Here is a 55,953-nt window from a genome sequence, read left to right as displayed (position 1 = left end):
TGGTCGCCGATCTTGAAAGCCGTTCAACGGTTCACGCCGATCCCCCTGAGGAGGTTCTGCGAAAGCTCGGCGCCGATGCCGATCTCGGGTTGAGCGCGGGCGAGGCCCAGGCCCGGCAACGGCACTATGGCAAGAACGCGATTGCCCGTGCGGCGCGGCGCGGGTGGCTGTCGCTGTTGCTCGACCAGTTCCGCAGCGTGATCGTCTGGCTTTTGGCCGGTGCCGCGGCGGTCTCGATCCTTTCGGGCGATCTGGCCGAAGCCATCGCGATCCTGAGCGTGCTGGTCATCAACACCGCAATCGGTTTCACCACCAGTCTGAATGCAATCCGGTCGATGGAAGCGCTGTTTCGGATGACGGCGGTGACGGCGCGGGCGCGGCGGGACGGGCGCTCGCGAATACTGCCGGTCCAGAATCTGACCCCCGGCGATATCGTCATTCTGGAAAGTGGCGACACCGTACCGGCGGATCTGCGGTTGCTGGACTGCGCCGACCTGCGCTGCAACGAGTCTGCCCTGACCGGGGAATCCGCGCCGATCAGCAAATCCACCGATGCGCTGGCCGTCGATACGGTGCTTCATGACCGGACCAACATGGCCTTCAAGGGCACGGCCGTCATGCGCGGTACCGGCATCGGCGTTGTGGCGATGATCGGACCGGAAACCGAGGTGGGGCGGATCGCGGAGCTGGCCCAATCGACCGAGGCGGACAAGCGGCCCCTGGAGAAACGTCTGGACCGGCTCGGCGAGACGCTGGTCTGGGTGACGGTCGCGCTCTCGGCACTGATTGCGCTTGCCGGGTACCTGCATGGGCTGGCGCTGACCGACATGGCGCAAACCGCGATTGCCCTTGCCGTTGCCGCCGTCCCGGAGGGCTTGCCGGTGGTGGCGACCCTGGCGCTGGCGCGCGGCATGCTGCGCCTTGCCCGGCGCAACGCCCTGATCGAACGGCTGGCGGCGGTCGAGACCCTGGGGGCAACCACCATCATCCTCACCGACAAGACCGGCACCCTGACGGAGAACCGGATGGAGGTGAGCGGTTACCTTCTTCACGGGCACGATGTGGCGGAGATCAACGCCGGGGCCGCGACCGCCGACCCGTTGTTGAAACGGGCGCTGGAGATCGGGGCGCTTTGCAACACCGCCGAACTCGGGACACGGGAGCAGACGGCGCCACAGGCCGGCGTTGGCGACCCGATGGAGGTGGCGTTGTTGCAGGCGGCGGAGCAGGCCGGTGTTTCTCCCGCAGCGCTCGGCCAGGCCTATCCCTTGCACGACATGCGCCCGTTCGATCCGGACACCGGCCTGATGGTCAGTCAGCACTCCGGTCAGGGCGGGGGCTTTGCGGCGATCAAGGGCGTGCCGGAGCGGGTTCTTCGCGAGGCAACTCGGGTTCTGACGGAGACCGGCGTCAAGGTGCTGACCGAAGCGGACCGTGCGGATTGGCTGGCGCGCATCGAGGAGGCCGCCAGGCGCGGATTTCGCCTGATCGGGCTCGCTTTCGTGGAAGGCGACGCCGGTGCCGGGCGTCTGGAGGAGGATCTGGTTCTGGTCGGCTTCGTCCGCCTGCTCGATCCCTTGCGTGCGGATGTGCCGGCCGCGATCCGCCAGAGCCGGGGGGCCGGGGTGCGCGTGGTCATGATGACCGGCGACCATCCGGCCACGGCGACCGAGATTGCCCGGCAGGCCGGATTGGGAGAGGAAGGCGCTATCCTCGCCCTGTCCGGGCGCGAGTTGGCCGAACTGGGGAGCGACACCGCCGACCGGCGCTCGGGGCCGGACCTGATGGCGGTCGACGTGTTCGCGCGGGTTTCGCCGGAAACCAAGCTGCGCCTTGTCGAGGCCTATCAGTCCTCAGGCCATGTCGTTGCCATGACCGGCGACGGTGTGAACGACGCGCCGGCGCTGAAGAAGGCCGATATCGGTGTGGCGATGGGGCAAAGGGGCACGCAGGTGGCGCGCGATGCGGCGGATATGATCCTGAGGGACGATGCGTTTGCCTCGATCATCGCCGCGATGCGCCAGGGGCGGGTGATCTTTTCCAACATTCGCCGCTTCGTGATCTATCTGATGTCCTGCAACTTCAGCGAAATCCTGGTGGTCGGGCTGGCGATCGCGGCAGGTCTGCCCGCCCCGTTGCTTCCCTTGCAGATCCTGTTTCTCAACCTGGTGACGGATGTGTTCCCGGCCTTTGCGCTGGGGCTTGGCGAAGGCGACAGAAGGGTCATGAAACGCCCGCCGCGCAGCCCCGAAGAGCCGATCATCGGGCGTGTGCAATGGCTGGATATCGTCGTTTTCGGCTTGCTGGTCACGCTGGCGACCCTTTCCGTCTATTGGGCGGCGCTTCACGTGTTCGAGCTGGCCTCGTCGCAGGCGGTGACAATCGCCTTCCTGGCCCTGGCGGTCTGTCAGTTGCTGCATGTGTTCAACATGCGGGCGCGCGACGAGGGAAGGCTGCGCAACAGCGTCACCCGAAACCCCTTCGTGTGGGCGGCGCTGGGGGTGTGCGCGGGGCTGCTCGCCGCCGCGTTCTACCTTCCCGGGTTGTCCGATGTCATGGCGCTCCAGCCGCTCCACCTGTCGCATCTGGCTTTGCCCCTTTGCGCCGGTCTTGCCGTTCTGGGGCTGGGGCAGGTGTGGTTGGCGGTCTCCGCGAAACGCCGTTCCGCGCGCCGCATCGGGCAGCGCGAGAATTGGTGAGGCCAGTGTTCAGCTCTGGACAATCATCTTGGCGACCAGTTCGGCTGCGTTGTGGACATCGAGTTTTTTCATGACGGAGCTGCGGTGGACCTCGACCGTGCGCGGGGAAATGCCCATGGCTTGCCCCGTCTCCTTGCTGGTGTAGCCATTGACGATATATCGCGCGACCTCGCGCTCGCGCGGGGTCAATGTGGCCGATGTCGCCGGTCTGTTTTCCAGATGTTCAAAGGTCCAGACCATCAGCCGAAAGGGATCGTCCGGGGTCAACGTCCGACCGGCGGCGCGGGTCCATATGATCTCCCCGCTGCGGCATTGCATGAACCGCTCATCCACATAGCGCGGTTGGCCCTTGAGCCACCGTTGCCACTTTGCGCCGGTCTTCTCGTAGTCAACACTTGATGGGTAAAGGATCCGGATGGACTGCCCCTCAAGCTCGTCCCGTGTCCATCCGAAGATCCGTTCGATCTCCGTATTGACCCGTCGAATGACGCGATTGGACAGCACCATCAGGCCGATCGGAGCATCCATGAAGCCGGTGAGATCGAGGTCTGCCTCGGAAATCTGATCGTAGCTCATCTGGCCTCCCGCCTTCGCTGCATAGGCGTCTACGTAATTTCTACGTAGATTTCTACGTAAATACACGTGTTGCTGCCATGCGTTTTTTTTCTGAGCCTAGTGCCAGGAGGAAATTGCATGAACACAGACATTTACATCACCGGTTCCGGTCACACCCGTTTTGGCCGTTTGGAACAAAGCCTTGAGGACCTGGTCGTCGAGGCGACCCGTGAGGCTTTGGAGGAGGCTCAGATCCCTCCTGCCGAGATTGATGCGGTGTTTCTGGGGCATTTCAATTCGGGACTGGTGCCAGATGGTTTTGCGTCGTCCCTGATCCTGCAAGCTCATCCCGATCTGCGCTTCACGCCTGCCGCGCGCTGCGAAAATGCCTGCGCCTCGGGGGCGGCGGCGTTCCACGCCGGCCTGAATGCCATTCGCGGCGGGCGCGCCCGAAATGTCTTGGTCGTGGGCGCGGAGAAGATGACCCATCGCTCGACGCCGGATGTCACCGCCGCCCTGGCAGGGGCCGGATATCAGGGAGATGAGGCCGAGGCGGGCTTGAGTTTTCCTCAGGTGTTCGCCATCGCGGCGGCGCGCTATGGCGAACGCTATGGCGATCCCGCCGACACGTTTGCGCGGATTGCCGCCAAGAACCACGAAAACGCGATGAAAAATCCCCTGGCGCAGATGCACAAGGCATTGCCCTATGAATTTTGTCGTGAGGTGAGCGAGAAAAACCCCCTGATCGCGCCGCCGCTTCGGCTGAGCGACTGTTCTCTGGTCACGGACGGCGCCGCCGCAATCGTGTTGAGCTCGGACCAGGCCCATGCGGCGGATGCGTCGGCGCGGGTTCTGGTGGCCGCTGCCGAACATGTCTCCGATTTCCTGCCGATGAGCCGCCGTGAATTCCTGGACTTTGAAGGCCCGGAGCGGGCCATTCAGATGGCCTACAAGGCGGCGGGGATCGACGTTTCCGATCTCGATTTCGCCGAGGTGCACGATTGTTTCACGCCCGCCGAATTGCTGATCTACGAAGCAATGGGCCTTGCTCAAAAAGGGCAGGGCGCCCGCGCTCTGGCTGAGGGAACGGTTTATGCGGACGGCCGTACGCCGGTGAACCTGTCCGGCGGCCTCAAGGCCAAGGGCCACCCGGTCGGAGCCACCGGCGTTTCCATGCTTGCACTGGGGTTCCGGCAATTGACGGGGCGCGCAGGCGCGATCCAGCGCGAAGGCGCGGAATGGGGCCTGGCCTTTAACATGGGTGGGGCCGCCGTCGCCAACTATGCGACGGTTTTGAAGGCCGACCGCGCCTGACACAGACAATCCAAAGACCGACAAGATCATGAACATCGCAAACTGGCTGTATCAGACAGCCTTGTCATGGCCGAACCGTCCAGCCCTTTATGAGGGCGACGCATTGCGTCAAACCTATGCCGAGCTCCTGCAGTCGACCTGCAACCGAGCCGCCTGGTTGCGCGCCGAACACGACGTTCAGGCGGGCGACAGGCTGGCGATTTTTGCCAAGAATGCCCCTGAATACATCGAACTGCTTCATGCCTGTTGGTGGCTTGGCGCCGTGGTGGTGCCGATCAATTGCAAGCTTCACCCGCTCGAAGCCGAATGGATCATTCGGGATTCGCAAGCCAAGGCGGTTTTCACGCAAAGCGGTACGGTCTTTGCCGATCAGCCGGACATCAACGAGACACCCCTGAGTGCATCCGGTGCGCGGGATGAGAAGATCACGGCTCCCGCGCCTGTCGAGGGGCAGGATCTCGCATGGCTGTTCTACACCTCCGGGACGACAGGAACCCCGAAGGGCGTGATGCTGAGCCATGACAACCTGCGCCAGATGACCCTTTGCTACGCCTTGGACGTGGATTGCGCGCAGTCTGATGATCATATGCTCTACGCCGCGCCGATGTCGCATGGGGCGGGGCTTTATATGTTCGCGCAAATTCGCGCCGGTGGCGCCCATCTCGTTCCCGCATCCCATGGGTTCGACAGTGAGGAGATCATTGACCTTGCCAGAACACGGGGCCAGCTCGTTTTCTTTGCGGCTCCGACAATGGTCAAGCGGCTGATCGCGGTCTCGAAAGCGCAAGGATATTCCGGCGAGGGCATTCGGACGATCATCTATGGCGGGGGGCCGATGTACGCCAACGACATCAACGAAGCCCTTGCGTGTTATGGCCCCCGCTTCGTCCAGATCTACGGTCAGGGCGAAACGCCGATGACGATCTCCGCCCTTGGACGGGACCTGGTCGCGGACCAGTCCCATCCACGCTGGCAGGCGCGCCGCGCCTCGGTGGGGATCGCACAGGGGGCCGTCACGCTCGCGGTGCTCGGTGCGGACGGAGCGCCTTTGCCGCCGGGGGGCACGGGCGAGATTTGCGTCAAGGGACCGACCGTCATGAAGGGCTACTGGAAGAACGCGCAGGCCAGCGCGGACGCCCTGAAAGACGGATGGCTGCATACGGGAGATCTCGGGCATCTGGACGAGGACGGGTTTCTTTACCTCACCGACCGCTCGAAGGATGTGATCATCTCCGGAGGGACGAATATCTATCCCCGGGAAGTCGAGGAAACGCTGCTGCGTCACCCGGCCGTGTTCGAGGCTGCCGTGATCGGCGTGCCGGAACCGGACTGGGGCGAACAGGTGGTCGCCTATGTCGTCTTCGAACAAGGGCGCAGTGTCAGCATATCGGAGCTCGACAGTTGGTGCCGTCAGCATATTGCGGCGTTCAAGCGGCCCAAACACTACGAGTTCGTCAAGGATCTGCCCAAGAACAGCTATGGCAAAATTCTGAAAACGGAGCTCAGAACCCAGGCTGGATCTGGGACGACACCGGTGTGAACCGGAAAACAAGAGAACCGGGCCGGAGGAGCTCGGTCTCACTGGAGGAGAAAACGCCATGAGAAGACGTGATTTTCTGAAAGCGACGGGTGCACTGGCTGGAGCCGGAATTCTCTCGAGCCTGCCCGGTTTGGCGCATGCGGCGACATCGCTGAAATTCGACAGCTATGTGAGCGAAACCGCCGGACCGTCCTGGATTGATCGCTGGTTCTTTGAGGAACTGGAGAAGCGCACCAACGGCGAAATCGGTATGAAATATTACTGGGCCGGAAGCCTCAACAAGGTGGGCGAGCATCTTGGCGCGGTGCGCGATGGGACGAGCGACGCAACCCTGATTTCGCCGGGCTATTACCAGGCCGAACTGCCGGTCACCCGCGGGCTTGAATGGTATTTCCGCATGGAGCGCGCCGATGAATTGCAGCTGGTGTGCCGCGACGTGTACGAAAACTTCGCGCCGCTGCGCCAGGAATGGGAAGATCGGCATCGCTCCAAGGTGCTTTACTGGACCAACTGGAACTACGCGCCGCTGATCCTGCGTGAGCCGATCACCTCGCTTGCCGATCTCAAGGGCAAGAAAATCCGCGCCTATGGTGTGGCCACCGATGTGATCGAGAGCTTTGGCGGTATCGCTGTGCCGATGGCGGCGGGCGAAGTGTATCAGGCGCTTGAGCGCGGCGTGCTCGATGGCGTCTACGGGTTCGATTTCGTGACCGCCGTGGCCTACAAGCTCCACGAGATCGCCCCGAATTTCCATGACATCGGTGATGGTCCGCATGCGCCTGCGGTGACGGTCATGAGCCGGCGCGTCTGGGACGGGCTGCCGGCCGCCCATCAACAGGTCTGCACCGATCTGGCCAATGAGCTCTACGCGGGCAAATTCGCGGAGATCTACAACAAGGCATTGGCCGACTACGTGCAAAAGGCTCTCGCCGAAGGCGTCACGTTGACCGCACTGTCTGACGAGGAAAAGGCCAAGGCCAAAGCCACGGTTCAGCCGGCTCAGGTCGATAAATGGATCGAGACGGTTGCCGGGCCGAACGGCATCAATGGCGAGGCCATGCAGGAGGTCGTGGAAGAGGCCATCTCGCGCCATGCGGGCACCGGGACAATGAAGCGTCCGGTCGAAATCGCGGCAGACCTGTAAGCCATGTTGGCGCGCCTGAACCGCCTGCTCGACGGGGTTTCGCGGCTCACATCATGGGTGGCATTGAGCTTTCTTGCCTTCATGATGGTGGCCATCACATTGGATGTGGTGGCCCGCGCCACCTTCGGACGTGCCGTGCCGGGACTTTTCGAAATGACGGAAATGTCCATGGTGATGGTGGTCTTCATGGGTCTTGGGGCCACCTTGCTCGACGATGGGCATATCCGGGTGACGATGATGACCGATGCGCTGCCAAGGCCCTGGTCACGTGGCTGCACGTCTCTGGCGTGGCTGTTCGCGGGGCTGACGTTTGTCATGCTGGCATGGCCCGCGACACAGGAAGCGATCTATTCGTTCTCGATCCGCGAGTTCCGCTGGGGCTATTTCCAGGTGCCGATCTGGTGGGCCAAGATCGCGGTCGCTGCGGGACTTTGGTTCGCCGCTCTGCAAGCCGTGGTCCATGCCTTGCGCATCGCGTTGAAACAGGTCGCCGCACCGACAGCGACCCGCGTTCCGTCCGAGTTGCACTAGGGTCCAGACAGGTTCACGTGCTTCGCCCGGCGCGGTCGCGATTGCATGGCGGCGGGCGATGTACCTCACAACAACAGGACATCGACAATGGATGTGATCCCCATCACGGTGCTCGCCGTCGGGCTGATCTTTCTCCTCTTGGCGCTTGGCACACCGGTTTTTGCCGCCTTGGCGCTGTCCGGGGCTTTCGGCATCATCATGGTCGAAGATGCGGGCTTTTTGCTCGCCCGATTGAAGTCCTTTTCTTTTATTCACACGGCGAATTACGCGCTCACCGTGATCCCGCTGTTCATCCTGATGGGCGCCTTCGCCCATCATGCACAGGTCGGGAAACGCCTCTTTCACGTGGCCAACAAATGGGTCGGCCATTTGCCTGGCGGTCTTGCCATGGCGAGCATTCTGACCTCGGCGGGCTTTGCCGCGACCTCTGGCTCCTCCGTTGCCACTGCGGCCACCGTGGGGGCCGTTGCCATCCCTGAAATGAAGGCGAAGGGCTATGATCGCCGTCTTGCGGCGGGTGCGGTTGCCGCGGGCGGCGTTTTGGGTGTCCTGATCCCGCCCTCGGTGTTGCTGATCTTCTATGCGGCGCTGACCGAGGTTTCGGCAGGCAAGATGCTGATCGCCGGTTTCGTGCCCGGCCTCATCACGACGGTCGCCTTCATGCTTGGCGTGGCGTTGATCGGTCACAAGGTGCAGGACAGGTCCACCCGTGCGGCCCGAGCCCCCTGGGCGGAGCGGCTTTCGGCCACGACGCAGGCGTGGCAGGTTGTGGTGCTCTTCCTGATTGTTCTCGGCGGGATCTACCTCGGGCTGGTGACCCCCACCGAGGCCGGGGCAATCGGGGCGCTTGCAGCGTTTGTGATGCTGCTTCTGGCGAAGTCCGCGCGTGGAAACCTCGGGGGCGCGCTCTCTGAAAGCTTCCGTTCGACCGCGACGACCACGGTGATGATCCTGTTCATCATGATCGGGGCTGGCATCTTCAGCTATTTTCTCACCCTCGTTCAGATCCCGCAAATGATTGCCGGTGCGATCACGCAAAGCGGCATCTCGCCTTACCTCATCGTCGCCATTCTGCTGCTGGCCTACATTCCTCTGGGGATGTTTCTGGATGCGTTTTCGATGATGGTGATTACGCTTCCGATTGTTTTTCCGACCATTTCGGGCCTCGGCTTCGATCCGATCTGGTTCGGCATTCTCTGCGTCAAGATGTGTGAGATCGGACTGATCACGCCTCCAGTGGGGCTGAACTGTTTCGTGATCGCAGGGATCGACCGGGAGACGCCCTTGCCGGACGTGTTCCGGGGCGCGCTCTGGTTCGTCGCCATCGAGATGGTCACCGTCGTTCTGCTGTTTTCTTTCCCGCAGATCGTGACGTGGCTGCCGGACACGATGATGAGCCGCTAACGCGCATGAAAGGCGCATCGGCGGTTTCCGCCGATGAGCCAGACCCTCCGGAGGGGCCGGTTCGGGGCGATCCAGGGACGGGGGGCACGTCAACGGCACTTGCCAATCGGGCAGCACCACGAGAGGTCATTTCTGCACCACTTTTGTGGTGCACGGATGTTGCGTCTCTGAATATAACGGTTTCGCGCGACGCATCCGACGTGAGAAAGTTTCTGTAAGTGCCATGCCTGGAATGAGAACTAGATTATACGACGATGTGCAGCTAAGCGTTGCGCCGATGATGGAATGGACCGATCGGGAATGCCGGGTGTTTCACCGTCACCTGAGCCGCAAGGCGCTGCTCTATACGGAGATGGTGGCGGCCGCGGCGGTGGTGCATGGCGACCGGGAGCGGCTTCTTGGCTTCAGCGACATCGAGCATCCGCTTGCCTGCCAGCTTGGCGGCTCCGATCCGGATGAGCTGGCGCGGGCCGCGCGGATTGTCGCCGACTTCGGCTATGACGAGGTCAACCTCAACGTCGGCTGCCCGTCCGACCGGGTGCAATCGGGCCGCTTCGGCGCCTGTCTGATGCGCGAGCCGGAACTGGTCGCGGAGTGCGTTGCCGCCATGAAGGCGGTGGTCGATATCCCGGTGACGGTGAAATGCCGCATTGGCGTCGATGACCAGGACCCGGAACCGGCGCTCGATGCCATGGCGGACAGGCTGGTTGCCGTTGGCGTCGACGCGCTGTGGGTCCATGCCCGCAAGGCATGGCTGAAGGGGCTGTCGCCCAAGGAAAACCGGGACATCCCGCCGCTCGACTACGACCGGGTTTATCGGCTGAAGCAGCGCCTGCCGGATCTTTACATCGGCATCAACGGCGGCATTGCCACCTTGGCGGCGGCGGAAGCGCATCTTGCCCATGTCGACGGGGTGATGCTCGGCCGGGCGGCCTACCACGACCCCTGGCAACTGGCGCGGGTCGACAGCCGGCTGCACGGGCTGCCCGATCCGGCGGAAGACAGACACGCGGTCATCGAGGCATTCCGGCCGTATATGCGCGAGCGGTTGGCGGCGGGCCTGCGGGTCAATCAGATCGCCCGCCACATGCTCGGCCTGTTCCACGGGGTGCCGGGCGCGCGCGGCTGGCGCCGGCGGATGACGGTGGATGCGGTTGCTCCTGGCGCCGGGATCGAGGTGCTGGATGGTGCGCTGGCGGAAATCGCCCGCGCCGGCGCCGCCATGGAGCGTGGGCCGGAGCCGGTCTCCGCCTGAGGCGGGCGTTGTCCTCGCCCACGGGGCATCGGCCCTTCCTTCCTGCCCCGGATGCTCATGAAGACATTCGCTGTCCCGTCGCCTGCTGGACAAAACCGGCGCGCTGGGCCAGTTAGGGGGCGCGTGGTCTCCACCGGGGTGGAGCGACACGGGGTTCTTTGCGGGCGCGGCATTTCCGCCGGTAGCCTGCCTTCATGGCATTGGGGGGACGTATGGATTTGTCGTCGATCAATGGCGAGGTGATCGGCCTCGTGCTTGCGTTGCTGGCGTCCGGCGCGGTCGCCGGTCTGCTCGCCGGGCTGTTCGGCATTGGCGGCGGCGCGGTGCTGGTGCCGGTCCTCTATCAGTTCCTCACCTGGCTTGGCGTCGATGAATCGGTGCGGATGCATGTGTCCGTCGCCACCTCGCTCGGCATCATCGTGCCCACCTCGCTCCGTTCGTTCCTGGCGCACAAGAAACGCGGCGCCGTCGATCTGTCTTTGCTGAAAAGCTGGCTGATCCCGGTGCCGGTCGGCGTCGTGGCGGCGAGCCTTGTCGCCGCCTATGTTTCCGGCGACGGGCTCAAGGCGATCTTTGCCGGCATTGCCGTGGTCGTCGGCCTGCGGATGCTGTTCAACCGCGAAAGCTGGCGGCTTGGCAGCGACATTCCCGGCAATCCGATCCGGCCGGTGTGCGGCGCGCTTATCGGCTTCTTCTCAACGCTGATGGGCATCGGCGGCGGCGTCATGAACAACACCTTCATGACCCTTTACGGCCGCCCGATCCACCAGGCGGTGGCAACCTCGTCCGGCACCGGTGTGCTGATCTCCATCCCCGGCGTCATTGGCATGGTCTGGGCCGGGTGGGGACATGCGGACCTGCCGGCGTTTTCGCTCGGCTATGTCAATCTGCTCGGCGTCGCGCTGATCATCCCGGTCACCACCTTCGCCGCGCCGTTCGGCGTGAAGATCGCCCATGCGCTGCCCCGGCGCCAGCTTGAGGTGTTCTTCGGCCTGTTCCTGCTGACCGTGGCCGCCCGCTTCGCCTGGAGCCTGTGGGGCTGACGCGAAATTCGCTACGGTTCCAGCAGCAACCGGTCTCCCTCCACCCGCCAGCTTTTCAGCCGGTCGAGTGCGGACATGCCGAACAGGCTGGTCTCCAGCGCGCCGTCGCGGGCCACATAGGCCCTGAGGCCGGTGAGCGTCAGGGTGCCGATGGACAGGCTGTCGATCCGCACCACAGCCACCTGCGCCATGCCATTGGCGGTGGAAACGGGCACGGTATAGGACAGGCGTGCGGTATCGAAGCCGGCGGCCTGTGCGTCCGCATGGGTCAGGGTGAGGGCGGAGGCGCCGGTATCGAACATGAAGGTGACCGGTGCACCGTTGACCTGTGCCTGGATACGGTAGTGGCGCGATCGGTCGCGCACCACGGTGATGGTTCCGCCGGCATCGCTGACGGCCATGCCGGGCATCAGGGTCGCCAGCATGCGCCGGCCGATGGTCTCCAACTCGGAGCGGTAGCTGTAGCCGGCGACCAGCAGGAGCGCGAGGCTGCACCAGACGACGATCGAACGCAGCAGCGTGGGGATCGACGGCGGCGCGGCCAGCAACGAGCCGAGAAACACCACCAGCAGCGCGATCAGCGCCACCATGCGCGGTCCCTTGTCGGAAAGGTCGATGGTGCCGCCCGGCGCGGGGGCGCTGGAGAAAAAGGCGATCAGCGCGCCCAGCATCACCACGATCAGAACGGCGACGACCAGCGTCCCGGCCAGCTTGCCACGAAACATCAGCCCGCCGCCCGCAGCCGTTCGGCACGCGCGGGCAGCTCGCCCATGATGCGCGCGCGCTCGCCGTCGCTCAAGCTGCCCCAGGTGGCGATTTCGTCAAGCGTGCGCCGGCAGCCGGTGCACAAGCCGCTTGTGGCGTCGATCTGGCAGATATCGACGCAAGGACTTTGGATTTCACTCATCAACGCTCCGCAGGTCTCGTTCGCTGGTGGCACGCCCGTTATGTGGGGCGCTATTGCGCACCGGAAAAGATGGTGATCGGTGCGGTCAAGATCTTCAGCGGCAAGGTGACCGCCGCCTTGGCGGTCGAGCCGACCACATCGCCGACGCTGTCGACACCAAACTCGGATCCGCCACCGCTTTCCCGGCGGCCCTGTCCGGCCAGCATCTTGCGGAACTCCGGCGCGAGTTGGGCAAGCTGGGCAAACTTGCCGTGGTGGGCCGCGTCGAGGGATTCGATCTGCGTCAGGTCGACGACCGTGACCCCGAGTTCGGCCAGCTCTTCTTCGTTGTCATAGGCGCCGACCCGCTGCTTGCCGCCGGCGATGAGGCTGGAGGCCTTCAGCGCCCGGTCGTCCTTCGATGCGAGTAGAATGAAGGGGCGGTCGGGCTTGCCGGTGCGCCGAAGCTGGGCCTTGAACACGTCGACATCGAGATCGGGGGCGGCCATGGCGAACAGGCCGATCTTGCTCTGCGGCAGCGGCTTGCCGGAAATCCGGATCTGCCGGGCGGTCTCCATCAAGGCCCAGTTGCCCATGGAATGGGCCAGGATGTTGATCTTTTCCGCCTTCGAGGCGGCAATCGTGCGCAAGGTCTCCTCCAGCGCGTCGCGGGCGATGGTGGCGCTGTTGTTGTCATAGATATAGTCGGTGACGTCGCCGCCTGAGGCCCAGGTGAACAACACCGGCACATGCGGCAAGCGGGAATCGCTGGTCAGCTGCGCCATCCGGAAAAGCGCTTCGGGAAAGCGGGTGTTGTAGCCGTGAATGAAGACGAACACCTCCCGCTTGCCTTTCGGCCGTTTGGCCAGTTCCTTGTCAAGCGCGGCGCGAAAGGCCGATTTCCCGTCGATATAGCTGGCGGACCGCACGGTGAAATCCGTTTCCGGATTGCCCGGCGCCTTGGCCGGCCACTCGATCTGGCCGGCCTTGTGGGTCGGGGGAATGGAAACGGTGGCGCGGGCGAAGTCGATCTTGTCGGCCCGCTCCCGGTTGAAATACGTGCCGGGCCGGTCGTCGCGCTCGCGGGTGGTGGCGATCAGGATGGTGTGTTCCTGTGCCTCCGGCGCCGGTGCGGTGGAAAGGGCGAGGCTTCCCGCGCCCGGACGCCCCGAACAGGCCGCAAGCGTCAGTGCGAGTGCCAGCAGTGCCGCCGAAAGACAGGCGCGCGGACGCGGGCTGAAGGAAATGCGGGGCAAGGACATGTGCGAAAGGCCCTGGGTCGTCGTGCCGGGAGAGGCGCCGGTTGTCGGGTCTTCCTAGCACGGGATGAGGTGCCGGGACAGGGTGCGCGCTTTCACGCGACCGCGCCGAACCCGGCAAGCGCGGCGAGCAGGGCCAGTTGCTGGGTCGCCCCGAGTACGTCGCCAGTTTGTCCGCCGATCTTGGCGCGGGCAAGGCGCGCCACCAGAACGCCGACCAGCCCGGCCAGCCCGGCCGCGAAGAAAAGCGCTGCCGGCGAAAAGACGTATGCTGCGGGCAACAGGACCAGAGCGCCAAGGCCAAGCGCGGCAAGCGTCGCGGTTCGGTCCGGCTGGCCGCAGAGAGCTGCAAGGCCGCCGGGGCGGGCCGGCGGAAGGCGGTGCCACAGGGCCACCATGACCGCGCGTGATCCGGCCTCGGCGATCCACCAGCCGAGTGCGGCGGCAAGCGGCCCGGATCGGGCCGCCAGTCCGGCCAGAAGCACGACCTTGAGACCGATGGTGATGATCAGCGCCAGCGTACCGAACGCGCCGATGCGGCTGTCCTTCATGATTTCCAGACGCCGCTCGGGCGTTGCCCCACCGAAGAAACCGTCGCAGAGATCGGCAAGGCCGTCCTCATGCAGGGCGCCGGTGACGGCGATCCCGAGGCCAAGGGCGATCAGCGCCACCGCCGGCAGGGGCAGGGCGGTGGCGGAAAGCGCGGCAAAAAGAAGCACGCCCGGCAGGGCGATCAGGCCGCCGGCAAGCGGTGCGAGCGCGGCGGCGCGCCGGAAATCGGGCAGTGCGGACGGATCGTCCCGGCGCGAAAGACGGGGAATCGGCAGGCGCGAAAAGAACCGGGCGGTACCGGCGAGGTCGGCGAGGAGGAGGGCGGGCGACCAGCGGGGAAGATCCGAGGAGCAAGACTGATCGGTCGGCATTTGGTGCGCTGTCCCTGCTTTTTCGCCGGCTCGTCTTTGCGGTGCCGGTCTGCCGGTTTATAGATCGGCGCGCCGCATGCCGCAAAGTCGGTTTGCGGCCGTCCGTTCCCAGATCCTGCCCGGAGAGCATGAATGTCCCTGTCCGCGTCCGCCCTGCCGTTCGATGATATCCGCAACCTGGTGCGGCAGATGCCCGGACCGGACGAAGAGGCGATGCAGGAGGCGCGCGCCCGCGATGCCCAGCTCACCAAGCCCGCTGGCTCGCTCGGGCGCCTGGAAGAGCTGGCCGAATGGGTTGCCGGCTGGAGCGGCCAGGGGCGCCCGAAGATCACCCGCCCGCTGGTGGCGATCTTCGCGGCCAATCACGGCGTCGCCGCCAAGGGCGTTTCCGCCTTTCCCGCCTCGGTCACCCGGCAGATGGTGGAAAACTTCGCCGCAGGCGGGGCGGCGATCAATCAGCTTTGCATCGCCCACGATCTTGGCCTGAAGGTGTTCGATCTGGCGCTCGACATGCCGACGCCCGATATCACCGAGGACGATGCCTTCGATGAGGCGAATTGCGCCGCGACCATGGCCTTCGGCATGGAGGCGGTGGCCGGTGGCACCGATCTTCTGTGCCTTGGCGAAATGGGGATCGCCAACACCACCGTGGCGGCTGCGGTCTTTGCCGCGCTGTTCGGCGGAGCGCCGGGCGATTGGGTCGGCCCGGGCACCGGCGTCGATGCCGACGGGATGGCGCGCAAGCGTGCGGCGGTGGAAGCAGCCGTCGCCCGGATTGGCGGTGAGCGCGATCCGCTGGAGATCCTGCGCCGTGTCGGCGGCCGGGAAATCGCCGCCATGGCCGGCGCCGTGCTGGCCGCCCGCCTGCAGCGCATTCCGGTGATCGTCGATGGGTTCGTGACGACGGCTGCCGCTGCCGTGCTTTACGCCATGGACCCGGCGGCGCTTGACCATTGCCTGTTCGGGCATGTTTCGGCCGAGCCGGCACATCGCCGCGCGCTGGAGACCATGGGCAAGACGCCGCTTCTGGACATGGGCATGCGGCTCGGCGAGGGCACCGGCGCGGCGCTGGCGGCGGGCATCGTCAAGGCAGCGACGCAGGTGCATGACGGCATGGCGACCTTCGCCGATGCCGGCGTTGCCGACAAGGACGGCTGAGGACGAGGGCTTCGGCCGGCCCTCACGCGGTGCCGGCCCCGCCCGCTGGTCGTGGTGGAGGGGTCAGGACGCCCGGCGGCGCGCAACCGGGCGGGCCTTGCGGGGCTCGGCCGGTGCGGGCGGTTCTTCGAAGGCCGGCATCGCCTCCAGCACGCGCGAGGCGGGGAAGGTGACCACCGCCTCCGTGCCTTCGCGCAGCTTCGATTTCAGCTCGAACTTGCCGTCATGCATGGCGACCAGCGCCTGGACGATCGGCAGACCGAGGCCGGTGCCGTCCTCCGCGCTCTTGATGGCGATGGCGCCCTGGCCGAACGCTTGCATGACGATCGGGATTTCCTCTTCCGGAATGCCGGGGCCATTGTCGCGGATCGACACATATTGACCGCCGCCGGCGGTCCAGCCGGCCTTGATCGTCACTTCGCCGCCGCTCGGGGTGAACTTCACCGCGTTGGAGATGAGGTTGAGGATCACCTGGCGGATGGCGCGTTCATCGACCCAGAGCTTCGGCAGGTCCGGTTCGACGCTCTCCGAGATGACGATGTTCTTCTTGCGTGCCCGGATCGCCATCATGTGCTTGCATTCTTCAAGCACCGAGACAAGCGGCACCGCTTCCTCGCTCAATTCATAGCGGCCGGCCTCGATGCGCGACAGGTCGAGGATCTCGTTGATCAGATTGAGCAGGTGCTGGCCCGAATTGTGGATGTCGGCCGCGTAGTCGCGATAGGTCTCGTTCTCGATCGGGCCGAGGATCTGCTGGTGCATCACCTCGGAGAAGCCGAGAATGGCGTTGAGCGGGGTGCGCAGCTCATGGCTCATGGTCGCCAGGAAGCGGGACTTGGCGAGATTGGCCTCCTCGGCGCGCCGGCGGGCCTCGTCGGAAATCGCGTTGGCCTGTTCCAGCTCGGCGATCAGGTGATCCTTTTCCGCCCGGTAGGCGAGCATGGTCACCGTCGAGGTGTGGAGCTGGTTGCCCAGCATCAGGAAAAAGCCCTGGGCACCAATGGCCATGGCCATCATCGCGTAGTGAATGGCGCTCTGCTGGTTGAAGAACGACACGACGATCGCGGCGGTGATCGGCAATGTGCCGGCCAGAAGCGCCCGGGGAATGCTGGCCGACAGCATGGTCAGCATGGCGATGACGATCAGCATGGTCGCGAACTGGAAGATTTCCGAGCCGTCCTGCACGTCCGCAGTCGACTGCAGCAGGAAGAAACTGGCCCAGGCCAGGCCGTAGAGCAGATCGCCGATCACCATCTGCCGCCGCCAGCGGCCCAGTTCGCGTGCCGCCTCTTCCTCGCGCTCGAAGCGCCGGCAGGTCATCAGAAGCAGCACATGGGCGATCAGCGTGAAGGCGAGCCAGGCCACCACGACCGGCGGGTTCATCCACAACAGCGAGATGCCGGCGACGATCAGCGCGAACAGCGGCAGGGCGAGGGCCGCGCTGAGCCGGTTGCGGGCAAATGTCAGAAGCAGTTCAAAATCGAAGTCCGGTTGAACTCCTTCGGCGGAAGACAGGCGGTCGCGGGCATTGCGCACCGCCCGTGCCACGTCGCGGCGATGCTGCGCCCGCTCGCTGTTCAGCGCGGTCTTCCTCTCGCTGCTCTGTGTTGTCTGCGCCGCCATGTGCTGCCTGGACGGAAAGGTTGACGGGCTCTTGCCCGGGACTTTGAATTCTGTCCCATGATGCTCATCAACCCTTAATATCCGGCTCAAGGACATGGTTAATGCAGCGTTGCGCTTTTCAGGGGCGAACCGGAGGACGAGCATGACACGGGCAGGGAGGGAGGAAGGAGCGGGGCAGGGGCTGGCTGGGTTACAGACCGCCATCGGGCACTGCCGTATCTGTGTCGAGGCGCCGCTGCGCCAGCCGCTGCCGCATGCGCCGCGCCCGGTTTGCGTGCTGTCGTCCTCCGCCCGGATCGCCATCTGCGGCCAGGCGCCCGGCACCCGGGTGCATGCCAGTGGGCGCCCCTTCACCGATCCGAGTGGCGACCGGCTGCGGGACTGGATGGGGATCGGCGAGGCGGTGTTCTACGACGCGAAGAAGGTGGCCATCGTGCCCATGGGCTTCTGCTTTCCCGGGCTCGACGCCAAGGGGGGCGACCTGCCGCCCCGGCGCGAATGCCGGCTTGCCTGGCATGACCGGGTGTTCGCGGCGATGCCGCAGATCCGGCTGAAGCTGGTGATCGGCCAATACGCCCAGGCCTATCATCTGGGAAAGCTGCGCAAGGGCTCGGTGCGCGAGACCGTTGGCGCCTGGCGCGAGATCCTTGAGGCGAGCCGGCGGGAGGGCGTTGCCGCGCTCTGCCTGCCGCACCCGTCCTGGCGCAACAATGCCTGGCTGAAGAAAAATCCGTGGTTTGAAGAAGAGTATCTGCCGGTGCTACGGGCGGAGATTGCCGCGGCGCTTGCGGAGTAGGGCGGCGGCCAGGAGCGCAAAAAGACGCCCGGCGGAAGGCCGGGCGTCAGGTACTTCAGGGCCGAAGCGGGTCGGAGGAGGTCTGTCCGGCCCGTGACCGGCGGGTCAGCCCAGAAGCCCGTCGAAAAACGCTTTGATGTCGTCCAGCATCGAGCGCTCGGAGGCCATCGGCAGGGCCTCGTCCTGGCTCCAGCCGACCATGCTGTCGTCGTACAGGGTGACGTTCTTGTGCCCGAGCACCTCGCGCAGCACGAACCAGTTGGTTGCCGCCCAGTGTCCGGTGTTGCAGTAGGAGACGATCTCCACATTCGCGTCGGCCAGAGTCGGCGGCACCAGGCTGGCAAGCACCGTCTTGTCCTTCAGCCGGCCCCGGTCCGCGTCGAAGAACTGGGCCTGATCGAGGTTCTGCGCCCCGGGAATACGGCCGAAACGGGTCGCGTTCGGATGCTTGGCCTTGCCCGAGAACTGGGCCTCGGGCCGTCCGTCGACCAGAATGGCGGAAGACTGCATGCGCTCGGCCACGTCGCTGGTCGCGACCAGCAACTCCGGCTGGATGTCGGCGACGAACATGTCGCCGCGCGGGGTGACCGCGCCGGTTTCAAGCGGGCGCTTTTCCGCGACCCAGGCCGCATGGCCGCCATCGAGAATGGCGACGGCGTCATGGCCGAGATACTTCAGCGTCCAGTAGATCCGGGCAGCGGCACCGAATTCGGTGCTGTCCGTGCCGGCGGGCACGATCACAACCGCCTTGCGCTCGGACACGCCAAGCTCGGAGAGAGACGCTTCCAGCTTGTCGACCGAGGGAAGAACGCCGGTGACGCTGCCACGATTGGTGCGCCAGTAGCCCGGATACGCGCTCCGGAGTGCGCCCGGGATATGCCCCTTGAGATAGTCTTCCTCGCCGGATTTCGCACCCTTGGAACGGATGTCGAGCACCAGCACGTCGTCGCGGTCAAGGTTCGCGGCGAGCCAGTCGGTCGAAACCAGCGGGGTGACGGTCGGCGCGGCGATTGCCGCCGGCGCCTGCGCCATGACGAAGACAATCGCCAGGGCGCCAATGATGTGTCTGAGGAGTGCCATGGCACGGGTCTCCAGCCTTGTGCGCATCGACAATGCGCGGAAAAAAATTCTCTGTGAGGTGGTGAGTTGACATTGGCGACAAAAAGCGGCAAGCGGAAAAGAGGGGTTCTTTGGAAGAAAAATCTAAAATTCTCTAAAATGGCCCTCTCAGGAGAAAGTAACCGCCGCGTTCTCAGGGGGTGTTGAAAAATGAATCCTGCCCGAAAGGCCGGCAACGGAGGCTTGCCATCATGATCGACCGCATCGACCGACGCATTCTCTCGATCCTGCAGGAAGACTGCACCATTCCCGTTGCCGAGGTCGGTCGCCGGGTCGGGTTGTCCACGACCCCGTGCTGGCGCCGGATCCAGAAACTGGAGGAGGACGGCGTCATTCAGCGCCGGGTGGCGATCCTCGATCCCAGGAAGGTCAATGTGAAGGTGACGGCGTTCATCTCGATCACCACCTCCCGCCACAATGACGATTGGCTGCGCAAATTCGCCGACGTGATTTCCGAGTTTCCCGAGGTGGTCGAGTTCTACCGCATGGCCGGCCAGGTCGACTATCTGCTGCGGGTCGCGGTGCCGGATATCGAGGCCTATGACGCCTTCTACAAGCGGCTGATTTCGAAGATCGATATCTCCGACGTCTCCACATCCTTCGCCATGGAGCAGATCAAGTCGACCAGCGCCCTGCCGCTCGCCTATGTGCCGACGGAGAAACCGAAGGCCGACCGCGACAGTTGAGCGGGCGACCCGTGAATTTCATATTCGAAATATGAGATATGTCATTGCATCCCGCTCCATCCCTCGCATGATGAGCGGATTGGAATCGCTGGACAGGGGCCCGGGCGGCCAACGCGGCAGGCCGGGCGCGAGGGAGGAGACAGGATGACAAGCGGATTTGGAAAAAGGATTGTGGCGTGGGGGCGGACCCTGATGGGCGCTGCCATCGGGCTCGCTTTGGCAGCAGTGCTGGCCCTTTCGGGTGCGGTGGCCGCCTCCGCGTCGGAGTTGCCGGAAAGCGCGAGCGGAAAGACGGTGACGCGCGCCTATGACGATGTGCGGTTCGATCTGGAAAGCGCCATCGTCAACCGGGGACTGGTCATCGACTACGTGTCGCATATCGGCGAGATGCTGGCGCGCACCGGCGGCGATGTCGGGTCGGACAAGCAGATCTTCACCAAGGCGGAAGCGATGCTGTTCTGCTCCGCGCGCCTGTCCCGGGCGGCGATGGAGGCACGGGCCGGAAATCTCGCCTTCTGTCCCTACGCGGTGTTCCTCTTTGAGACGCCGGATGCGCCGGGCCAGGTGACCGTCGGCTACCGCAAGCTGCCGGAAACCGGATCGGATGCGTCCAAGGCAGCGCTCGCCAACGTCAACGCGCTGCTTGAGGAGATCGTCCAGGAGGCGGCCGGCGAATAACGTTCCGGTGCGGTGTGCCAGCACAAACAAAAAACGCCCGCCTCCGGGACGTACGTGGCGGGCGCAAGGCTATGGAAACGGGCAAAGGCACCTTCTGCGTCGTCCCGGCCCCCGAGCCGGGGTCGGGGAGCCGAAAGACGTGCGTTTCACAAGGCTGGAGCCGAACGGTCCGTGCCTCTCCGATCCCGGGTCGCGCTGACGCTTGCCCGGGAGGACGCGGAGTGTGGCGCACTGTCGGGAGCGCGACCGCCGTCACCACGAGGAAGGGCGTCATCCCGGCCCCCGAGCCGGGATCGGGGAGCCAGAAGACGTGCGTTTTCAATCGGCTGGAGCCGAGAGGGCGTGCCTCTCCGATCCGGGATCTCCGCATGCGCTCCGTTCGGGAGGACGCGGAGAACCGGGCGGGCGTTTGGCTGAGGCCCGAGGGATCAGCTCTTGTCGGCGTTCTCCAGCCGGGCGATCAGGCTTGAGGTGTCCCAGCGCCGCCCGCCCATCGCCTGCACTTCGGCGTAGAACTGGTCGACCAGCGCGGTGACCGGCAGGCGCGCGCCGGTCTCGTTCGCGGTCTTCAGGACGATGCCGAGATCCTTGCGCATCCAGTCCACCGCGAAGCCATGCTCGAACTCGCCATCGCGCATGGTCTCCCAGCGGTTTTCCATCTGCCAGGACTGGGCCGCCCCCTTGGAGATGACCTCGATGACCTTGGCGACATCGAGATCGGCGCTCTTGGCGAAGTGGATTGCTTCCGACAGTCCCTGCACCAGACCGGCGATGCAGATCTGGTTGACCATCTTTGCCAGTTGTCCGGCGCCGGACGGCCCCATCAGCCCGATCATCCTGGCGTAGCACTCGATCACCGGGCGCGCCTTGGCGAAGACGTCTTCGTCGCCGCCGACCATCACGGTCAGGACGCCATTTTCCGCGCCGGCCTGGCCGCCGGAAACCGGTGCGTCGAGAAAGCCGCAATCGCGTGCGGCGGCGGCGGTGTGCAACTCGCGCGCCACCTCGGCCGAGGCGGTGGTGTTGTCGATGAAGATCGCGCCGGGCTTCAGCCCGTGAAAGGCCCCATCCGGGCCGATGGTGACCGAGCGAAGATCATCGTCATTGCCGACGCAGCAGAACACGAAATCGCATCCTTGCGCGGCTTCGGCCGGCGTGGTCGCAACCGTGCCGCCGTATTGCGCGGCCCATTTGTCCGCTTTTGCGGCGGTCCGGTTGTAAACGGTCACGTCGTGACCGCCCTTCGTCTTCAGGAAACCAGCCATGGGATAGCCCATGACACCCAGACCAATGAATGCAACCTTCGCCATACTGCGCTGCTCCCGGAGTCTCTGACGGCGCCTGCCCGGCCAGAGGGGCGAGCGGGGACCTGAATTCAGGAGCGGTTGTAGCGTAAACCGGCCTGTGTGTCAGGAGCCGGCTTGGCTTTGAGGCCGGGATCAGGCGGCCGAAGGCTTGGCGGCGGCCTTGTCCGCAGGCTGGGTGGGGCAGGGCGCCGGCGCTGCTTGAGGGGCACGCCGGCGCGGCTCCTGCGGAACATCGCTTCGGGTTGCGGTCAGCATCGACTGGGCGAGAATGGAAAACATCGCGGATCCTCCGCTCATGTTGCGTCTGGCTTATGATACGCTTTACCCGTGCATGCCTCGACGCAGGAGTTTTCCCGACTTGTAAGGTGAGGTTACAGATGGACTGGCGCAATCTGCCTTCGCTCGGGAGCCTCAGGGCGTTTGCGGCCCTCGCCGAAACCCGCAGTTTCACCAAGGCTGGGGGGCTGCTGAATGTCAGCCACGCTGCGGTGAGCCAGCAGGTGCGGGCGCTGGAAGCGCATGTGGGCACGCCGCTTGTCCAGCGGGAGGGGCGGGGGATGGCGCTGACCCCGGAAGGCGAGGAGTTGGCCCGCAGCCTGGAGCAGGCCTTCGCCATTATCGGCGGTGCCGTCGATCTTCTGGCTGGTGGCGCGCGGTCCCGCCCGCTTCAGGTGACCATGACCCCATCGTTCGCCGTGAGTTGGTTGATGCCGCGCATCGCCGATTTTCGCCAGCGCCATCCGGAGGTGGAGCTGATGCTCAATCCGACCTCCGATATCGTTGAGCTTGCGCCGGGCGGCGTCGATGTGGCGATCCGCTTCGGCGATGGCCGCTGGCCGGGGCTCGATGCGGAGTTGCTGCTGGCCACCAATTTCGTGGTGGTGGCCGCCCGCACCCTGGTGGGCGACCGCGAAACCCTGACCAGTGAGGACCTGGCGGCGTTTCCCTGGTTGCAGGAGCTCGGCACCGATGAGTTGACGAAATGGCAGCAGAGCCAGGGGCTGCTGCCCTCGCAGCGGCTGAACATCACCCATCTGCCCGGCTACATGATGCTGGAGGGGGTGCGACGCGGCGAGGGCATTTCCGCCACCGCCCGCGCCTTTGTGGAGGAGGATATCGCCGCCGGAACCTTGCGGGTTCTCTATGAAGATCCCCGGCCGAATTCCGGCTATTACATCGTCACCCGCCCGGGTGTGATGCGCCCGCCGCTGAAGGCGTTTGTCCGTTGGCTCAGGGCCCAGGCGGATGGGGTCCGCGCCGCGTCGCCGGTCCTGTCAGGCCGGCAGGCCTGACAGCGCGGTATCCAGATCGGCCAGAAGATCTTCGGCCGCCTCGATGCCGACCGACAGGCGGATCAGGTTGCGCGGCACACCGCTGCTGTCGCCCTCCAGGCTGTGGCGATGCTCGGCAAGGCTTTCCACGCCGCCGAGCGAGGTGGCGCGCAGGATCAGTTTCAGCCGTCCGATCACCGCCAGCGCTTCCGGCGCATCCCCCTTGACGAGGAACGACATCAGATAGCCGAAGCCGCCGTGCATCTGCGCCCTGGCAAGCGCGTGCCCCGGATGGGTGGCAAGACCGGGGTAGAGCACCTTTTCAACCGCTGGATGGGCGTCGAGATGTTCGGCGATTTTCTGGGCGCTCGTGCACATGCGCTCCATCCTGAGGGCCAGCGTGCGCATGCCGCGCAGCAGCAGATAGCCATCGAAGGGCGAAAGCACTGCGCCGGCGTCGTGACGTTCGGCGCGGATGAACCGCCAGAGGTCGCTGTCCGCATCCGCCGTCGACACCAGCCCGGCCAGAACGTCGGAATGGCCGTTGAGTGCCTTGGTGCCCGAATGACAGACAAGATCGGCCCCCAGCGCCAGCGGTTTCATCAACAGCGGCGTTGCCGTGGTCGCATCGACGGCGAGCACCGCGCCGGCGGCATGGGTGGCCTCGGCGATGGCCCGGATATCGGCGATGGCGAGGAACGGATTTGACGGAACTTCAAGAAACACCAGCGCCGGCCCGCTCTCGCGGATGGTCTCCGTGAAGCGCTCCGTCTCCGTGGCATCGGCCTCGACGAGTGCAATGCCGACATGGGCGCAATGGGAGCGCATCCAGGCGGTCGTGCCCCAGTAGATGCCCGATTGCACGACGATGCTGTCGCCGGGCTTCACCGCGCGGACAATCGCCGCGATCGCCGCCATGCCGCTTCCGAACACCCGGGTGTCGCGGGCGTCCTCCAGCCGCATCACCAGGTTTTCGATCTGCCGGGAGAGGTCGTTGTCGTCGCGGGCGTAAAGATGGCTGGAGCTGATCAGCCGATACTCCGCGTCGCGGGCGAAGGTGGTGGCGGGCTGAATGGCCGGCACCACGCCGCCGGTCGAAGGGTCGAGCCCGCCGCCGGCATGGGCAAGCAGGGTGTCGGGCTGGGCGGCGGCGATGGGTGTGTCTGTCATGGTGGCGGCGTCCGTGCAGCAGGTGGACAACAACGCACGTCCGGTGCGGGCGGAATCAAAAAACGAGGGCGCCGGCCAGGGTGTTGGCCGGCGCCGCGATCAGGCGGACCGTTTCAGATGGCGGGTCAGCCGGGCTTCCAGCCGATCCCAGATCCGCCGCAGGCCCTCGACCATCATCAGGTAGAGGACGGCGGCCCAGATATAGGCCTGGAAGTCGTAGGAGCGGGAGAAGGAGCGGCGGGTGTGGCCCATCAGGTCGAAGATGGTGATGATCGAGACGATGGCCGAGCCCTTGATCATCAGCACCAGCTCGTTGCCATAGGGGCGCAGCGCGACGATCAACGCCTGCGGCAGGATGATCCTGAAGAAGGTGACGCCCTTGCCAAGTCCGAGCGAGGAGGCCGCCTCCCACTGTCCCTTGTCGATGTTCTGCACCGCGCCGCGCAGGATCTCGGCCTGATAGGCCGCCGTGTTCAGCGTGAAGGAGAAGATCGCGCAATACCAGGCATCGCGGAAGAACCACCAGAGGCCGATGTCGCTGAAGAAGCCTCTGAAACTGCCAAGGCCGTAGTAAATCAGGAAGAGCTGCGCCAGAAGCGGCGTGCCCCGGAAGAGATAGACATAGCCATAGGCCAGCCCGGACAGCAGCGGATTGCGCGAGCTGCGCGCCAGCGCGATCGGCAAGGACAGCAGGGCGCCAAGCACCATGGACAGCGCCACCAGCTCGATGGTGACGACAGCGCCCTCAAGATACTGGCTCCAGTATCTCTGGACGAAGGGCGACATCACGTTGTTGGCCAGATACAGCAGAAGGAAGGCGCCGGACACAATCCAGAGCGCCATCAGCACATGGCCGGCGATCCGGCTGCCGGTCCAGCCGCGTTCCGGAGCGGGGGGCGGCTTGCGCGCGGCAATGGGGGCAAGGGTGTTCACGCTCATCTGGGCACCTCGCCGCGCCGGCTCCAGGCATCGATCCGGCTGAGACCGGCGGAGGAGATGATCGACAGCGCCAGGTAGATCAGGCAGGCGGTGCCGAAGAACAGGAACGGCTCCTTGGTCACCCGGGCGGCGACGCCGGCCCAGCGCAAGAGGTCCTCAAGCCCGATCACCGACACCAGCGCGGTTTCCTTCAGGAGGATCAGCCACAGATTGCCGAGCGCGGGCAGGGCAAGGCGAATGAGCTGCGGCGCGATCACCAGCCACATGGTCTGGCCCTTGCTCAGGCCGAGCGCATAGCCGCCCTCGTATTGCCCCTGCTTGATGCCGCGAAAGGCGGAGAGGAAGGCCTCCGACGCATAGGATGAAAACACCAGCGACAGCGCCACCATGCCGGCGACGAAGGCATTGACGTCCACATTGGCGGTTGGGTCGAACTGTCGGACCAGCTCGTTAAGCAGGATCTGCACGCCGTAATAGACGAGGAACAGGGTCAACAGCTCGGGCAGGCCGCGAAAGAGGGTGGTGTAGATATTCGCCGCCGCGCGCATCGACGCCTCCGACGAGGTCTTGGCAAGGGCAACGAGAAAGCCGACCACGAGGCCGAGCGGCAGCGAGGCAAGGGCCAGGGAAACGGTGACCAGCGTACCGCGCGCGATCTGGTCGCCCCAGCCGTTGTCGCCGAATGAAAGCAACATCAGGGCATCGGTCATGAAGGCCGCCTTGCAAGGCGCGATGCGGCGGTGGGCCGCCGCATCGCGTTAGGCATCATCGGTCGCGGTCGATCAGTCGCCGTAGACGTCGAAGTCGAAATAGGACGCCTGGATCTTGTCGTAGGTGCCGTCGTCGCGAATCGCCTGAATGGCGGTATTCAGCATGGCCTTCAGGTCATCCTCGTTCTTGCGGATGGCGATGCCGATGCCCTCGCCGTAGATCTCCGGGTCCGGTGTCAGGGTGCCGAGCAGCTTGCAGCAGGCGCCATCCTTGGAGGCAAGCCAGTCCGACAGCACGACCACATCGTCGATCGCCGCGTCGAGCCGGCCCGAATCGAGGTCGAGCTTGTACTCGTCCGGGGTCGGATAGAGCTTCAACTCGGCCGATCCGAGCTTGGCCTCGGCATAGTTGGAGTGGGTGGTCGAGGACTGGGCGCCGAGCAGCTTGCCGGCAAGTGCCGCGTCGCTGGCTTCGGTGATATCGCTGTCCTTGGGCACGGCAATGGCCGGCGGCGTGCTGTAATACTTGTTGGTGAAATCGACCTTTTCCCGCCGTTCGTCGGTGATCGACATGGACGCGATCACCGCATCGAACTTGCCGGCCTGAAGCGCGGGAATCATGCCGTCCCAGTCCTGCACGACGAATTCGCACTCGACCTTCATCGACGCGCAGAGCGCATTGGCGATATCGATATCGAAACCGACCAGCTTGCCGTCGGAGGTGAGGTTGTTGAACGGAGGATAGGCGCCCTCGGTGCCGATCCGCACCTTTGTCCAGTCCTTGGCCTGCGCCCCGCCGAGCGTGGCCAGGACCAGTGCGGTTGCGGCCGCGAGCTTCAACAATTTCATGGTGCTTGTCCCCTGTGGTTCTGGTTGTTTGTCCGGATGCGGCTTGTTCAGTCGCCGCTTCGTAGATCAGCGGTCATACTCCCACCAATTTCATCCGGATTTCAACAACCTTGCGCAGCGGCAGGGGCAAATTTCCGATCCCTTCGGACGCTGGGAGACCAGCAGGGGAGGGGCAGCGCACTCAGCGGGCGCGCAGGCCCAGTTCCGGAAACGGGAGAAACGCCACCGCTTCGCCGGCCGCCACCGACACCGCGTCCTCGGGAATTTCGATCAGCCCATCGGCTTCGCGCAGGCTGGTGATCAGGCCCGAGCCGTCCCGCTCGAACTTGCGCACGACCGTGCGCCCTTGCGCATCGGTGGCAAGACTGCCGCGATAGAACTCGCGCCGACCGGGCTTTTTCTGCCCGACGGAGAAGTCGGCGGGCACCTGAAACCGGCGCGGCTCGGCAAAGCCTGCGCCGCCCATCACCGACAGCACGGGCCGCACATAGAGCAGGAAACAGACCATTGCCGCCACCGGGTTGCCAGGAAGGCCGAAGGTCAGGCAGTCGCCGATCTGGCCGAAATTCATCGGCCGGCCGGGCTTGATCGCCAATTGCCAAAGGTGCCGCTTGCCGATGGCATCGAGCGCCTCGACCAGGTGATCCTCATCGCCGCGCGAAGCACCGCCCGTGGTCAGAATCGCATCATGATCGGCTGCCGTGCGGGCGAGCGCCGCGCGCACCGTCTGCGGATCGTCGGGCAGAATGCCGACATCGGTGATTCGGGCGCCAAGGCCATCGAGCAACGCGCGCAGAAGATAGTGATTGCTGTCGTAGACCCCGCCCTTGGGCAGCGGCGCCCCCGGCCGGCGCAATTCGTCGCCGGTCGAGACAAGCGCCACCCGCAGCCGGGAAAACACCTCGACCGTTGACGTGCCGGTGGAGGCGATCGCTGCAAGCTCCTGCGGGCGCAGGCGGGTTCCCGCTTCCAGAATCGGGCTTCCGGCGGCGACATCCTCGCCGGCGCGGCGGCGATTCGCTCCCGCCTTCAGGCCAGCGGGCACGATGACGAAGGGGCGCCCGTCCTGCTCGTGGGTCTCGCAATCCTCCTGCATGGCCACCGTATCGGCCCCCTCCGGCATTGTCGCGCCGGTGAAGATCCGCGCCGCGCTGCCCGGAACGAGCGGCGCGGTGGCCGGATGGCCAGCGGCGATCCGGGCGGAGATCGGAAAGAACCCGCCGGTTGCCGCATGATCGGCGGCGCAAAAGGCATAGCCGTCGACCGCCGAGTTATCGGTGTCGGGAATGTTGCGCTCCGAGACAATCCCTTGCGCCAGCACCCGGTCGCTCGCCTCCTCAAGAGGTACGGTTTCCGTGCGCGCCACCGGGCGCACCCGGTCCTTCAGGATAGCCAGCGCCTCGTCATGGCGCAGCCGGTCGCCATCGTGAAGGAAGCAGTCGTCGAGCAAGCGTTTAGCGCCGGTCATGGCGAAGGTCTCCCGGGTCAGCAAGACCGCAGTGATGAAGGATGAAATCGGCGATGGCCGGAATGTCGTCGAGGTCGAAAAGCGGCAACCCGCCGCTGTCCTCGGTGCCATCGCTGGCAATCGCCCGGATTTGCGGGTCGCGCGGCGCCAGCGGTTCGCCGCGCACCGCCTCCCGGCGGCGGACCTCCAGCTTGGGGTGCCCTTCGCGCTTGTAGCCCTCGATCAGCACCAGATCGCAGGGCGACAGTCGCGCAAGGATTTCGTCAAGCGGCGGCTCGCTCTCCTCCCGCAGCTCATGCATCAAGGCCCAGCGCCGGCCGGAGACCAGCGCCACCTCGCTGGCACCGGCCTCGCGGTGGCGCAGGCTGTCGGTGCCCGGATGATCGACATCGCAGCCATGATGGGCGTGCTTGACGGTGGAGACCTTGTGGCCGCGCGCGGTGAGTTCCCGCACCAGCCGTTCCACCATGGTGGTCTTGCCGGAGTTCTTCCAGCCGGTCACGCCAAACACCGGGGGCAGGGCGCCGGTCATGAGGCGCTGCCCGCCAGCGTAGCCGCGGCCTCATGCAGGTCCTCGGGCGTGTTGATGTTGAAGAAGGGATCGCGCCCGCCGGGGGGCGGGGTGAAATCGGCGCGGGCATTGGTGTGGCGCTCGACGAAGGCCAGCACCTTGCGGGTGGTGCCCTCGATAAGGAAGCGTTCAAGCGGATCGGTCAGCGCCACCGGCCAATAGCCGAACACCGGATGGTATTTGCCCGAAGCCTCGGCGAGAACGATGGTCGGCGCCTTCGGATCGCGTTCGGCCAACAGCCGGGCGACCAGATCGGCGGGGAAGAAGGGGGTGTCGCCGGCCACGGTGACGATGCCTTTGGCTTCGGGAAAGTGGGCGCGCACATGGGTCAGCCCGGCCAGCACCCCGGCAAGCGGCCCGGCAAAGCCCTCGACCGGATCGGCGATGACCGGAAGGTCAAACCGGGCAAAGCGCGCCGGATCGCCGTTGGCGTTGAGCAGCATGTGGTTCACCTGGGGGCGCAGCCGGTCGATGACATGGGCCAGCATCGGCCGCCCGCCAAGGTCCATCAGCGGCTTGTCGCCTCCGCCCATGCGCCGGGCCAGGCCGCCGGCGAGAATGCAGCCGACCACTGGTCCGGGGGAAAGATTCGCCGCGCTCGGGGGCATGCCGCTCATGTGTCCGTCTCCTCGGCGCGCGCGCCCTTGCGCCGGTGGCGGGGAGACTCATCCTCCGCCTCGCCGGGCGCCATGTCATAGACGATCCGTTCGCTGCCGGACAGAACGACAAAGCGCTTGCCGCGTGCTCGGCCGACGAGGGTCAGGCCGACCCGGCGGGCAAGCTCCACGCCCCAGGCGGTGAAGCCGGAGCGCGATACGAGAACAGGAATTCCCATCAGCGCGGTCTTGATCACCATTTCGGAGGTCAGGCGCCCGGTGGTGTAGAAGATCTTGTCGGCGGCCGGCACCTTGTTGAGCCACATCCAGCCGGCGATCTTGTCGACCGCGTTGTGCCGGCCGACGTCTTCCATATAGGCCAGCGGGCGGTCCTGCTGACACAGCACGCAGCCATGAATCGCCCCGGCTGCGAGATAGAGCGACGGCTGGGTGTTGATCTTCTTCGTCAGCGCGTAGAGCCAGGAGGTGTGAAGCCGCGCATCCGGGTCGAGGGCGATTTCGTCAAACCGCTCCATCACGTCACCGAACACCGTTCCTTGCGCGCAGCCGGAGGTGCGCACCTTCTTCTTCATCTTCTCTTCGTAGTCGGTGGCCCGCTCCGTGCGCACCACGACCACCTCAAGATCCTCGTCGTAGTCGATGCCGGTGAGCACATCGTCCGGCCGCAGCATGTTCTGATTGAGCAGATAGCCGACGGCGAGCAGGTCAGGCCGGTCGCCGATGGTCATCATCGTGACCACTTCCTGCGAATTGAGAAAAAGGGTCAGCGCCCGCTCGGAGACGACCCTGAGGTCGACCGGTTTGCCGTCCTGGTCCAGCCCGCTGACAGGCTGCGACAGCCGGGGATCGTCCGGATCGGGGCGAATGTGAAAATCAGGCAGCGGGGCGTCGGAAACGCATCTAGCGCGCAAGGGCTTCTCCCTGGGGCATCATGTCGATCCGGGCAGGATCAGGCCTCAAACTATGGGCAGGGATGCGAGCGTGACAAGGGGGCGGAAGCCACTGCGACGGTTCGCCCGCCGGCCGGCCGCGCATTGGGCCGGACCGGGCGGCGAGAGGGGGGCGGGGTCAGGCGGTCATCACGTCCCGGTCGATCGACGAGCGGCCGATTCGGGCGGCGCTGAAGATCAGCACGGAGATGAGGTCATCGTAACGCACCTGTTCCGGGGCGGTGGCAATGGGCAGGAACAGGCTGGCCAGCACGCCGTCATAGGCGTCCATGGTGTCGGTGAAGAACAGCCGGCTGTCGGGGAACAGGCGCTTGCTATCCTGCCGCCGGTCGATCACCACCGGGCCGCTGTGCCGGGGGTCCTGGCTGATGCGCGCATAGGTCTCCTCGACCGTCTCTTCGGCGCCTTCCAGGACCTGAAAGAAGTTGTTGCCGGCCAGAAGGAGCGCGCCGGTAATCCCGGTGCGCGCGTTGTTGCGCCGTGCACTCGAAATGATGAGGTCGACCTCTTCATCGAGTGGCAGCGTCATGTGTGCGTAGTTCAGCTTGCTCCGATAGCAAAGCCGTGTGACAGCCATTCCCGGCACTCCCGCCTTGAGCGTTTCTCAATGACGGCACCTTAGCTGCGACACCTTTGGGTTGCGTAAAGCGGTCGGGGTGAATGTTGAACAGTGTCATTAACTTACCGGAAAGGACGGTTTCCTTTCCAGGTCGGAAATCATCACCGGATGGCGCGCTACACGAGCATGGCGGCGTAGGTGATTTCCGCCGATTTCAGCACGCAGGAGACCGGTGCCAGTGCCGCACCGACGCCTTCCAGCGACCGGCGTCCGCCCAGGGCGGCGAGCCGTGCGAACTCATGGTCCCGTTGCCCGCTGTCGTGGCGGTGGTCGCCGAAATAGAGCCAGCAATGGGGGAAGAGACGGGTGGCGAGCGGGCCGCTGGCCAGCACCTCCAGGGAGGTCAGCCGCCGGTCGCGGGTCGCGCACTCCAGGGTGTCGGCGATGCTGTCGGGCTCGCCCTCGATCCATTGCAGCACGTGATCGGAAAACAGCAGCAAGGCGCCGGTTACGCCGTTCAGCCGGTTGAGGCGCCGCGCACGCTGGAGCGCCCGTTCGATTTCCCGGTCCGCCGGTTGATGAACCCTGCGCCAGTCGATGTCGGCGCGGTAGCAGATCGCATTGAGGGTCATGATCTCGCCCTCCCGTTTTCTGTTGCGTTCCTTGTTCGTCACCAAGCCTGGGCGGCGCTGATTGACGTTAAGTTAAGGATGCACCCGAACCTTCGTATTTGTAGGTAATTTTCATCACATTTTAGCGATCTCTGGTGACATGCTTGCCAAAACCTTAACCCGGGCGGGCGCTGTCGTTTTTTGTCGCACCCTTGTGGGTTTTCCTTCTCGGAGGGCTTGAACGGTTCCCTTCGCCTCCATGCCGGACTAGGTTCCTGTACGGATTTGGCCGAACGGCACTTGGAGTGACACGGAATGTTCTGGAAGAAAAAGGACGGCGAGATGCCGACCCGCGAAGAGGTGCTGGCGGAGCTTGCCAAGGTCAAGGGGCCGGACCTTGAAGGGGATATCGTCTCGCTCGGGCTGGTGTCGGATGTGTTCCTGTCCGAAGGGCGGGTGATCTTCTCGATCACCGTGCCGGCGGAGCGGGCGCAGGAGCTGGAACCGCTGCGCCAGGCGGCGGAGAAGGTGGTGTCGAAGCTGCCGGGCGTGAAGAAGGTGCTGGCCGCGCTGACGTCCGAGCGCAAGCCGGGCAGCGCGCCGGTGCGGCCCGCGCCGGCCGCGGGCGATGCGGCCAGCGTGCCGCCGCCAATGCAGGGGCGGGGCGGTGCCGCAGCCAAGGGCAAGGAGCCGGCCGCGGCCAAGCCCGGGGTGCCGGGTGTCGGCGCGATCATCGCCGTTGCCTCGGGCAAGGGCGGCGTGGGCAAATCGACCACCACCTGCAATCTGGCGCTGGCGCTTCAGGCCAACGGCCTGCGTGTCGGCGTGCTCGACGCGGATATCTACGGCCCGTCGATCCCGCGCCTGTTCCGGGTGTCGGGCCGGCCGGAGCCGGTCTCGGGTCGGATCCTCAAGCCGCTGGAGGGCTATGGCATCAAGGTGATGTCCATGGGTTTCCTCGTTGAGGAAGAGACGCCGATGATCTGGCGCGGGCCGATGGTGATTTCGGCGATCACCCAGATGCTGCGCGAGGTCGCGTGGGGCGAGCTCGACGTGCTGGTGGTCGACATGCCGCCGGGAACGGGCGACGCCCAGCTCACCATGGCGCAGAACGTGCCGCTCGCCGGCGCGGTGATCGTCTCCACGCCGCAGGATCTGGCGCTGATCGATGCGCGCAAGGGGCTCAACATGTTCCGCCGGGTCGATGTGCCGCTGCTCGGCATCGTCGAGAACATGAGCTACTTCCTCTGCCCCGATTGCGGCGGCCGGCATGACATCTTCGGTCATGGCGGAGCCCGGGACGAGGCGGAAAAGCTGGGCGTGCCCTTCCTCGGCGAAGTGCCGCTGGACATGGCCATTCGCGAAACCTCCGATGCCGGCACGCCGGTGACCGTGACCGATCCCGACGGCGCTCATGCCGCCGTCTATAGGGAGATCGCCCGGCGGGTCTGGGCGGAGGTGGAGCGCAACCGCGCCGAGGGCCAGCGCGACGCGCCGAAGATCGTGCTGGAAAGCTGAGGCCCGCCACGCGAAGGAGGCGTGGCGACAAATCAAATAGGGACGCCGGGCAGGGGCATCGCGCACCTGCCCGGGCTCACGTCTCGCCCGCGAGTCGCGGCACCTGCGTGCCGGAACCGGGCGCCGCCCCAGGTCCGGCCGTCAGCCTTTTCAGGGGAAAGAATCCGTAGCTTCCGGCGTGCGAGGGCAGGTGCGATGTTGCGTTGCAGTATGTGCGTGCCCCTTCGCTTATGCATTCTGTGTCATTGTCTGTCTTTATTTCCCAAAATAGCCGAAAAATATCTTGAAAATGAAGGGATTAGCGCCCGCAGCGCAAAATTGAATTCAATTGCCGGTCCTTGTCCGCTTGGCTATTCTACGGAGGAGGGAGACTGTCTGAATGACGGCTGCAGCAATGAATCCCGACGGGCCCAATATAACGACACCGGAGCGTGTCCCTGCGCCTGATCCCGCGCGCATCGCGCCGGAAGATCGGGACCGGGCAGCGCTTTATGGCATTCTCGCCAGCGCGCTGGAAGCGCCGGTGACGCGCGACTGGCTGACGGTCGTCAGCGCCTTGCCCGGAAGCGGTGGCGGACCGATTGGCGAGGCACTGTCCGATCTGGCCTCGGCGGCCGCCGGCACCACGCCGGAACGGGCCGCGCGGGAGTATCACGACCTGTTCATCGGCGTCGGGCGCGGCGAGCTTGTGCCCTACGCCTCCTACTACCTGACCGGTTTTCTCAACGAAAAGCCGCTGGCGTTGCTGCGCCAGGAGATGCGCCGGCTTGGCGTCGAACGCGACCCGTCCGTGCGCGAGCCGGAGGATCACATCGCCGCGCTGTGTCAGATCATGGCCGGCCTGATCGACGGCAGCTTCGGCGATCCGGGCGCCCCTGCCGCGCAAGGGCATTTCTTCCGGGCGCATCTGGGTAACTGGGCTCCCTATTTCTTCAAGGATCTGGCGGCTTCGACCACGGGTCGGCTGTACCCGGCGCTCGGCCGGCTGGGACAGGTGTTTCTGGATCTGGAAGAGCAGGCCGATGCGCTGTTCGCGTCGGAGCGGGCCACGGGCGATGAAGGTCCCGTAGGCTGACGGCGCGCGGTGCGCGTGAGCCGGAGTGAGACGTGAAATGTGATGAACCTGGCGTTGTCAGACGCCGACGGATGAAGATCGAGACGATCGAGGAGACGGGCATGACGCGGAAGAACAACGGGCACGACGCCGGTATCGAGGCGGATCGGCGCGGGTTTCTCAAGCTTGCCGGGCTTGGCGCGGTGGCCGGGTCGGCGACGCTGGTTGGCGGTGCCGCGCAGGCGGCCGAAACGCCGTCCGAGACGGCGGCCGGCTATCGCGAGACCGAGCATGTGAAGGCGTTCTACGCCAGCGCCCGCTTCTGAAACGACACCATGTGGCGCGCCCGTTCTTGTGCGGGGCGCCGGGGCGCGTCGGCTGGATCGCTTGAGCGCGCGACTGAGGGAGAAACGAGATGCTGAGGAAGAAGACGAGCGCGACGGCCCGTCGGACCCGGTTGTCATCGGCAATCGAGGCCATCGGCACGAGTGCGATGGACCGCCGTGCCTTTCTGCGCCGTTCCGGTCTCGCGGCGGGCGGTCTTGCCGCCGCCGGCGCCCTGACGGGCGGCATGGTGCGCAAGGCGGAGGCCGCCGGGCCGACATCGGCGAAGGTCGAGATCAAGAAATCGGTCTGCACCCATTGTTCGGTCGGCTGCACGGTGCTGGCCGAGGTGCAGGACGGGGTCTGGACCGGACAGGAGCCCGGCTTCGACAGCCCGTTCAACCTCGGTTCCCATTGCGCCAAGGGCGCCTCGGTACGCGAGCACGCCCATGGCGAGCGGCGGCTGAAATACCCGACCAAGCTGGTCAACGGCAAATGGGAGCGGATCTCCTGGGATCAGGCGATCGACGAGATCGGCGACCAGATGATGAAGATCCGCGAGGAAAGCGGTCCGGACAGCGTCTACTGGCTCGGCTCGGCCAAGCACAGCAACGAGCAGGCCTATCTGGTGCGCAAGTTCGCCGCCTTCTGGGGTACGAACAACGTCGACCATCAGGCCCGGATCTGTCACTCCACCACGGTCGCAGGTGTTGCCAACACCTGGGGCTACGGGGCGATGACCAATTCCTACAATGACATTCACAACAGCCGAGCGATCTTCCTGATCGGCGGAAATCCGGCCGAGGCCCATCCGGTCTCGCTGCTGCATCTGTTGAAGGCGAAGGAAGAGAACAACGCGCCGCTGATCGTCTGCGATCCGCGCTTCACCCGCACCGCGGCCCATGCGTCGGAGTATGTGCGGATGCGGCCGGGAACGGACGTGGCGCTGGTCTGGGGCATTCTCTGGCACATTTTCGAAAACAGCTGGGAAGACCGGGAATTCATCCGCCAGCGCGTATGGGGCATGGAGCAGATCCGTGCGGAGGTGGCGAAATGGACGCCGGAAGAGACCGAGCGGGTGACCGGCGTTCCCGGCTCGCAGCTTCGGCGCGTGGCGCGCACGCTGGTGAACAACCGGCCCGGCACCGTGATCTGGTGCATGGGCGGCACCCAGCACTCGAACGGCAACAACAACACCCGGGCCTATTGTGTGCTGCAGCTGGCGCTCGGCAACATGGGCAAGGCGGGTGGCGGTACCAACATCTTCCGCGGTCATGACAATGTGCAAGGGGCCACCGATCTCGGCGTGCTGGCCGATACGCTGCCGGGCTATTACGGGCTGTCGGAAGGCTCCTGGAAGCACTGGTCCCGGGTTTGGGATGTCGACTACGACTTCCTGCTCAGCCGGTTCGGCTCCAAGGAGCTGATGGAAAGCTCCGGCATTCCGGTGTCACGCTGGATCGACGGCGTGCTTGAGGACAAGGAGAACATCCAGCAGCCGGACAATGTGCGGGCGATGGTGCTGTGGGGTCATGCCCCGAATTCGCAGACCCGGCTCCCGGACATGAAGGTGGCGATGGAGAAGCTCGACCTGATGGTCGTGATCGATCCCTATCCGACCATGTCGGCGGTGCTGTCGGACCGTACCGACAATGTCTACCTGCTGCCGGCGGCCACCCAGTTCGAGACCTACGGATCGGTCACCGCTTCCAACCGTTCGTTGCAGTGGCGCGAGGCGATCTTCGATCCGCTGTTCGAATCCCTGCCCGATCACACCATCGCCCACAAGTTCGCGGTGAAGTTCGGCTTTGCCGACGAGATGTTCAAGAACATCGAGGTGAATGGCGAGGAGCCGCTGATCGAGGACCTGACCCGCGAGTTCAATCGCGGCATGTGGACCATCGGCTACACCGGCCAGTCGCCGGAGCGGCTGAAACTGCACATGGCCAATCAGCACACATTCGACCGCACCACGCTGGAGGCGCGCGGCGGGCCGTGCGACGGCGATTATTACGGCATGCCCTGGCCCTGCTGGGGGACGGCGGAGATGAAGCATCCGGGCACGCCGATCCTCTACGATCCGTCCAAGTCGGTGGCCGAGGGCGGTCTGACCTTCCGCGCCCGCTTCGGTACCGAACGCGATGGCGACAACCTTCTGGCCGAAGGCTCCTGGTCGGCCGGCTCGGAAATCGAGGATGGCTATCCGGAGTTCACCATGGCCATGCTGCAGAAGCTTGGCTGGGACGGTGACTTGACCGACGAGGAGCGGGCCGCCATCGACGCGGTGGCCGGGGAGAAGACCAACTGGAAGACCGACCTGTCCGGCGGTATCCAACGGGTCGCGATCAAGCACGGCTGCGCGCCCTTCGGCAATGCCAAGGCGCGTGTGGTGGTCTGGACTTTCCCCGACCCGGTGCCGCTGCACCGGGAGCCGCTCTACACCAACCGGCGCGACCTGCTCGACAAATATGCCACCTATGACGACAAGGTGTTCTGGCGTCTGCCGACCGCCTACAAGTCGATCCAGGAAAAGGACTTCTCGGGCGAGTTCCCGATGATCCTGACGTCGGGGCGGCTGGTCGAATACGAGGGCGGCGGCGACGAAACCCGGTCCAACCCGTGGCTGGCCGAGCTGCAGCAGGACATGTTTGTCGAGATCAATCCGCGCGATGCCAACAACCTGGGCATTCGCGATGGCGAGATGGTCTGGGTGCATGGGCCGGAAGGCGGCAAGGTCAAGGTGATGGCGATGGTGACCGAGCGGGTCGGCGAGGGCGTTGCCTTCATGCCGTTCCACTTCGGCGGTCATTTCCAGGGCGAGGACCGCAGGTCGAAATACCCGAAGGGGGCGGACCCTTATGTGTTGGGCGAGGCGTCGAACACGGCGCAGACCTACGGCTACGATTCCGTCACCCAGATGCAGGAAACCAAGGCCACGCTGTGCCGTATCGAGCGCGCGGCGTAAGGGGAGCAGATCATGGCACGGATGAAATTCCTCTGCGACGCCGAGCGCTGCATCGAGTGCAACGCCTGCGTCACTGCCTGCAAGAACGAGCATGAGGTGCCCTGGGGCATCAACCGGCGCCGGGTGGTTACCATCCAGGACGGCAAGCCGGGTGAGCGCTCCATCTCGGTGGCCTGCATGCATTGCTCGGACGCGCCCTGCATGGCGGTCTGTCCGGTCGATTGCTTCTATCAGACCGATGAAGGGGTGGTGCTGCACTCCAAGGATCTGTGTATCGGCTGCGGCTACTGCTTCTACGCCTGTCCCTTCGGCGCGCCTCAGTATCCGCAGGCCGGCAATTTCGGCTCGCGCGGCAAGATGGACAAATGCACCTTCTGCGCCGGCGGGCCGGAGGCGGACAATTCCTCGGCCGAATACGCCAAATACGGCCGCAACCGTCTGGCCGAGGGCAAACTGCCGCTCTGTGCCGAGATGTGTTCGACCAAGGCGCTTCTGGCCGGCGATGGCGATGTGGTTTCGGCGATCTACCGCGAGCGCATCGTTGCCCGTGGGTTTGGCTCCGGCGCCTGGGGCTGGGGCACCGCCTACGAACAGAAGGCCGGTAACATCTAGGGGGCGGGCGATCCCTGAAAAGGCTTGGGGATGCTTGGTCCGGCAGCCGTGAGGCCAGATGCCGGGGCGGCCTGTCGGGTTGCCCCTGCCTGTCCTCGGGCGGGCGCCATCACAGGTGCCCACCGGAAAGCGGATTTGGCAAAAGGAGCGATCCGGGTGAGATCGGGTTTGGGACCGTGGCCGGTGCTTGCGCTGGCCGGCGTGCTTCTGGCAGCCGTGCCGGGCTGCCGCGAAGATGAGCAGAACCGTGTTCTCGGACTGGAAAAGGGCGTCTACGCCGGGGCCAGCGATACCGAACTGACCGAGGAACAACGCCGGGAGTTGCGCCAGCGCGGCGAGCGCCAGCGGTTCTAGCCATTTGCGCCCCATTTGCGCCGGACACGCCGGCCCGGGAGGCAGCGCTGTCGACGTCAGCCGATGCAAGGCGTGGCCATTTGGCGGTGGTCCTGTCGGGTGCGGCGGAAGGTAAGGAATGCTGAGAATGCGGAACGGATGTACCGGAGCCAGCAAAGGGCGTTGGGCGTGGCGTGGGATTGCGGCCCTGGTTCTGGTGCTGTCGGCGATGGTGTTTGCCATTGGGCAGGGCGGGTCGGCGCTGGCCCAGCAGGGCACCAAAGAGGTGCCGGCGGCAGCGTCCCCCACCGGCGGCATGGTGCCGGGCAACACCCTCGGGACCACGTCGGATTCCGATTTCTGGCGGGCGGTGCGCCAGGGGGCGGATGGCAAGGTATCGATCCCGGACAAGAAGGCCGCGACGCTGGTGCAGTCCGAGGGCGAGCTGTGGCGGGCGGTGCGCAATGGTCCGCTGGCGCTTTATGCCAGCTGGGCCTTGCTGGCGATGATCGTGATCCTGGCGCTGTTCTTCGCCATTCGCGGCCGTATCCGCATCGAGCATGGCCGCAGCGAGCGGACCATCACCCGCTTTCTGGCGGTCGAGCGTTTCGGGCACTGGCTGCTGGCCACCTCCTTCATCATTCTGGCGCTGACCGGGCTCAACGTGATGTACGGGCGCTATGTCCTGCTACCGGTCATCGGCGCGGATGCCTTTGGCGCCGTCACCGCCTTGGGCAAGTATCTGCACAACTATCTGGCCTTTGCCTTCATGGCCGGTCTGGCTCTCATCTTCCTGATGTGGGTGCGCCATAACCTGCCGGACCGGACCGACATAAAGTGGATCCTGCAGGCCGGCGGTCTCTTTTCCAAGCGCCTTCATCCGCCGGCGAAGAAGTTCAACGCCGGACAGAAGCTGATCTTCTGGGCGACGGTCCTGGTCGGCCTCTCCATTTCCCTGTCCGGCTGGTCGTTGCTGTTCCCTTACACCACTCATTTCTTCGGCGGGACGTTCGAGGTGATCAACAGCCTGTTCGGCGCCAGCCTGCCGGTGCCGCTGACCGTGGTGCAGGAGCAGCAGCTCGCCAGCCTCTGGCACTCGATCATGAGCGTCGTGCTGATCTGTGTGATCATCGGCCACATCTACATCGGCTCCCTCGGTATGGAGGGCGCGTTTGATGCGATGGGGTCCGGTGAGGTCGATCTCAACTGGGCGAGGGAGCACCATTCGCTCTGGGTGGAAGAGGTGCTGGCACGTCAGAAGGGCGCCGGCACGGGCGCGACACAGGCGGCGGAGTAGCGCGCATGTGGCGGGCCGCGCCCCTGGCTGGACGGTTTGCCCGGGCGGCCTTTGCCTCGGCTGCCGCCGCACTCGTCGTGTCGCAGGCGCCGACCGCGGTGGTGGCGGCGGAGTGGTCCGGCCGGCTTGAGGGTCATGGCGGACCGGTCAAGTCCATCGTCCTGTCGCGGGACGAGACCCGGGCCTTGTCCGCCTCCTTCGATTATTCGGTCATCCTCTGGCAGCGGCAGGATCAGGGCGCGGGCGTGGTCCATCGCCTGATCGGTCATGACGCACCGGTGAACGATGTCCGTTTCCTCCCCGCAGACCGGGCGGTGTCCGTTGGCGACGATGGCGCCATCCTGCTCTGGGGGTTGGGGACGGGGCAGGTGCTGGACCGGGTCGACACCGGCGAGGAAAAGCTGATCCAGGTGCGGGCCGCACCCGATGGCAACTTCGTCGTGGCCGCCTCCTGGGACCACACCGCGCGGGTCTTCGCCCTTGCCGGTGACAGGCTTGTCGAAGCCCCCCGGCTTGAGGGGCATCGCGGCCCGGTCAACGCGGTGGCGATCACGCCGGACGGGGCAGGGGTCTACACCGCTGCCTATGATGGCGGCATCCGCTTGTTCGACCGGGCCACCGGCGGCTTGCTGCGCGAGGTGTACCGCCATGGCTGGGGTGTCAACGTGCTGGCGCTGACCGGGGATGGCCGGCGGCTGGTGTTTGGCGCGGCCGATGGCACGCTGGCGGTGCTCGATCCTTTGAGCGGCGAAATCGTCAAACAGCTCGCCAGCCATACGCGGCCGGTGCTGGCGCTGGCCTTGTCCGCCGATGGGCGCCGGCTTGCCGGTGGCGGTGGCGACGGGGCGATCCGGGTCTATGCCACCGACGACTGGCATCTGCTGGAGGCCTATGACAACCCGCATGGGCCGGTCTGGGGTTTGGCGTTGAACAGGGATGGCCGCCGGGCCTTACATGTCGGGCTCGATGATCATGTCAGCGTCTGGCAGGTGAACCCGCGCGTCGCCTTCGATGACAGCGGGCAGAGCGCGCCCCGGCGGTTTCAGGTGGGCGAGACCGGGGATCCGGGCGCGCGGCAGTTCGCGCGCAAATGCTCGGTTTGCCATACGCTGACGCCGGCGGATGGCAACCGCGCCGGGCCGACCCTCCATGGCCTGTTCGGACGGCGGGCGGGCAGCCTGCCCGGGTATCCCTATTCGAAGGCCTTGCGAGAGGCCGGGTTCATCTGGACGGAAGAGACCGTGTCGGATCTCTTCGCTCGCGGTCCGGATCTGGTGACGCCGGGGTCGAAGATGCCGCTACAGCGCCTGACCGACCAGGAAGAGCGCAGGGCTCTGGTGGCCTATCTCAAACGCGCGACGGCCCCAAAGGGGATGCCGGCGCCGGGCCAGCCACCGGCCGGCCAAGCAGAGGACGAGAGACGATGAAGGCATTCTTGAGCGCAGTGGTGGTGATGGCCGCCATCGGCATCGGCGCCTGGGCGGTGCTGAACAAGGGCTTCGATTACTCCTCCTCGGCGGTCTACACCACCCAGACCCCCGGCGCGGTCCGCCTGTCGCCGGGCGATGGCACGCGGCCTGCGAACCAATCGGACAGGTGAAGGGAATGCGTGAGGAAACCCGAAAAATGTCAAAACAGTCATAAGCTTGCAGCGATTTTGCGATTCACTGCGCGAAGCAGATGAATCGGTTTGTCAGGCAGGCCACAGCGCCGAGAAAAACGCGCGCCGCACCCTGAACGCAGGAAGTCCGCCAGAACGACAGATGAGGAGCCAGACCCCATGACCAGCGACACCTTCAACATGTCCATGCGCAAGTTCCTGAAACAGGTCGGCGTGACCTCGCAGCAGGCGCTCGAAGCCCATGTGCGAGATGCCGGGCTGACCAGCGGCAGCCTGTCGGCGAAGGTGGTGTTCACCCTCGACGGTCAGGAGTTCGAGCATGTGGTCACCGGCAAGATCGACCTGGATTGATCGGTGCAGGCGGTTCGGGCAGGATGACTCGACAGTTTTGCAAATTGCCGCAAATTGCTGACGGGATTCAGCAAAACGTGTTCGTTGAATCCCTTTCCGAAGCGCAATTGATTCAAAATCTCAACGTCTGACGTCGTCGGTGGCGATGCCGTCGCCGGCATCTCGTCAGGTTGGCCATGGAGGGCCTCGCGCGTGGATCTTGCCGATCCGATATTCCCGCCGCTGTTCACTGGCCATGCGACCGGCGAGGCGGAAGACCCGATGCGGGTCGCGATCCGGGGGGCGGCGGAAGGGCTGTTTTCCGCCGGCGATCTGGTGTGGTCGCGGTCCCGCGAGCGGATTTCGCTGGCGCTGGTGCTGGAGCCGGAGGTGCCCCGTTCCCGGGCGTCTGAGATGCTGTTCCTGGCGATGGTGGCCACCGGCGATGCGCTTGGCGCGTTGACCCCGCCGGAATTCGCGCTGACCTTCGAGTGGCCGGCGGGTGTCCGGGCAAATGGCGCCAGGGTGGGCCGCGCCCGCCTTGCCGTGAGCGATCTGGACGACGAGAGCCAGGCGCCGCTCTGGCTGGTGATCGGTCTGGACCTGGCGCTGGCGCCTCTTGCCGGCCCGCGGGAGCCGGGAGAGACACCGGATCGGACCAGCCTTGTGGACGAGGGGGCGGTGGATATCGACCGCAGCCGCGCGCTGGAAGCCCTGTCGCGGCATCTCCTGAGCTGGATCCATACCTGGGATGTGGACGGTTTCGCGCCGGTTCTGGAGAACTGGCTCTTCCGGGCCGACGGCTATCGCCGCAGCCATGCGGTGGAGACGGCACAGGGCCGCGTTCGCGGCACCTTCCTTGGGCTTGATGAACAGGGCAACATGCTGTTGAAGCAGGAAGAGGGCGAAGGAGGAGAGACGTTGTCCTTGTCTCTGCTTGCGAATCTGTCACCCGAAGAGAAATTGTCACCTGAAGAGACGGAGGCCGCGGCGCGCTGACCATGGCACGACTTCTGAAAGCCATCCGTCTGGATGAGTCCGATACGCAGATTTTCCCCGAGGTCGCCGAGCCGGGCGACTGGGTCATTCCCGGCACCTTCGCCTTTCGCAATTACACACCGGAAGGGCTGACGGGCCAGGTCCGGCAGGCGTTCGCCTTCGGCTTCCTGTCGCTGGGAACCTTCGGCTGGACCACGCTCGCCACCCCGGCGGAGATTTCCGACGAGGAACGGGACCGGCTGGTCGGGCTGCTGGCCGATCACTTCGTCGCCGAACACGGCGCGCCCAGCCGCGAGGCGGCCTTGCCGGTTGCCGAGGCGGAGATCGCCGATGCCATGGACATCGCCAGTGGGCTGGAGGACAACGACCTTCTGACCATCCTGCGCGAGATCGATGACGATGGCGCGGTGCATGAGCGCTTCGAGGTGGTGACCCCGCCCGAAGACGCGCCCCATGCCCGCATCTGGGATGTGGACGAGACCGAGTGATGCGGGCGTTCTGGAAATCCTCCGGCGCGCATCTGGTGTCCCGCGATGGCAACGGCTGGCTGACGGTGACGCCGGACCTGCTGCGGGCCTATGTCACCCGGCCGGAAATCCATCCGGTGGAGGAGTCTTGCCCAGCCGAACATGCCCTGTTCGAAAAGCTGATGGCCGATCCCTTCGCCGGGGTGAGCGAGGCCGACCTTGCGGCCATCGTCGATCCGGATGCCGCCGACAATTACCGGGTGCTGCTGGGCTTTCGCGATCATCTGGCCGCGCATGGCACCATCGAGGGCGCCTATGCGGCCCTGTTCGGCAAGGGGGCGGCAATCGCGATCCCGCCGATGTTCATCGACCAGATGGTCCATCTGATCTGCCACAACATGCTGCGCTCGGTGACGGATCCCTTGCGGCTGCGCGCGGGCGAACTGTTCTTCCGGGAACAGGCGGTGACCACCGGCGAGGGGCAGTTGATGCTGGCCGATGCGGAGATCGTCGAGACCTACGCAAGAACCGGCGGGCTCGGCGGCCTTGGCGCGCTGCTGGCGGAGGCCGGAACGCCGGCCCGTGCCGTCTCGCTCGACGTGATCGGCGAGGAAAATGCCGCCATCTACTGGGACAGGTCCGACCGCTACGACACGGCCATCGACTTCCGTTTCACCGAACCGGCGCTCGATGCCTTTGCCCGGGTTCTGGAAAGCTGGGTTCGGCATTTTCATGGCGTCGACGTGCGCATTCAGCCGCAACAGTCGATCCGGGATGCGAAGTGGTCGTGGCATGTGGGGTTGGACGCCGAGGCCACCCGTATTCTCAACCGCCTCTATGAGGGGGCGACCGTCGGCGACGCCGAGCTGACCCGCATCGTTGCGCTGTTCCGGCTGGATTTCGAGCGGCGCGGCGATGTCATCGATACGATGCGCGGCAAACCCGTGTGGCTGGCGCTGGCGATGGGCGCCGACGACAAGATCCGCATGAAACCGCAAAACCTTTTGACCAACCTCCCGCTGCGGCGGGGCAATTGATCGCAGGTGGGGCCCGGCTCCACGCTATCCGCAAGGCAGAATATGACCCTTCAAGGCAACGGCCGTGCCGTCGTCATCATGATGCTCGCCATGGCGTGCTTCATTTTCAACGACAGCTTCGTCAAGCTCGTCTCCAGCCATCTGCCGCTTGGTCAGATCATGTTCCTGCGCTCGCTGCTCGCCATGGCGCTGTTGCTGGGGATCTGTCTCGCCAATGGCTCGATCTATCATTTCGGCCGCCTGCAGCACCCGCTCGTGGTGCTGCGCGTGGTCACCGAGGCGCTGGCCACCGTGTTCTACCTGACCGCGCTGTTCCACCTGCCGATCGCCAATGTCACCTCCATTCTCCAGGCGCTGCCGCTGATGATCACCGCCGGTGCGGCAGTCTTCCTTGGCGCGCCGGTCGGGTGGCGCCGCTGGAGCGCGATTGGCGTCGGCTTCTTCGGCGTTCTGGTGATCGTCCGGCCCGGACTTGCCGGCTTCGATGCCTGGTCACTGATGGCACTGGTCGGGGTCGTCTGCATGGCGGTGCGCGATCTTGGCACCTCGCTGTTGCCCAAGACCATCCCGACACTCGGGGTGACCTTCGCGGCGCTGGCCGGGGTGGCGGTGACCGGTCTGGCCATGGCGGTGGGCGAAACCTGGGTGATGCCCAGCCTGCTGGATATCGTTTTCCTGGCCGCTGCCGCGAGTTTCATCTTGGTGGGGTACATCACCCTGATCCACGCCATGCGCACCGGTGACATCGCCGTCGTGGCGCCGTTCCGCTACTCGATCATCCTCTGGGCAATCCTGATCGGCTATCTGGTCTGGGGCGATATTCCCGACCTCTACACCCTGGTCGGTGTGGCGATCCTGGTGGCGACCGGCATCTACACCTTGATGCGTGAGCGCAAGCTGATGAAGGAGGCCGGGCCGGCGGCCTCCAGCCCGCCGCTGCCGTGATTTTTCGGTCCGGCGTGCCTTGGCGCCGGCGCTCATCGGGCCGACAGGCGCAAAGAGCTTGCCTTGTCCGGCGAACCGTTTCAGGTAACGGGTATGACAAATAGCATCTCAACCACCTTCGAGGGGCGCCGTCCGACCCTGGCGATCCTCGTTGCCGTGTCCGCCGTCAATCCGTTGGCGCTCAATATCTCCCTGCCGTCCTTGCCGCTTCTGGTCGATGTTTTCGGCACGACCACTGGCATGGTCCAGATGTCGCTGTCGCTCTATCTGGCGGCGGTGGCGGTCGCCCAGATTGGCATCGGCCCGCTGTCGGACCGCTATGGCCGGCGTCCGGTGCTGCTTTGGGGGCTGGCGATCTTCGTCGTCGGATCGGTGGTCTGCGCGGTGGCACCCTCCATCGAGGTCTTGCTGACGGGGCGGATGCTTCAGGCAACCGGTGGGTGCGCCGGGATCGTGCTTGGCCGGGCCATTGTCCGAGATCTTTATGATCGCAGCCAGGCGGCCAGCATGATCGGCTATGTGACCATGGGTCTGGCGGTGGCGCCGATGATCGGGCCAGCCATCGGCGGCGTGGTCGATCAGAGTTTCGGCTGGCGCAGCAGCTCTTACCTGATGGTGGTGCTGGGTGTCTTGGTGCTTGTTGCCGCCTGGTTCGACCTACACGAGACCAATCACAACCGGGTTTCCGGCGGCGGCATCGCCGGCCTTGTGCGCAGCTATGGGGCGCTGTCGCGATCCGGGTTGTTCTGGGCTTATGCACTGACCTCCGCCTTCACCTCCGCCGTGTTCTTCGGCTTTCTCGGCGGTGCGCCCTTCGTGGCTGCGGACCTGCTCGGCATGACACCTGCGGTCTATGGTCTTTATTTCATCCTGGTGGCCGGCGGCTATGTTATGGGTAACTGGATTTCCGGCCGCTATTCCGGGTCCATCGGCATGGTGCGGATGATTGGTGCCGGCAATGTGGTTCTGGTGCTGGCGGTATCAGTCATCGCCCTGTTCTTCGCACTGGGTCTGGTCCACCCACTTTCGCTGTTCGGGCCGATGTTCGTGGTGGGCGTTGGCAACGGCATGTGCCTGCCTAATGCCATCGCCGGCGCGGTGAGCGTGCGTCCGGACCTTGCCGGTGCGGCTTCCGGCCTGACCGGCAGCCTGCAGATCGGTGCCGGCGCCATTGCCTCGGCGGTGGCCGGGTGGCTGCTGTCGGGCATCTTGTGGCCGGGCACGATCTGGCCGCTGGTGCTGGTCATGGCGACGGCCTGCGCCCTGTCTGTTGTCGCCAGCATCGCCGCACGGGTTCTGGAGGCCGAGCAATACTGAGCGTGGCCTGCAGGGCCAGCCAAGCGCAAGGAACCCTTCGACCAGAAAGACCAGGGGGACGCAGATGACCAACAGACGGGAACGGCGCGCGGCGCGGGCGGAGGGGACGCTCGACACTGCAAGCTTTCTGCAGACGGCGGCACGGTTCATCGACCTTGCCAATCGGGAAAACCGCAAGATCCAGGCGACCGACCTGCATCTGGCTTTCCTCTGGGCGGCGGCACGCTACAACGCCCATGTGGCCAAGGCGGTGCTGGAGGTCGACGAGCACGAAGCCTTCGTCACCGATATGGTCGAACGCTACCGGGAAATGCTGCGTCAGAACCTTGCCGACCCGGAGCTGGACCCGCCCGCCGGCAATGGCTGAGCGCGGTCCAGTATTTTCGTCCGTCAGTCGTCCTTGAGGAAATCGTCGGCAGAGAGTTCCTCCCGGGCGGCGAGATAGTCGTCGGTGGTGACCGGGCGCGGTCGGGCGCCGCCGCGCAGCGGTGTGTCCGGCATGGTCCATTGGGCGCTGATCCGGCAATCGTCGCACATGTCGATGAGGGCGATCTGATCCGCGCGCTGGAACATCCAGTGCTTGCCGGACAGCTTCTCCCGGATCCGGGCAATCGAGGATTTGGTGCCGAACGGCTTGCCGCAGGAGGCGCAGAGCGCCGGCTCCTCCTCATGTAGCACCACCGGACGCATGGCACTTGGCGCGCTGTTGTAACGAGGCTCCAGCGTGATCACGTGTTCCGGACAGGTGGCCGCGCACAGGCCGCATTGCACGCAGGCCGCTTCCGTCAGGCTCACCTGCGGCTTCTCCGGATTGTCGGCCAGCGCATTGGCGGGACAGGACGAGACACAGGCAAGACAGAGGGTGCAGCCCTCGGCATCGATCCGGATCCGGCCATAGGGCGCGCTGTCCGGCAGGACGATGATCTCCGCCGGGGCGGGGGCCTGATCGAGCAGCCGGGCAATGGCGCTACGGGCGACATCCCGCTTGCCGCCGACCGGGGCGAACAGGCTGCCGGGAAGCGCCGGCGCCGGGCCAGTGAGGCTGAGATGGGCCGGCAGTGCGTCCGGGTCTGTTTCAAGTGCAATGTCAAAAAGATGATCCGCCGGATAGCCCATGCCGGAAAGAAGCGCGGTGGCCAGGTCGATCTCGGCGCGCAAGGGATCAAGTTCCCCGGAAAGCTTTGGCGAAGCCAGCACCACCAGCCGCCGGGCACCGGCCAGAACCGCCGCCAGCAAGGCGTCATGACCGAAGCCGCTGACCGCATGAACGCCGAGCGGCAGGACGTTGCCGGGAAGACCGGCCCCCTGCCGGCTGAGCGCCGAAATCAGGTCAAGCCCATGGGTCTGGTCATGCAAGAGCAGCACCGGATCCTGCCCGCCGGCGCCGGTATAGGTCAGGAGCAGGGTCTGGATGCGGCCGATCAGGTCCGACCGCTTGGGGTATTGATAGGCGATGGCGCCGGTGGGGCAGTGGGCGGCGCAGGAGCCGCAGCCGCCGCAGATGCCCGGATCGATGGCGATGGTATCGCCGGCACTCTCGATGGCCCCGGCCGGGCAGGCGTCGAGACATTTGTGGCAACCGGTCTTGCCGCTGCGGCCATGGGCACAGATCTCCGGCGCGTAGCCGACATAGCGGGGCTTCTCGAAGCTGCCGACCATGTCGGAGATGTCGAACATCGCCCGTGCGACCGCCGCCGGGTCTTTCGGGTCGGCCCGCAGATAGCCGTCGCGCTTGTCCGGGGCGGTGACCAGCGGGGTGTCGCCGGACAGGTCGAGGATCAGCGCGCAAGTGGAGCGGGCGCCATCGCGGGGCAGATCGAACTCCGGTGCCTGCCGCGAGGAGGGCAGCATCTGCGCATAGTCGTCGACGGTCACCGAAAACCCGCCGAGCGAACCGGTCACCGTGCGGATCCGGCCCCGATGGATCGGCACGTCGAGCACAGGCGGCAACAGAAGATCGTCCGCGTCGGTGAGAAGCAGCGAGACCGCCAGCCGGCCTTCCAGGGCGCGGGCGGTGTCCAGCGCCTGCTGGCCGGCGCCATAGACGAGGCAGACCCCGTCCGAGTCCACCGAATGCAGCGGTGCCGGTTCGCTGGCAAGCTGCGCCTCGGCCAGAAGCGCGGCGATCTTCGGATGCGGGTCGGTACCGCTGTCGCACCAGCCGGCGCGCTCGCGAATGTTGACGAAGCCGACGTCGTCGTGCCTGTCGGCGTCCTCGGCGATTTCCGAAAAGAGCGGCGCTTCTTGGGTGCAGGCGACCAGCAGCGGCGCATCGCCGGCAAGCGCGGTCTCGAAGGCGGCAAGCTGGCTGCGGCACAGGTGGCTGTGGACCGGCGTGTCGTCGTCGATCCCGGCGATGCGTTTTGCATCGAGGCGCATCGTTCGCTGGCAGTTGCACAGAAGGATCCGAGGCCGGGGCGTGGTCATGCGCGGGGTCTCCGTCGGCGACGCCACGGCCCGGCTGCTGAGACGGGCGCTGCGCCGCGAAAAGCTGATTTGCCAGAACAATAACGCAGAACCGTGCCGCTGTCCGGCGATGTTCGCACGCCATTGTCAAATGCTCTTGAGCGCCCCACAATCAGAAGAACCACGGGCCGCATCAGTTTGCGCCTGTAGGGCCGTACCACAGTATCTGGAGCCGGATCGTGCAACGGGAAGTGTCGCTCTCATTCGGGATCGTGCTGGAGCGCCGGCCGGCCACCTCGCGCTGGTCGGATTGGGTCTGGTCCGTCCCGGAGGTGATCGTCGAGGCGCCGGCAACGGATGGCTGGCGCGAGATCGAGGCACGCGGCGAGATGCGCCGCTACCTGTCCGCGCCCCATCGCCTGACCCTGCATCACAAGATGGTCGAGGCCTATGACAGCAACATCGAGACGGGCGAGCCTTGTCTCTGGGTGCTGCTGAACGAGGCGGACGGGCCGGAGGATCCCGGCTGGCGGGTGGCGGCCATCACCGCCGATCCGCATCAGGCCATCGGCTTCCTCGACAGCGGCGAGGGGCTGGTGGAGCGGGTGCCGATGCCGCGGGCGGTAATCGCCTGGATGGCGGAGTATCTGAAGTGCCTGCCGGAGGCGCCGGCCTTTCGCAAACGGCGGCGCGACCGGATGCCGGACGAGGTGCAGCTGTTCGGTAAGACGCCGATCTTCAAGGCGCCGGCGAGGGGCGGGGCCGGGCAAGAAGGAGAGGAGCCGACATGAGCGGCGAGGATACCTCTGGATTCCTGACCCGCTGGTCCCGGCGCAAGCAGGCGGCGCGGGCGGAGGACGCCGAACGACCGGAAGAGGCTGCGGCGCTGGAACCGGATGATGCCGACGAGACTGTGCCGGCTGACGCGGAAGAGGCGCGGCTTGAAGCGGAAAACCGGGCGGCGGCGGAGGCTGTCGATCTGGAAACGCTGACCTTTGACTCCGACTATTCGGTCTTCCTCAAGAAGGGGGTGCCGGCCTCCTTGAAGAATGCCGCGTTGCGCCGGCTGTGGCGGTCCAATCCCGTGCTTGCCTGTGTCGACGGGCTGAACGATTACGACGGGGATTTCCGCGATGTGAAATCCCTCGGCGAAGGCCTGAAGACCGCCTGGGAGGTGGGCAAGGGGTATCGGCGCAAGGGTGAGGAGCTGGACGCCGCCCGCAAGGCGGCCGCAAGCGACGCCCCGGATGCCGCGCCTCAACCGGCGGAGGCGGTTGCCGCGCAGGAAGGGGCGCCGGCCGATGAACCGGACGAGAAGCTGGCCCAAGCCGTGGCGGAGCCCGAAGCGCCCATCCCCGCAGCGGAGGCGCCGCGCGCCCAACCGGTCGAACGTCCGGCGAAGCGGCCGCGCCGGCGCATGACCTTCACCTGAGAAAACCGTTGAAAGATCGCGCGGCTATTGCGGCGGAAATTGCGTCTGGCAGTAGCTGATCGCCCGGGCGCGGAAGGTGTCGTATTGCCCGTCGCTGACCACGCCGTCGCGGCGCATCTGCTCCACCGCGCCAAGCCGTTCGGTAAGGCAGGCGGCCAGTTCGGGGGAGGCCGACGGGGCGGTATCCGCCGCGCCGGGGGCTTCGGCGAAGGGCGTCAGCGGCATGCCGGCAAAGCCGATCTTTCCCACCCAGACAATCGCGGCGCCAGCGGCAAGGGCGACAAGCAGCGCAGCCAGGCGCGCAGCGACACCATCGAGGCCGGAACGGCGCGTGAACCGACCCGTGCCGCCGGGCATTATCAGCCCCCGGTCATGCTCATGTGACGGGAAACGGCGGGCTGGCGGGTCTTGCGGTCGATGACGAAATCATGCCCCTTGGGCTTGCGGCCGATGGCCTCGTCAATCGCCTGAGCCAGCAAGTCGTCGCTTTCGGAGGCCCGCAAGGCGGCGCGCAGGTCCGCGCTGTCGTCCTGGCCGAGGCACATGTAGAGCATGCCGGTGCAGGTCACCCGCACCCGGTTGCAGCTTTCGCAGAAATTATGGGTCATCGGCGTGATGAAGCCGAGGCGTCCGCCGGTCTCGCGGACCGACACATAGCGGGCCGGGCCGCCGGTCTTGTAGGGAATGTCGTCAAGCGTCAGCGTTTCGGCAAGTTGCGCCCGTACCTGGGACAACGGCAGATATTGATCGGTACGGTCCTCGTTGATCTCGCCCAGCGGCATGGTTTCGATCAGCGTCAGATCGTAGCCATGTTCATGACACCAGGTCAGCATGGGCAGGATCTCATGCTCGTTGACGCCCTTCAGCGCAACCATGTTGATCTTGATCTTCAGGCCGGCATCGGTGGCCGCCTGAATGCCGTCCATCACCTTGCCAAGATCGCCCCAGCGGGTGATGGCATGGAACTTCTGCTTGTCCAGCGTGTCGAGCGAGACGTTGATCCGGCGCAGGCCGCAGTCGTAAAGCTCGGGCGCGAAGCGGGCGAGCTGCGAGCCGTTGGTGGTCAGCGTCAGTTCTTCCAGCCGGCCACTGTCCAGATGCCGCGACAGCGAGCGGATCAGCCCCATGATGTTCTTGCGCACCAGCGGTTCGCCGCCGGTCAACCGCAGCTTGCGCACGCCCTTGTCGATGAAGGCGGTGCACAGCCGGTCCAGCTCTTCAAGCGTGAGAACATCGCGCTTGGGCAGGAAGGTCATGTCCTCGGCCATGCAATAGACACAGCGGAAATCGCACCTGTCCGTCACCGAGACACGCAAGTAGCTGACGGTACGGCCGAAAGGGTCGATCATCGGCTGGGACATTCTGTTTCCTCGTCTCGCCCGGCATGGCAGCGCCGCCAGCGTGTTTTCTCTTTCTAGGCAAGGTAGCGTAATCCGCATGCGCGTCAATCGCCGCGCTCATGCGAACAGGGAGGCGCGGCGACCGGTCGCCGGTGAAATCGCGACAAAGGCCTTGCCCGCTCTCTGGCGATGCCTATCGTGCGAGCACATCACGATTTTCCGGACGGTGCCTGTCATCGGGCACGGCCGTCCTCACCTAAAGGAATTTGACCATGCCCGAGAGCAAGCCCTGGCCGACCGAGCTGCGCCTTAGCAAGGACCGCCGCACATTGACGGTGGTCTTCGACAATGGCGAGAGCCACGCCTATGCGGCGGAGTACCTGCGGGTTTGCTCGCCCTCCGCCGAGGTGCAGGGGCATTCCGCCGCTCAGCGCAAGACCGTGCCGGGCAAGCGCAATGTGACGATCATCCAGATCGAACCGGTCGGCAATTATGCTGTGCGGCTGCATTTCGATGATCTGCACAACACCGGGATCTTCTCCTGGGACTACTTCCAGAAGCTTGCCCATGAGCGCGAAAGCCTGTGGGGCGGCTATCTTGCCGAGCTGGAAGAAAAGGGCATGAGCCGCGATCCGGCGGTTTGACCGCAAGCATCCGCCGCACGCGGTGCGGCGGGGGGCGAGATTTTGGCTGTGACCGGTGCGGGAATCACGGGCATAGTATCTTCATAGATCCGCAAGGGAATCGACGGAGATCATCGCCGTGCATCTTGGAACCAGTCGCCGCGCCACGAAGACAGGACAGATGAGCCGCCGCTCGCTGCTGCTTGGACTGCCGCTGCTGCTTGCAGCCTGTCAGAGCCAGTCAAGCCGGGTGCGGGTTGCGGGGCTCGGCTCCTATGCCAGCGCGACGCCTAATTACGCCTCGGCCTACGCGCCGGTGCGCGATGGCGGCTTCAACCTGCCGGCCATTCCCTATCAGGAGTTCGACCCGCAGTATCTGCGTCAGACGGTGCGCTACTACTCGGCTGAGGAACCTGGCACGATCATCGTCGATCCGAGGTCGAAGTTTCTCTATCTGGTCCAGCCGGGCGGCCAGGCGATCCGCTATGGCATCGGCGTTGGCCGGGCCGGCTTTGCCTGGTCGGGCGATGCGACCATCCGCTTCAAGCGCGAATGGCCCAAGTGGTTCCCGCCCGATGAGATGATCGCCCGCGATCCGAAGCTGGAGAAATACCGCAATGGTCAGGACGGCGGCCCGCGAAACCCCATCGGCGCCCGCGGCCTTTACCTCTGGCAGGGCAACGTCGATACGCTCTACCGGATTCACGGCACCAATCAGCCGCGCAGCATTGGCACCAACGCCTCCAGCGGCTGCATCCGCATGTGGCAGCAGGACATCATCGATCTCTACAACCGCGTCAATGTGGGGGCGAAGGTGGTGGTGTTGAGCTGACCCGTTTCCAGAGCAGCGAAAAAGTGGCTCGGCCCCTTTCGGTCACTTGATCTGTCGCGCCAGCTGTTCCGCATAGGCGACGATTGCAGCGATATCGTCATGAACGAGAATGACCTCGGTGATGGTGGCCGGGTGATCCGGCGCGCGGGCGGCATCGCCGACGAAGCGTACATGCGCCGGATGAGGCCGGCGCGCATGAAAGGTCTGGAACCGGTCGTGCCAGTCGTCCAGCGCCTTGATCAGGATCATGAAGGATGGGGTCGAGGCAATGCCGCCCATCCGGTTGTCCGGGCTGATCACATGGCAGCGGGCGCAGTGTTGCTGTGACAGTTCCTCGCCGCGCCGCGCCAGCGCGCTTTCTTCGGCGATTGCCGTGGTGCCGGTCAGGGCGAGCGCGGCGAGAAGGGCGAGGCCGCTGGCAAGACGGCCCGAACCGCTCGCAAGCGCGCGGCGTCGGAAGGTGAGGTAGAGCTGCGAGGTTCGTGGTCGTTTGCCCTGTCGCATCGTTGGTCTTCCCGTCCTTCGTTCAGGGACGTCACCTGACCAAGGGTACGCTCGTGCGAAAGGCGAGAAAAGGGCAAGGCTCCCTCTCTGCGTCATCCCGGCTCCCGACCCGGGCCCCCGTGGGCAGAAGGGCAAGTGTTTTTAAGAGGCTGGAGCCGAGAGGTCGTGGCTCCCAGGTCCCGGATCTTCGCTTCGCTGCGTCCGGGAGGACGCGGAGTGTGGGGGGCGGGAGGAACGCCGCCGTTGCCCATGAAGTGGCGTCGTTCGGGGCAAAGGTAGCTCCTGCGTCCTCCCGGGCAAGCTTTTGCGCGACCCGGGATCGGAGAGCCAAGAACATCCATTTCTGATCGATCGGAGCCAGTAGATGGTGCCTCCCTGATCCCGGTTATGTTGGCGCTTGCCCGGGAGGACGCCCCTCAGGGGCTTGATCCTCACGAAAAAGGCCGGGCTAGCGCACGGCCTTTCTTGCATGGGACTCTCACGAAAGCCTCGTGAACCCAAGCGGCTCAGCGCCGGACCACGACCTTCGCACCGAGATCCACGTTGTCGTAGAGGTGGACCACATCGTCATTGGCCATGCGGATGCAGCCGGAGGAGACTGCGGTGCCGATGGTCCAGGGCTCGTTCGAGCCGTGAATGCGGTAGAGCGTGGAGCCGATGTACATGGCACGGGCGCCGAGCGGATTGTTTGGCCCGCCTTTCATATGGGCCGGCAGCTTCTGTCCCTTGGCGCGGGCGCGGGCACGCATCTGCGGCGGCGGCGTCCAGCCCGGCCATTCAGCCTTGCGGGTGACGCGGTGTGTGCCGGCCCACTGGAAACCCTCGCGGCCGACGCCGATGCCGTACTTCATCGCCTTGCCGCCAGGCAGGACGTGATAGAGGCGGCGCTCGCCGGTATCGACGATGATGGTGCCGGGGGCGTATGGCCCCTTGTAGCTGACCCGCTCGCGCGGGATCGGCGATTTGCCGCTCGTGATGCCGTAGGCGTTGTACTCGACCCACTGGCGGGTGGCCGGGTCGAAGACACGCGCCGACAAGGCGGGCGTTGCCACGAGTGCGGCGGTTATGGCGATGGCTGTGAAACGGAAGATACGCATTTTTTATCCCCATCCGGTCGATTTGACACTGCCCCCAGCGGCAGGGAAATTGTGGGTTTATATGGTCCGTATATCCCTTGCGATCCTGTTAATGGCGCCCGGGAAAGACCATGCGCAAACATAGTGTAGCCCGCCCTGTGGGCAGTGACGGGAATCACATCCGCGTGAGGTCTTGTCAGATGGCGAGGTGAGGCGGCGCCAGGCGCCGCCTCCGCAGATCATCCGAGGTTCAATTCCTTGAAGAAATCATTGCCCTTGTCGTCAATGACGATGAAGGCCGGGAAGTCTTCGACCTCGATGCGCCAAATGGCTTCCATGCCGAGTTCCTCGAACTCGACCACTTCGACCTTCTTGATACAGTCCTGGGCAAGGCGTGCGGCCGGGCCGCCGATCGAACCGAGGTAAAAGCCGCCATGGGCCTGACAGGCGCGCCGCACCTGGGCCGAACGGTTGCCCTTGGCCAGCATCACCATGGAGCCGCCTGCCGCCTGGAACTGGTCGACGAAGGCATCCATGCGCCCGGCCGTGGTCGGGCCGAAGGAACCGGAGGCATAGCCTTCCGGTGTCTTCGCCGGGCCGGCGTAATAGATCGGATGGTTCTTGAAGTAGTCGGGCAGCGGCTCGCCGGCTTCAAGCATGGCTCGCAGCTTGGCATGGGCAAGGTCGCGGGCGACGATCACCGGACCGGTGAGCGACAGCCGGGTCTTGATCGGATGCTTCGACAGCTCGGCGAGGATTTCCGGCATCGGCCGGGTCAGGTCGATGCGCACCACATGATCGGAAAGGTTCTCTTCGCCCACTTCCGGCATGTACTTGTGCGGCTCGCGCTCCAGCTCCTCCAGGAAGACGCCCTCGCGGGTGATCTTGCCGACGGCCTGACGGTCCGCGGAACAGGAGACGCCGATGCCGATCGGCAGCGACGCGCCGTGGCGCGGCAGCCGGATCACCCGCACGTCATGGCAGAAATACTTGCCGCCGAACTGGGCGCCGACACCGGTCGCCTGGGTCAGCTTGTGGATCTGCTCTTCCATCTCCGTATCGCGGAAGGCATTGCCCAGCTCGGAGCCTTCGGTCGGCAAGCCGTCGAGGTAGCGGGCGGAGGCGAGCTTCACCGTCTTCAGGTTGCTCTCGGCGCTGGTGCCGCCGATGACGATGGCCAGGTGATAGGGTGGGCAGGCGGCGGTGCCGAGGGTGAGGATCTTCTCCTTCAGGAACTCCACCAGCCGCTCCGGCGTCAGCAGCGCCGGGGTCCCCTGGAACAGGAA

General features: G+C 65.4%; 57 protein-coding genes (2 of these 57 cut by a window edge). 33 read left to right on the top strand and 24 right to left on the bottom strand.

What is annotated here, in order from left to right; genetic code table 11:
• Positions 1-2,699 carry the 3' portion of a cation-translocating P-type ATPase gene (locus LC062_RS03075; protein WP_224909540.1) on the top strand. Its footprint begins 1 nt before the window's first position, so 2,699 of the gene's 2,700 nt are visible here — the last part of the coding sequence; only part of the start codon is in view: it crosses the left edge, with 2 bases visible at positions 1-2; the stop codon is at positions 2,697-2,699.
• Positions 2,700-2,708: 9 nt separating this feature from the next.
• On the opposite strand, the gene LC062_RS03070 is transcribed toward LC062_RS03075, so the two are convergent.
• Positions 2,709-3,275 (bottom strand): LuxR C-terminal-related transcriptional regulator, encoded by a 567-nt coding sequence (locus LC062_RS03070; RefSeq protein ID WP_224909539.1) that lies wholly within the window; start codon positions 3,273-3,275, stop codon positions 2,709-2,711.
• A gap of 117 nt (positions 3,276-3,392) precedes the next feature.
• Between LC062_RS03070 and LC062_RS03065 the strand changes: the two genes are divergently transcribed.
• The 7 genes from LC062_RS03065 (at position 3,393) to LC062_RS03035 (ending at position 11,485) form a co-directional block, all read left to right on the top strand.
• Positions 3,393-4,568: a thiolase domain-containing protein gene (locus LC062_RS03065; protein ID WP_224909538.1), complete on the top strand. Its 1,176-nt coding sequence runs from the start codon at positions 3,393-3,395 to the stop codon at positions 4,566-4,568.
• Positions 4,569-4,596: 28 nt separating this feature from the next.
• On the top strand, positions 4,597-6,108 hold the full coding sequence (locus tag LC062_RS03060) for a class I adenylate-forming enzyme family protein (RefSeq protein ID WP_224909537.1): 1,512 nt from the start codon (positions 4,597-4,599) through the stop codon (positions 6,106-6,108).
• A 58-nt stretch (positions 6,109-6,166) separates the two neighbouring features.
• Complete coding sequence (locus tag LC062_RS03055) at positions 6,167-7,252, top strand: C4-dicarboxylate TRAP transporter substrate-binding protein (RefSeq protein ID WP_224909536.1); 1,086 nt, start codon at positions 6,167-6,169, stop codon at positions 7,250-7,252.
• Between the two features lie 3 nt (positions 7,253-7,255).
• Positions 7,256-7,783, top strand: coding sequence for a TRAP transporter small permease (locus LC062_RS03050; protein WP_224909535.1), 528 nt, complete (start codon positions 7,256-7,258; stop codon positions 7,781-7,783).
• Between the two features lie 45 nt (positions 7,784-7,828).
• Positions 7,829-9,187, top strand: coding sequence for a TRAP transporter large permease (locus tag LC062_RS03045; RefSeq protein ID WP_224909534.1), 1,359 nt, complete (start codon positions 7,829-7,831; stop codon positions 9,185-9,187).
• 232 nt (positions 9,188-9,419) lie between these two features.
• Entirely contained in the window at positions 9,420-10,442 is a 1,023-nt protein-coding gene (gene dusA, locus LC062_RS03040) for a tRNA dihydrouridine(20/20a) synthase DusA (RefSeq protein WP_404829666.1), read from the top strand.
• Between the two features lie 212 nt (positions 10,443-10,654).
• The gene (locus tag LC062_RS03035) at positions 10,655-11,485 is read left to right on the top strand and encodes a sulfite exporter TauE/SafE family protein (RefSeq protein WP_224909532.1); all 831 of its coding nucleotides are present in this window, start codon (positions 10,655-10,657) and stop codon (positions 11,483-11,485) included.
• Positions 11,486-11,496: 11 nt separating this feature from the next.
• Here LC062_RS03035 and LC062_RS03030 read toward each other — a convergent pair whose 3' ends face one another.
• From LC062_RS03030 to cobS, 4 genes are all read right to left on the bottom strand, one after another.
• Positions 11,497-12,210, bottom strand: coding sequence for a retropepsin-like aspartic protease family protein (locus LC062_RS03030; protein WP_224909531.1), 714 nt, complete (start codon positions 12,208-12,210; stop codon positions 11,497-11,499).
• The gene (locus LC062_RS03025; RefSeq protein ID WP_224909530.1) at positions 12,210-12,392 is read right to left on the bottom strand and encodes a DUF1289 domain-containing protein; all 183 of its coding nucleotides are present in this window, start codon (positions 12,390-12,392) and stop codon (positions 12,210-12,212) included. The genes LC062_RS03030 and LC062_RS03025 overlap by 1 nt, the downstream gene beginning before the upstream one ends.
• A gap of 50 nt (positions 12,393-12,442) precedes the next feature.
• Complete coding sequence (locus tag LC062_RS03020; RefSeq protein WP_224909529.1) at positions 12,443-13,633, bottom strand: alpha/beta hydrolase; 1,191 nt, start codon at positions 13,631-13,633, stop codon at positions 12,443-12,445.
• A gap of 92 nt (positions 13,634-13,725) precedes the next feature.
• Entirely contained in the window at positions 13,726-14,553 is an 828-nt protein-coding gene (gene cobS / locus LC062_RS03015; protein WP_224909528.1) for an adenosylcobinamide-GDP ribazoletransferase, read from the bottom strand.
• A 132-nt stretch (positions 14,554-14,685) separates the two neighbouring features.
• Here cobS and cobT point away from each other — a divergent pair, with 132 nt between their 5' ends.
• Positions 14,686-15,711, top strand: a complete 1,026-nt coding sequence (cobT, locus tag LC062_RS03010; RefSeq protein ID WP_224909527.1) for a nicotinate-nucleotide--dimethylbenzimidazole phosphoribosyltransferase — start codon at positions 14,686-14,688, stop codon at positions 15,709-15,711.
• Between the two features lie 63 nt (positions 15,712-15,774).
• Here cobT and LC062_RS03005 read toward each other — a convergent pair whose 3' ends face one another.
• A complete protein-coding gene (locus LC062_RS03005) occupies positions 15,775-17,334 on the bottom strand; it encodes a sensor histidine kinase (protein WP_224909526.1) in 1,560 nt (519 codons plus the stop codon).
• 142 nt (positions 17,335-17,476) lie between these two features.
• Between LC062_RS03005 and LC062_RS03000 the strand changes: the two genes are divergently transcribed.
• Entirely contained in the window at positions 17,477-18,130 is a 654-nt protein-coding gene (locus LC062_RS03000) for a uracil-DNA glycosylase family protein (RefSeq protein ID WP_224909525.1), read from the top strand.
• Positions 18,131-18,235: 105 nt separating this feature from the next.
• Here LC062_RS03000 and LC062_RS02995 read toward each other — a convergent pair whose 3' ends face one another.
• Positions 18,236-19,210, bottom strand: a complete 975-nt coding sequence (locus LC062_RS02995; RefSeq protein ID WP_224909524.1) for a sulfurtransferase — start codon at positions 19,208-19,210, stop codon at positions 18,236-18,238.
• Positions 19,211-19,443: 233 nt separating this feature from the next.
• Here LC062_RS02995 and LC062_RS02990 point away from each other — a divergent pair, with 233 nt between their 5' ends.
• Both LC062_RS02990 and LC062_RS02985 read left to right on the top strand, forming a co-directional pair.
• The gene (locus LC062_RS02990; RefSeq protein WP_224909789.1) at positions 19,444-19,935 is read left to right on the top strand and encodes an Lrp/AsnC family transcriptional regulator; all 492 of its coding nucleotides are present in this window, start codon (positions 19,444-19,446) and stop codon (positions 19,933-19,935) included.
• A 192-nt stretch (positions 19,936-20,127) separates the two neighbouring features.
• Positions 20,128-20,613 carry a DUF302 domain-containing protein gene (locus LC062_RS02985; RefSeq protein ID WP_224909523.1) on the top strand — a complete coding sequence of 162 codons (486 nt, stop codon included), beginning with the start codon at positions 20,128-20,130 and terminating at the stop codon, positions 20,611-20,613.
• Positions 20,614-21,041: 428 nt separating this feature from the next.
• Here the strand turns inward: LC062_RS02985 and LC062_RS02980 are convergent, their stop codons facing one another.
• Positions 21,042-21,992: an NAD(P)-dependent oxidoreductase gene (locus LC062_RS02980; protein ID WP_404829674.1), complete on the bottom strand. Its 951-nt coding sequence runs from the start codon at positions 21,990-21,992 to the stop codon at positions 21,042-21,044.
• A 305-nt stretch (positions 21,993-22,297) separates the two neighbouring features.
• Between LC062_RS02980 and LC062_RS02975 the strand changes: the two genes are divergently transcribed.
• Positions 22,298-23,212: a LysR family transcriptional regulator gene (locus LC062_RS02975; RefSeq protein ID WP_224909521.1), complete on the top strand. Its 915-nt coding sequence runs from the start codon at positions 22,298-22,300 to the stop codon at positions 23,210-23,212.
• On the opposite strand, the gene LC062_RS02970 is transcribed toward LC062_RS02975, so the two are convergent.
• From LC062_RS02970 to LC062_RS02925, 10 genes are all read right to left on the bottom strand, one after another.
• Positions 23,195-24,361, bottom strand: a complete 1,167-nt coding sequence (locus LC062_RS02970; RefSeq protein WP_224909520.1) for a trans-sulfuration enzyme family protein — start codon at positions 24,359-24,361, stop codon at positions 23,195-23,197. The two genes, LC062_RS02975 and LC062_RS02970, sit on opposite strands and share 18 nt — an antisense overlap.
• A gap of 99 nt (positions 24,362-24,460) precedes the next feature.
• Positions 24,461-25,294, bottom strand: a complete 834-nt coding sequence (locus LC062_RS02965) for an ABC transporter permease (RefSeq protein WP_404829673.1) — start codon at positions 25,292-25,294, stop codon at positions 24,461-24,463.
• A 2-nt stretch (positions 25,295-25,296) separates the two neighbouring features.
• The gene (locus LC062_RS02960) at positions 25,297-26,010 is read right to left on the bottom strand and encodes an ABC transporter permease (protein WP_224909518.1); all 714 of its coding nucleotides are present in this window, start codon (positions 26,008-26,010) and stop codon (positions 25,297-25,299) included.
• Between the two features lie 72 nt (positions 26,011-26,082).
• Positions 26,083-26,859, bottom strand: a complete 777-nt coding sequence (locus LC062_RS02955; protein WP_224909517.1) for an ABC transporter substrate-binding protein — start codon at positions 26,857-26,859, stop codon at positions 26,083-26,085.
• A gap of 181 nt (positions 26,860-27,040) precedes the next feature.
• Positions 27,041-28,327, bottom strand: a complete 1,287-nt coding sequence (locus LC062_RS02950; protein WP_224909516.1) for a molybdopterin molybdotransferase MoeA — start codon at positions 28,325-28,327, stop codon at positions 27,041-27,043.
• Positions 28,314-28,859 (bottom strand): molybdopterin-guanine dinucleotide biosynthesis protein B, encoded by a 546-nt coding sequence (gene mobB, locus LC062_RS02945; protein WP_224909515.1) that lies wholly within the window; start codon positions 28,857-28,859, stop codon positions 28,314-28,316. The genes LC062_RS02950 and mobB overlap by 14 nt, the downstream gene beginning before the upstream one ends.
• Positions 28,856-29,515, bottom strand: coding sequence for a molybdenum cofactor guanylyltransferase MobA (gene mobA, locus LC062_RS02940; protein ID WP_224909514.1), 660 nt, complete (start codon positions 29,513-29,515; stop codon positions 28,856-28,858). Before mobA ends, mobB begins: the two co-directional genes overlap by 4 nt.
• Positions 29,512-30,426, bottom strand: a complete 915-nt coding sequence (locus LC062_RS02935; protein WP_224909513.1) for a formate dehydrogenase accessory sulfurtransferase FdhD — start codon at positions 30,424-30,426, stop codon at positions 29,512-29,514. Before LC062_RS02935 ends, mobA begins: the two co-directional genes overlap by 4 nt.
• Before the next feature lie 157 nt (positions 30,427-30,583).
• Positions 30,584-31,042: a BLUF domain-containing protein gene (locus LC062_RS02930; RefSeq protein WP_224909512.1), complete on the bottom strand. Its 459-nt coding sequence runs from the start codon at positions 31,040-31,042 to the stop codon at positions 30,584-30,586.
• Positions 31,043-31,200: 158 nt separating this feature from the next.
• Positions 31,201-31,656, bottom strand: coding sequence for a BLUF domain-containing protein (locus tag LC062_RS02925; RefSeq protein ID WP_224909511.1), 456 nt, complete (start codon positions 31,654-31,656; stop codon positions 31,201-31,203).
• A gap of 321 nt (positions 31,657-31,977) precedes the next feature.
• Here LC062_RS02925 and LC062_RS02920 point away from each other — a divergent pair, with 321 nt between their 5' ends.
• The 16 genes from LC062_RS02920 to LC062_RS02845 all read left to right on the top strand — a co-directional run bounded on the left by LC062_RS02920 (position 31,978) and on the right by LC062_RS02845 (position 46,821).
• Positions 31,978-33,153, top strand: a complete 1,176-nt coding sequence (locus LC062_RS02920) for an Mrp/NBP35 family ATP-binding protein (protein ID WP_224909788.1) — start codon at positions 31,978-31,980, stop codon at positions 33,151-33,153.
• A 379-nt stretch (positions 33,154-33,532) separates the two neighbouring features.
• Positions 33,533-34,228 carry a TorD/DmsD family molecular chaperone gene (locus LC062_RS02915; RefSeq protein WP_224909510.1) on the top strand — a complete coding sequence of 232 codons (696 nt, stop codon included), beginning with the start codon at positions 33,533-33,535 and terminating at the stop codon, positions 34,226-34,228.
• Positions 34,229-34,329: 101 nt separating this feature from the next.
• On the top strand, positions 34,330-34,533 hold the full coding sequence (locus LC062_RS02910; RefSeq protein WP_224909509.1) for a twin-arginine translocation signal domain-containing protein: 204 nt from the start codon (positions 34,330-34,332) through the stop codon (positions 34,531-34,533).
• Between the two features lie 89 nt (positions 34,534-34,622).
• Positions 34,623-37,496: a formate dehydrogenase subunit alpha gene (locus tag LC062_RS02905; protein ID WP_224909508.1), complete on the top strand. Its 2,874-nt coding sequence runs from the start codon at positions 34,623-34,625 to the stop codon at positions 37,494-37,496.
• 12 nt (positions 37,497-37,508) lie between these two features.
• Entirely contained in the window at positions 37,509-38,108 is a 600-nt protein-coding gene (gene fdh3B, locus LC062_RS02900; protein ID WP_181758344.1) for a formate dehydrogenase FDH3 subunit beta, read from the top strand.
• Between the two features lie 156 nt (positions 38,109-38,264).
• Entirely contained in the window at positions 38,265-38,462 is a 198-nt protein-coding gene (locus LC062_RS02895) for a hypothetical protein (protein WP_224909507.1), read from the top strand.
• Positions 38,463-38,580: 118 nt separating this feature from the next.
• Positions 38,581-39,738 (top strand): formate dehydrogenase subunit gamma, encoded by a 1,158-nt coding sequence (locus tag LC062_RS02890; RefSeq protein WP_224909506.1) that lies wholly within the window; start codon positions 38,581-38,583, stop codon positions 39,736-39,738.
• Between the two features lie 5 nt (positions 39,739-39,743).
• Entirely contained in the window at positions 39,744-41,165 is a 1,422-nt protein-coding gene (locus tag LC062_RS02885) for a c-type cytochrome (RefSeq protein WP_224909505.1), read from the top strand.
• On the top strand, positions 41,162-41,338 hold the full coding sequence (locus tag LC062_RS02880) for a hypothetical protein (RefSeq protein ID WP_224909504.1): 177 nt from the start codon (positions 41,162-41,164) through the stop codon (positions 41,336-41,338). The genes LC062_RS02885 and LC062_RS02880 overlap by 4 nt, the downstream gene beginning before the upstream one ends.
• 180 nt (positions 41,339-41,518) lie before the next feature.
• Positions 41,519-41,710 (top strand): DUF6494 family protein, encoded by a 192-nt coding sequence (locus LC062_RS02875; RefSeq protein ID WP_224909503.1) that lies wholly within the window; start codon positions 41,519-41,521, stop codon positions 41,708-41,710.
• 192 nt (positions 41,711-41,902) lie between these two features.
• Positions 41,903-42,688 carry a biotin/lipoate--protein ligase family protein gene (locus LC062_RS02870; protein WP_224909502.1) on the top strand — a complete coding sequence of 262 codons (786 nt, stop codon included), beginning with the start codon at positions 41,903-41,905 and terminating at the stop codon, positions 42,686-42,688.
• A gap of 2 nt (positions 42,689-42,690) precedes the next feature.
• Positions 42,691-43,176, top strand: a complete 486-nt coding sequence (locus LC062_RS02865; RefSeq protein ID WP_224909501.1) for a DUF6505 family protein — start codon at positions 42,691-42,693, stop codon at positions 43,174-43,176.
• Positions 43,176-44,192 carry a DUF6352 family protein gene (locus tag LC062_RS02860; RefSeq protein ID WP_224909500.1) on the top strand — a complete coding sequence of 339 codons (1,017 nt, stop codon included), beginning with the start codon at positions 43,176-43,178 and terminating at the stop codon, positions 44,190-44,192. The genes LC062_RS02865 and LC062_RS02860 overlap by 1 nt, the downstream gene beginning before the upstream one ends.
• A gap of 42 nt (positions 44,193-44,234) precedes the next feature.
• Positions 44,235-45,137 (top strand): DMT family transporter, encoded by a 903-nt coding sequence (locus LC062_RS02855; RefSeq protein WP_224909499.1) that lies wholly within the window; start codon positions 44,235-44,237, stop codon positions 45,135-45,137.
• A 93-nt stretch (positions 45,138-45,230) separates the two neighbouring features.
• On the top strand, positions 45,231-46,454 hold the full coding sequence (locus LC062_RS02850; RefSeq protein ID WP_224909498.1) for a multidrug effflux MFS transporter: 1,224 nt from the start codon (positions 45,231-45,233) through the stop codon (positions 46,452-46,454).
• Positions 46,455-46,518: 64 nt separating this feature from the next.
• The gene (locus LC062_RS02845) at positions 46,519-46,821 is read left to right on the top strand and encodes a DUF3144 domain-containing protein (RefSeq protein WP_224909497.1); all 303 of its coding nucleotides are present in this window, start codon (positions 46,519-46,521) and stop codon (positions 46,819-46,821) included.
• A gap of 23 nt (positions 46,822-46,844) precedes the next feature.
• Here LC062_RS02845 and LC062_RS02840 read toward each other — a convergent pair whose 3' ends face one another.
• Positions 46,845-48,881, bottom strand: a complete 2,037-nt coding sequence (locus LC062_RS02840; RefSeq protein ID WP_224909496.1) for a 4Fe-4S dicluster domain-containing protein — start codon at positions 48,879-48,881, stop codon at positions 46,845-46,847.
• 218 nt (positions 48,882-49,099) lie between these two features.
• On the opposite strand from LC062_RS02840, the gene LC062_RS02835 reads away from it, so the two are divergent.
• Both LC062_RS02835 and LC062_RS02830 read left to right on the top strand, forming a co-directional pair.
• Entirely contained in the window at positions 49,100-49,651 is a 552-nt protein-coding gene (locus LC062_RS02835; protein ID WP_224909495.1) for a DUF3305 domain-containing protein, read from the top strand.
• Positions 49,648-50,292, top strand: coding sequence for a DUF3306 domain-containing protein (locus LC062_RS02830; protein WP_224909494.1), 645 nt, complete (start codon positions 49,648-49,650; stop codon positions 50,290-50,292). Before LC062_RS02835 ends, LC062_RS02830 begins: the two co-directional genes overlap by 4 nt.
• A gap of 24 nt (positions 50,293-50,316) precedes the next feature.
• Here LC062_RS02830 and LC062_RS02825 read toward each other — a convergent pair whose 3' ends face one another.
• Together LC062_RS02825 and moaA are read right to left on the bottom strand one after the other, a co-directional pair.
• Positions 50,317-50,649, bottom strand: a complete 333-nt coding sequence (locus tag LC062_RS02825) for a hypothetical protein (RefSeq protein WP_224909493.1) — start codon at positions 50,647-50,649, stop codon at positions 50,317-50,319.
• A 2-nt stretch (positions 50,650-50,651) separates the two neighbouring features.
• A complete protein-coding gene (gene moaA, locus LC062_RS02820; protein WP_224909492.1) occupies positions 50,652-51,653 on the bottom strand; it encodes a GTP 3',8-cyclase MoaA in 1,002 nt (333 codons plus the stop codon).
• Positions 51,654-51,904: 251 nt separating this feature from the next.
• On the opposite strand from moaA, the gene LC062_RS02815 reads away from it, so the two are divergent.
• Positions 51,905-52,276, top strand: a complete 372-nt coding sequence (locus tag LC062_RS02815; protein ID WP_224909491.1) for a gamma-butyrobetaine hydroxylase-like domain-containing protein — start codon at positions 51,905-51,907, stop codon at positions 52,274-52,276.
• 160 nt (positions 52,277-52,436) lie between these two features.
• Positions 52,437-53,087, top strand: coding sequence for a L,D-transpeptidase (locus LC062_RS02810; protein ID WP_224909490.1), 651 nt, complete (start codon positions 52,437-52,439; stop codon positions 53,085-53,087).
• 42 nt (positions 53,088-53,129) lie between these two features.
• Here LC062_RS02810 and LC062_RS02805 read toward each other — a convergent pair whose 3' ends face one another.
• The 3 genes from LC062_RS02805 to LC062_RS02795 all read right to left on the bottom strand — a co-directional run.
• Complete coding sequence (locus LC062_RS02805) at positions 53,130-53,591, bottom strand: cytochrome c (protein ID WP_224909489.1); 462 nt, start codon at positions 53,589-53,591, stop codon at positions 53,130-53,132.
• Positions 53,592-54,097: 506 nt separating this feature from the next.
• The gene (locus tag LC062_RS02800) at positions 54,098-54,688 is read right to left on the bottom strand and encodes a L,D-transpeptidase (RefSeq protein WP_224909488.1); all 591 of its coding nucleotides are present in this window, start codon (positions 54,686-54,688) and stop codon (positions 54,098-54,100) included.
• A gap of 218 nt (positions 54,689-54,906) precedes the next feature.
• Positions 54,907-55,953, bottom strand: the 3' portion of a protein-coding gene (locus LC062_RS02795; RefSeq protein WP_224909487.1) for a fumarate hydratase. The gene runs 588 nt beyond the window's last position; only the last 1,047 of its 1,635 coding nucleotides appear in the window; its start codon lies beyond the right edge, outside the window; its stop codon occupies positions 54,907-54,909.

Origin of the sequence: Stappia indica (assembly GCF_020177335.1) — a bacterium.
In the GTDB taxonomy this organism is placed as follows: Bacteria; Pseudomonadota; Alphaproteobacteria; order Rhizobiales; family Stappiaceae; genus Stappia; species Stappia indica_B.
Note: the sequence above shows the minus strand (reverse complement) of the source record. Positions and strands in the feature narration are given on the sequence as shown.

Coding starts and splice junctions, on each gene's coding strand:
- LC062_RS02875 (WP_224909503.1), top strand. CDS start 41,519: ATGACCAGCGACACCTTCAACATGTCCATGCGCAAGTTCCTGAAACAG.
- LC062_RS02975 (WP_224909521.1), top strand. CDS start 22,298: ATGGACTGGCGCAATCTGCCTTCGCTCGGGAGCCTCAGGGCGTTTGCG.
- LC062_RS03025 (WP_224909530.1), bottom strand. CDS start 12,392: ATGAGTGAAATCCAAAGTCCTTGCGTCGATATCTGCCAGATCGACGCC.
- LC062_RS02815 (WP_224909491.1), top strand. CDS start 51,905: ATGCCCGAGAGCAAGCCCTGGCCGACCGAGCTGCGCCTTAGCAAGGAC.
- LC062_RS03000 (WP_224909525.1), top strand. CDS start 17,477: ATGACACGGGCAGGGAGGGAGGAAGGAGCGGGGCAGGGGCTGGCTGGG.
- LC062_RS02825 (WP_224909493.1), bottom strand. CDS start 50,649: ATGCCCGGCGGCACGGGTCGGTTCACGCGCCGTTCCGGCCTCGATGGT.
- LC062_RS02915 (WP_224909510.1), top strand. CDS start 33,533: ATGACGGCTGCAGCAATGAATCCCGACGGGCCCAATATAACGACACCG.
- LC062_RS02910 (WP_224909509.1), top strand. CDS start 34,330: ATGACGCGGAAGAACAACGGGCACGACGCCGGTATCGAGGCGGATCGG.
- LC062_RS02920 (WP_224909788.1), top strand. CDS start 31,978: ATGCCGACCCGCGAAGAGGTGCTGGCGGAGCTTGCCAAGGTCAAGGGG.
- LC062_RS03060 (WP_224909537.1), top strand. CDS start 4,597: ATGAACATCGCAAACTGGCTGTATCAGACAGCCTTGTCATGGCCGAAC.
- LC062_RS03065 (WP_224909538.1), top strand. CDS start 3,393: ATGAACACAGACATTTACATCACCGGTTCCGGTCACACCCGTTTTGGC.
- LC062_RS02905 (WP_224909508.1), top strand. CDS start 34,623: ATGCTGAGGAAGAAGACGAGCGCGACGGCCCGTCGGACCCGGTTGTCA.
- LC062_RS02885 (WP_224909505.1), top strand. CDS start 39,744: ATGTGGCGGGCCGCGCCCCTGGCTGGACGGTTTGCCCGGGCGGCCTTT.
- LC062_RS03045 (WP_224909534.1), top strand. CDS start 7,829: ATGGCGGCGGGCGATGTACCTCACAACAACAGGACATCGACAATGGAT.
- LC062_RS02930 (WP_224909512.1), bottom strand. CDS start 31,042: ATGGCTGTCACACGGCTTTGCTATCGGAGCAAGCTGAACTACGCACAC.
- LC062_RS02810 (WP_224909490.1), top strand. CDS start 52,437: ATGAGCCGCCGCTCGCTGCTGCTTGGACTGCCGCTGCTGCTTGCAGCC.
- mobA (WP_224909514.1), bottom strand. CDS start 29,515: ATGAGCGGCATGCCCCCGAGCGCGGCGAATCTTTCCCCCGGACCAGTG.
- LC062_RS02860 (WP_224909500.1), top strand. CDS start 43,176: ATGCGGGCGTTCTGGAAATCCTCCGGCGCGCATCTGGTGTCCCGCGAT.
- mobB (WP_224909515.1), bottom strand. CDS start 28,859: ATGACCGGCGCCCTGCCCCCGGTGTTTGGCGTGACCGGCTGGAAGAAC.
- LC062_RS02925 (WP_224909511.1), bottom strand. CDS start 31,656: ATGACCCTCAATGCGATCTGCTACCGCGCCGACATCGACTGGCGCAGG.
- LC062_RS02995 (WP_224909524.1), bottom strand. CDS start 19,210: ATGGCACTCCTCAGACACATCATTGGCGCCCTGGCGATTGTCTTCGTC.
- LC062_RS02960 (WP_224909518.1), bottom strand. CDS start 26,010: ATGACCGATGCCCTGATGTTGCTTTCATTCGGCGACAACGGCTGGGGC.
- LC062_RS02800 (WP_224909488.1), bottom strand. CDS start 54,688: ATGCGTATCTTCCGTTTCACAGCCATCGCCATAACCGCCGCACTCGTG.
- LC062_RS02970 (WP_224909520.1), bottom strand. CDS start 24,361: ATGACAGACACACCCATCGCCGCCGCCCAGCCCGACACCCTGCTTGCC.
- cobT (WP_224909527.1), top strand. CDS start 14,686: ATGTCCCTGTCCGCGTCCGCCCTGCCGTTCGATGATATCCGCAACCTG.
- LC062_RS03055 (WP_224909536.1), top strand. CDS start 6,167: ATGAGAAGACGTGATTTTCTGAAAGCGACGGGTGCACTGGCTGGAGCC.
- LC062_RS03050 (WP_224909535.1), top strand. CDS start 7,256: ATGTTGGCGCGCCTGAACCGCCTGCTCGACGGGGTTTCGCGGCTCACA.
- LC062_RS02880 (WP_224909504.1), top strand. CDS start 41,162: ATGAAGGCATTCTTGAGCGCAGTGGTGGTGATGGCCGCCATCGGCATC.
- LC062_RS02840 (WP_224909496.1), bottom strand. CDS start 48,881: ATGACCACGCCCCGGCCTCGGATCCTTCTGTGCAACTGCCAGCGAACG.
- LC062_RS02830 (WP_224909494.1), top strand. CDS start 49,648: ATGAGCGGCGAGGATACCTCTGGATTCCTGACCCGCTGGTCCCGGCGC.
- LC062_RS02850 (WP_224909498.1), top strand. CDS start 45,231: ATGACAAATAGCATCTCAACCACCTTCGAGGGGCGCCGTCCGACCCTG.
- LC062_RS02950 (WP_224909516.1), bottom strand. CDS start 28,327: ATGACCGGCGCTAAACGCTTGCTCGACGACTGCTTCCTTCACGATGGC.
- LC062_RS03035 (WP_224909532.1), top strand. CDS start 10,655: ATGGATTTGTCGTCGATCAATGGCGAGGTGATCGGCCTCGTGCTTGCG.
- LC062_RS02985 (WP_224909523.1), top strand. CDS start 20,128: ATGGGCGCTGCCATCGGGCTCGCTTTGGCAGCAGTGCTGGCCCTTTCG.
- dusA (WP_404829666.1), top strand. CDS start 9,420: ATGAGAACTAGATTATACGACGATGTGCAGCTAAGCGTTGCGCCGATG.
- LC062_RS03030 (WP_224909531.1), bottom strand. CDS start 12,210: ATGTTTCGTGGCAAGCTGGCCGGGACGCTGGTCGTCGCCGTTCTGATC.
- LC062_RS02805 (WP_224909489.1), bottom strand. CDS start 53,591: ATGCGACAGGGCAAACGACCACGAACCTCGCAGCTCTACCTCACCTTC.
- cobS (WP_224909528.1), bottom strand. CDS start 14,553: ATGCCGACCGATCAGTCTTGCTCCTCGGATCTTCCCCGCTGGTCGCCC.
- LC062_RS02890 (WP_224909506.1), top strand. CDS start 38,581: ATGCTGAGAATGCGGAACGGATGTACCGGAGCCAGCAAAGGGCGTTGG.
- LC062_RS02845 (WP_224909497.1), top strand. CDS start 46,519: ATGACCAACAGACGGGAACGGCGCGCGGCGCGGGCGGAGGGGACGCTC.
- LC062_RS02955 (WP_224909517.1), bottom strand. CDS start 26,859: ATGAAATTGTTGAAGCTCGCGGCCGCAACCGCACTGGTCCTGGCCACG.
- LC062_RS03070 (WP_224909539.1), bottom strand. CDS start 3,275: ATGAGCTACGATCAGATTTCCGAGGCAGACCTCGATCTCACCGGCTTC.
- moaA (WP_224909492.1), bottom strand. CDS start 51,653: ATGTCCCAGCCGATGATCGACCCTTTCGGCCGTACCGTCAGCTACTTG.
- fdh3B (WP_181758344.1), top strand. CDS start 37,509: ATGGCACGGATGAAATTCCTCTGCGACGCCGAGCGCTGCATCGAGTGC.
- LC062_RS03020 (WP_224909529.1), bottom strand. CDS start 13,633: ATGTCCTTGCCCCGCATTTCCTTCAGCCCGCGTCCGCGCGCCTGTCTT.
- LC062_RS03005 (WP_224909526.1), bottom strand. CDS start 17,334: ATGGCGGCGCAGACAACACAGAGCAGCGAGAGGAAGACCGCGCTGAAC.
- LC062_RS02865 (WP_224909501.1), top strand. CDS start 42,691: ATGGCACGACTTCTGAAAGCCATCCGTCTGGATGAGTCCGATACGCAG.
- LC062_RS02855 (WP_224909499.1), top strand. CDS start 44,235: ATGACCCTTCAAGGCAACGGCCGTGCCGTCGTCATCATGATGCTCGCC.